Source organism: Caballeronia sp. TF1N1 (assembly GCF_022878925.1).
Taxonomy (GTDB): domain Bacteria; phylum Pseudomonadota; class Gammaproteobacteria; order Burkholderiales; family Burkholderiaceae; genus Caballeronia.
This window is the reverse complement of the sequence record NZ_CP084627.1, coordinates 401548-458053: the sequence shown is the minus strand read 5'-3', so window position 1 is coordinate 458053 and position 56506 is coordinate 401548. Positions and strand designations below refer to the sequence as shown.

At 61.9% G+C, this 56506-nt stretch carries 56 protein-coding genes and 2 pseudogenes (2 of these 58 running past the window's edge); 13 read left to right on the top strand and 45 right to left on the bottom strand.

Annotated elements, in window-relative coordinates:
- The 9 genes from LDZ28_RS16135 to LDZ28_RS16095 form a co-directional block, all read right to left on the bottom strand.
- Nucleotides 1-587 carry the 5' portion of a type II secretion system F family protein gene (locus LDZ28_RS16135; RefSeq protein WP_244829398.1) on the bottom strand. It extends 388 nt beyond the left edge of the window, so the window shows 587 of its 975 coding nt (coding positions 1-587); its start codon is at nt 585-587; its stop codon lies off the left edge, out of view.
- A complete protein-coding gene (locus tag LDZ28_RS16130) occupies nt 584-1993 on the bottom strand; it encodes a CpaF family protein (RefSeq protein ID WP_244829397.1) in 1410 nt (469 codons plus the stop codon). Before LDZ28_RS16130 ends, LDZ28_RS16135 begins: the two co-directional genes overlap by 4 nt.
- A complete protein-coding gene (locus LDZ28_RS16125; protein ID WP_244829396.1) occupies nt 1993-3213 on the bottom strand; it encodes an AAA family ATPase in 1221 nt (406 codons plus the stop codon). Before LDZ28_RS16125 ends, LDZ28_RS16130 begins: the two co-directional genes overlap by 1 nt.
- Nucleotides 3214-3237: 24 nt before the next feature.
- A complete protein-coding gene (locus tag LDZ28_RS16120; RefSeq protein ID WP_244829395.1) occupies nt 3238-3618 on the bottom strand; it encodes a CpaD family pilus assembly lipoprotein in 381 nt (126 codons plus the stop codon).
- 10 nt (nt 3619-3628) lie between these two features.
- Nucleotides 3629-5128 (bottom strand): type II and III secretion system protein family protein, encoded by a 1500-nt coding sequence (locus tag LDZ28_RS16115; protein ID WP_244829394.1) that lies wholly within the window; start codon nt 5126-5128, stop codon nt 3629-3631.
- A 44-nt stretch (nt 5129-5172) separates the two neighbouring features.
- On the bottom strand, nt 5173-6150 hold the full coding sequence (gene cpaB, locus LDZ28_RS16110; protein ID WP_244829393.1) for a Flp pilus assembly protein CpaB: 978 nt from the start codon (nt 6148-6150) through the stop codon (nt 5173-5175).
- Nucleotides 6151-6162: 12 nt separating this feature from the next.
- On the bottom strand, nt 6163-6672 hold the full coding sequence (locus LDZ28_RS16105; RefSeq protein WP_244829392.1) for a prepilin peptidase: 510 nt from the start codon (nt 6670-6672) through the stop codon (nt 6163-6165).
- Between the two features lie 64 nt (nt 6673-6736).
- Nucleotides 6737-6913: a Flp family type IVb pilin gene (locus LDZ28_RS16100; protein WP_244829391.1), complete on the bottom strand. Its 177-nt coding sequence runs from the start codon at nt 6911-6913 to the stop codon at nt 6737-6739.
- A gap of 498 nt (nt 6914-7411) precedes the next feature.
- The gene (locus tag LDZ28_RS16095; RefSeq protein WP_244829390.1) at nt 7412-7849 is read right to left on the bottom strand and encodes a low affinity iron permease family protein; all 438 of its coding nucleotides are present in this window, start codon (nt 7847-7849) and stop codon (nt 7412-7414) included.
- A gap of 47 nt (nt 7850-7896) precedes the next feature.
- On the opposite strand from LDZ28_RS16095, the gene LDZ28_RS16090 reads away from it, so the two are divergent.
- Entirely contained in the window at nt 7897-8481 is a 585-nt protein-coding gene (locus LDZ28_RS16090) for a DNA-3-methyladenine glycosylase (protein WP_244829389.1), read from the top strand.
- Nucleotides 8482-8608: 127 nt separating this feature from the next.
- On the top strand, nt 8609-9145 hold the full coding sequence (locus LDZ28_RS16085) for a carboxymuconolactone decarboxylase family protein (protein ID WP_244829388.1): 537 nt from the start codon (nt 8609-8611) through the stop codon (nt 9143-9145).
- Here the strand turns inward: LDZ28_RS16085 and LDZ28_RS16080 are convergent.
- The 3 genes and pseudogenes from LDZ28_RS16080 to LDZ28_RS16070 form a co-directional block, all read right to left on the bottom strand.
- A complete protein-coding gene (locus LDZ28_RS16080) occupies nt 9142-9915 on the bottom strand; it encodes a slipin family protein (protein WP_244829387.1) in 774 nt (257 codons plus the stop codon). The two genes, LDZ28_RS16085 and LDZ28_RS16080, sit on opposite strands and share 4 nt — an antisense overlap.
- 13 nt (nt 9916-9928) lie before the next feature.
- Nucleotides 9929-10414: pseudogene (locus LDZ28_RS16075) on the bottom strand (NfeD family protein); the annotation flags it as partial.
- A gap of 108 nt (nt 10415-10522) precedes the next feature.
- Entirely contained in the window at nt 10523-11011 is a 489-nt protein-coding gene (locus LDZ28_RS16070; RefSeq protein WP_244829386.1) for a BON domain-containing protein, read from the bottom strand.
- A gap of 88 nt (nt 11012-11099) precedes the next feature.
- Between LDZ28_RS16070 and LDZ28_RS16065 the strand changes: the two genes are divergently transcribed.
- The 3 genes from LDZ28_RS16065 to LDZ28_RS16055 all read left to right on the top strand — a co-directional run bounded on the left by LDZ28_RS16065 (nt 11100) and on the right by LDZ28_RS16055 (nt 13241).
- On the top strand, nt 11100-11519 hold the full coding sequence (locus LDZ28_RS16065; RefSeq protein WP_244829385.1) for a secondary thiamine-phosphate synthase enzyme YjbQ: 420 nt from the start codon (nt 11100-11102) through the stop codon (nt 11517-11519).
- Between the two features lie 72 nt (nt 11520-11591).
- Nucleotides 11592-12833, top strand: coding sequence for an aspartate carbamoyltransferase (locus LDZ28_RS16060; protein WP_244829687.1), 1242 nt, complete (start codon nt 11592-11594; stop codon nt 12831-12833).
- Between the two features lie 93 nt (nt 12834-12926).
- Complete coding sequence (locus tag LDZ28_RS16055) at nt 12927-13241, top strand: hypothetical protein (RefSeq protein WP_244829384.1); 315 nt, start codon at nt 12927-12929, stop codon at nt 13239-13241.
- A gap of 48 nt (nt 13242-13289) precedes the next feature.
- On the opposite strand, the gene LDZ28_RS16050 is transcribed toward LDZ28_RS16055, so the two are convergent.
- From LDZ28_RS16050 to LDZ28_RS16015, 8 genes and pseudogenes are all read right to left on the bottom strand, one after another.
- Nucleotides 13290-13472: a hypothetical protein gene (locus LDZ28_RS16050; RefSeq protein ID WP_244829747.1), complete on the bottom strand. Its 183-nt coding sequence runs from the start codon at nt 13470-13472 to the stop codon at nt 13290-13292.
- A 70-nt stretch (nt 13473-13542) separates the two neighbouring features.
- Nucleotides 13543-13671, bottom strand: a pseudogene (locus tag LDZ28_RS16045) (BrnT family toxin); the annotation flags it as partial.
- Between the two features lie 166 nt (nt 13672-13837).
- Nucleotides 13838-14608, bottom strand: coding sequence for a CDP-diacylglycerol diphosphatase (locus LDZ28_RS16040; protein ID WP_244829383.1), 771 nt, complete (start codon nt 14606-14608; stop codon nt 13838-13840).
- A gap of 127 nt (nt 14609-14735) precedes the next feature.
- Nucleotides 14736-16214 (bottom strand): dihydropyrimidinase, encoded by a 1479-nt coding sequence (gene hydA / locus LDZ28_RS16035; RefSeq protein WP_244829382.1) that lies wholly within the window; start codon nt 16212-16214, stop codon nt 14736-14738.
- 46 nt (nt 16215-16260) lie between these two features.
- Nucleotides 16261-17772, bottom strand: a complete 1512-nt coding sequence (locus LDZ28_RS16030; RefSeq protein WP_244829381.1) for an NCS1 family nucleobase:cation symporter-1 — start codon at nt 17770-17772, stop codon at nt 16261-16263.
- A 32-nt stretch (nt 17773-17804) separates the two neighbouring features.
- Nucleotides 17805-19091 (bottom strand): NAD-dependent dihydropyrimidine dehydrogenase subunit PreA, encoded by a 1287-nt coding sequence (preA, locus tag LDZ28_RS16025; RefSeq protein WP_244829380.1) that lies wholly within the window; start codon nt 19089-19091, stop codon nt 17805-17807.
- 38 nt (nt 19092-19129) lie between these two features.
- Nucleotides 19130-20452 carry an NAD(P)-dependent oxidoreductase gene (locus LDZ28_RS16020; RefSeq protein WP_244829379.1) on the bottom strand — a complete coding sequence of 441 codons (1323 nt, stop codon included), beginning with the start codon at nt 20450-20452 and terminating at the stop codon, nt 19130-19132.
- A 93-nt stretch (nt 20453-20545) separates the two neighbouring features.
- Nucleotides 20546-21826, bottom strand: a complete 1281-nt coding sequence (locus tag LDZ28_RS16015) for a Zn-dependent hydrolase (protein WP_244829378.1) — start codon at nt 21824-21826, stop codon at nt 20546-20548.
- A 352-nt stretch (nt 21827-22178) separates the two neighbouring features.
- Here LDZ28_RS16015 and LDZ28_RS16010 point away from each other — a divergent pair, with 352 nt between their 5' ends.
- The gene (locus tag LDZ28_RS16010) at nt 22179-22874 is read left to right on the top strand and encodes a TetR/AcrR family transcriptional regulator (RefSeq protein ID WP_244829377.1); all 696 of its coding nucleotides are present in this window, start codon (nt 22179-22181) and stop codon (nt 22872-22874) included.
- 21 nt (nt 22875-22895) lie between these two features.
- Here the strand turns inward: LDZ28_RS16010 and LDZ28_RS16005 are convergent, their stop codons facing one another.
- The 17 genes from LDZ28_RS16005 to LDZ28_RS15925 form a co-directional block, all read right to left on the bottom strand.
- On the bottom strand, nt 22896-24221 hold the full coding sequence (locus LDZ28_RS16005; RefSeq protein WP_244829376.1) for a DUF1996 domain-containing protein: 1326 nt from the start codon (nt 24219-24221) through the stop codon (nt 22896-22898).
- Nucleotides 24222-24675: 454 nt separating this feature from the next.
- Nucleotides 24676-24984 carry a DUF4148 domain-containing protein gene (locus tag LDZ28_RS16000; RefSeq protein WP_244829686.1) on the bottom strand — a complete coding sequence of 103 codons (309 nt, stop codon included), beginning with the start codon at nt 24982-24984 and terminating at the stop codon, nt 24676-24678.
- 314 nt (nt 24985-25298) lie between these two features.
- Entirely contained in the window at nt 25299-26102 is an 804-nt protein-coding gene (hutG, locus tag LDZ28_RS15995; protein ID WP_244829375.1) for an N-formylglutamate deformylase, read from the bottom strand.
- Between the two features lie 286 nt (nt 26103-26388).
- Nucleotides 26389-26964 (bottom strand): HutD family protein, encoded by a 576-nt coding sequence (locus tag LDZ28_RS15990; protein WP_244829374.1) that lies wholly within the window; start codon nt 26962-26964, stop codon nt 26389-26391.
- A 2-nt stretch (nt 26965-26966) separates the two neighbouring features.
- Nucleotides 26967-27662 (bottom strand): histidine utilization repressor, encoded by a 696-nt coding sequence (gene hutC, locus LDZ28_RS15985; RefSeq protein ID WP_244829373.1) that lies wholly within the window; start codon nt 27660-27662, stop codon nt 26967-26969.
- Nucleotides 27659-29200: a histidine ammonia-lyase gene (gene hutH, locus LDZ28_RS15980; protein ID WP_244829372.1), complete on the bottom strand. Its 1542-nt coding sequence runs from the start codon at nt 29198-29200 to the stop codon at nt 27659-27661. The genes hutC and hutH overlap by 4 nt, the downstream gene beginning before the upstream one ends.
- A gap of 119 nt (nt 29201-29319) precedes the next feature.
- Nucleotides 29320-29805, bottom strand: coding sequence for a GNAT family N-acetyltransferase (locus LDZ28_RS15975; protein WP_244829371.1), 486 nt, complete (start codon nt 29803-29805; stop codon nt 29320-29322).
- A 129-nt stretch (nt 29806-29934) separates the two neighbouring features.
- Nucleotides 29935-30312 (bottom strand): fluoride efflux transporter CrcB, encoded by a 378-nt coding sequence (gene crcB / locus LDZ28_RS15970; protein WP_244829370.1) that lies wholly within the window; start codon nt 30310-30312, stop codon nt 29935-29937.
- Between the two features lie 46 nt (nt 30313-30358).
- Complete coding sequence (locus tag LDZ28_RS15965; RefSeq protein WP_244829369.1) at nt 30359-30577, bottom strand: hypothetical protein; 219 nt, start codon at nt 30575-30577, stop codon at nt 30359-30361.
- 86 nt (nt 30578-30663) lie between these two features.
- Entirely contained in the window at nt 30664-31488 is an 825-nt protein-coding gene (locus LDZ28_RS15960) for a M55 family metallopeptidase (RefSeq protein WP_244829368.1), read from the bottom strand.
- Nucleotides 31485-32495: a P1 family peptidase gene (locus tag LDZ28_RS15955; protein ID WP_244829367.1), complete on the bottom strand. Its 1011-nt coding sequence runs from the start codon at nt 32493-32495 to the stop codon at nt 31485-31487. Before LDZ28_RS15955 ends, LDZ28_RS15960 begins: the two co-directional genes overlap by 4 nt.
- Entirely contained in the window at nt 32492-33391 is a 900-nt protein-coding gene (gene gsiD, locus LDZ28_RS15950) for a glutathione ABC transporter permease GsiD (protein WP_244829366.1), read from the bottom strand. Before gsiD ends, LDZ28_RS15955 begins: the two co-directional genes overlap by 4 nt.
- 7 nt (nt 33392-33398) lie before the next feature.
- Nucleotides 33399-34319, bottom strand: a complete 921-nt coding sequence (gene gsiC / locus LDZ28_RS15945) for a glutathione ABC transporter permease GsiC (protein ID WP_244829365.1) — start codon at nt 34317-34319, stop codon at nt 33399-33401.
- 12 nt (nt 34320-34331) lie between these two features.
- Nucleotides 34332-35861, bottom strand: coding sequence for a glutathione ABC transporter substrate-binding protein GsiB (gene gsiB, locus LDZ28_RS15940; protein WP_370652206.1), 1530 nt, complete (start codon nt 35859-35861; stop codon nt 34332-34334).
- Nucleotides 35862-35923: 62 nt separating this feature from the next.
- Nucleotides 35924-37816, bottom strand: coding sequence for a dipeptide ABC transporter ATP-binding protein (locus LDZ28_RS15935; RefSeq protein WP_244829363.1), 1893 nt, complete (start codon nt 37814-37816; stop codon nt 35924-35926).
- The gene (locus LDZ28_RS15930) at nt 37813-38781 is read right to left on the bottom strand and encodes an isoaspartyl peptidase/L-asparaginase family protein (protein WP_244829362.1); all 969 of its coding nucleotides are present in this window, start codon (nt 38779-38781) and stop codon (nt 37813-37815) included. The genes LDZ28_RS15935 and LDZ28_RS15930 overlap by 4 nt, the downstream gene beginning before the upstream one ends.
- Nucleotides 38778-39749 carry a MurR/RpiR family transcriptional regulator gene (locus LDZ28_RS15925; protein ID WP_244829361.1) on the bottom strand — a complete coding sequence of 324 codons (972 nt, stop codon included), beginning with the start codon at nt 39747-39749 and terminating at the stop codon, nt 38778-38780. The genes LDZ28_RS15930 and LDZ28_RS15925 overlap by 4 nt, the downstream gene beginning before the upstream one ends.
- A gap of 192 nt (nt 39750-39941) precedes the next feature.
- On the opposite strand from LDZ28_RS15925, the gene LDZ28_RS15920 reads away from it, so the two are divergent.
- Nucleotides 39942-41207 carry a mechanosensitive ion channel family protein gene (locus LDZ28_RS15920; RefSeq protein ID WP_244829360.1) on the top strand — a complete coding sequence of 422 codons (1266 nt, stop codon included), beginning with the start codon at nt 39942-39944 and terminating at the stop codon, nt 41205-41207.
- 194 nt (nt 41208-41401) lie between these two features.
- On the top strand, nt 41402-42394 hold the full coding sequence (locus LDZ28_RS15915; RefSeq protein WP_244829359.1) for a LysR family transcriptional regulator: 993 nt from the start codon (nt 41402-41404) through the stop codon (nt 42392-42394).
- Here LDZ28_RS15915 and LDZ28_RS15910 read toward each other — a convergent pair.
- The gene (locus LDZ28_RS15910) at nt 42391-42687 is read right to left on the bottom strand and encodes a YciI-like protein (RefSeq protein ID WP_244829358.1); all 297 of its coding nucleotides are present in this window, start codon (nt 42685-42687) and stop codon (nt 42391-42393) included. The two genes, LDZ28_RS15915 and LDZ28_RS15910, sit on opposite strands and share 4 nt — an antisense overlap.
- 203 nt (nt 42688-42890) lie before the next feature.
- Here LDZ28_RS15910 and LDZ28_RS15905 point away from each other — a divergent pair, with 203 nt between their 5' ends.
- Both LDZ28_RS15905 and LDZ28_RS15900 read left to right on the top strand, forming a co-directional pair.
- Nucleotides 42891-43070, top strand: coding sequence for a hypothetical protein (locus LDZ28_RS15905; protein WP_244829357.1), 180 nt, complete (start codon nt 42891-42893; stop codon nt 43068-43070).
- A 148-nt stretch (nt 43071-43218) separates the two neighbouring features.
- Nucleotides 43219-45093, top strand: coding sequence for an OmpA family protein (locus LDZ28_RS15900; RefSeq protein ID WP_244829356.1), 1875 nt, complete (start codon nt 43219-43221; stop codon nt 45091-45093).
- Nucleotides 45094-45182: 89 nt separating this feature from the next.
- On the opposite strand, the gene LDZ28_RS15895 is transcribed toward LDZ28_RS15900, so the two are convergent.
- Nucleotides 45183-45671 (bottom strand): hypothetical protein, encoded by a 489-nt coding sequence (locus LDZ28_RS15895; RefSeq protein WP_244829355.1) that lies wholly within the window; start codon nt 45669-45671, stop codon nt 45183-45185.
- Between the two features lie 216 nt (nt 45672-45887).
- Between LDZ28_RS15895 and LDZ28_RS15890 the strand changes: the two genes are divergently transcribed.
- Nucleotides 45888-46142, top strand: coding sequence for a GlsB/YeaQ/YmgE family stress response membrane protein (locus LDZ28_RS15890; protein ID WP_244829354.1), 255 nt, complete (start codon nt 45888-45890; stop codon nt 46140-46142).
- 85 nt (nt 46143-46227) lie between these two features.
- Here LDZ28_RS15890 and hutI read toward each other — a convergent pair whose 3' ends face one another.
- The 3 genes from hutI to LDZ28_RS15875 form a co-directional block, all read right to left on the bottom strand.
- Nucleotides 46228-47436, bottom strand: coding sequence for an imidazolonepropionase (hutI, locus tag LDZ28_RS15885; RefSeq protein ID WP_244829353.1), 1209 nt, complete (start codon nt 47434-47436; stop codon nt 46228-46230).
- Entirely contained in the window at nt 47433-49121 is a 1689-nt protein-coding gene (gene hutU / locus LDZ28_RS15880) for a urocanate hydratase (protein WP_244829352.1), read from the bottom strand. The genes hutI and hutU overlap by 4 nt, the downstream gene beginning before the upstream one ends.
- A 169-nt stretch (nt 49122-49290) precedes the next feature.
- Entirely contained in the window at nt 49291-50505 is a 1215-nt protein-coding gene (locus LDZ28_RS15875) for an ROK family transcriptional regulator (RefSeq protein ID WP_244829351.1), read from the bottom strand.
- 233 nt (nt 50506-50738) lie between these two features.
- Between LDZ28_RS15875 and LDZ28_RS15870 the strand changes: the two genes are divergently transcribed.
- Nucleotides 50739-50948 carry a hypothetical protein gene (locus LDZ28_RS15870; protein ID WP_244829350.1) on the top strand — a complete coding sequence of 70 codons (210 nt, stop codon included), beginning with the start codon at nt 50739-50741 and terminating at the stop codon, nt 50946-50948.
- A gap of 21 nt (nt 50949-50969) precedes the next feature.
- Here the strand turns inward: LDZ28_RS15870 and LDZ28_RS15865 are convergent, their stop codons facing one another.
- From LDZ28_RS15865 to LDZ28_RS15855, 3 genes are all read right to left on the bottom strand, one after another.
- On the bottom strand, nt 50970-53939 hold the full coding sequence (locus LDZ28_RS15865; protein WP_370652191.1) for an EAL domain-containing protein: 2970 nt from the start codon (nt 53937-53939) through the stop codon (nt 50970-50972).
- A 146-nt stretch (nt 53940-54085) separates the two neighbouring features.
- On the bottom strand, nt 54086-54760 hold the full coding sequence (locus LDZ28_RS15860) for a hypothetical protein (protein ID WP_244829348.1): 675 nt from the start codon (nt 54758-54760) through the stop codon (nt 54086-54088).
- Between the two features lie 622 nt (nt 54761-55382).
- Nucleotides 55383-55805: a hypothetical protein gene (locus LDZ28_RS15855; protein WP_244829347.1), complete on the bottom strand. Its 423-nt coding sequence runs from the start codon at nt 55803-55805 to the stop codon at nt 55383-55385.
- A gap of 273 nt (nt 55806-56078) precedes the next feature.
- On the opposite strand from LDZ28_RS15855, the gene LDZ28_RS15850 reads away from it, so the two are divergent.
- A protein-coding gene (locus LDZ28_RS15850; RefSeq protein ID WP_244829346.1) for an EAL domain-containing protein crosses the window boundary here: on the top strand, nt 56079-56506 show its beginning. It continues 805 nt past the right edge of the window; the window shows 428 of its 1233 coding nt (coding positions 1-428); the start codon lies at nt 56079-56081; its stop codon lies beyond the right edge, outside the window.

Below are 56506 nucleotides of genomic sequence, written 5' to 3'. Positions count from 1 at the left end.
ACTTGCAGGGAATCGCTCATGATCCTGAACTCGCTCCTGAGCGGCTCGGCGCATTCGTCGGCTGCCGTGGTGATGACGTGCGTGACCGGCACGCCCGCACGCACCGCGCGCACGATCAGATCGATCAGTTCCGGGAAGCCGTTGAGAAAACGGCGGCGAAAGCGCTCCACGAGAAAGTTGTACGCCTTGACCAGCGTGAAGACCGGCAGGAAGACGATCAGAAGCGGCTGGACGAAACTCGGCAGCGGCATGATGTCCACCATGCCGATGGCGAGCAGCTCGCCGAGAATCGCCGCGACGATCACGATTCGCATGCCGTTCTTCCCCGCCACCGTTTTCAGGCGCGACACCTTGGGCCCGAGAAAGCGCGAGTACACGCTCTCCTGCTTCTTGACCTTGAACAGATTGATCTCGTTCTTGCTTGCGTTCTTCTCGGGCGAACCGTGCATCTCGAACGATTCGCGCATGCGCGTGCGAATGCGCGCATGCGGCTGGTTATTTCGCATGTCCTGCACGATGAAAAACATCATGCCGCCGAGAATTGCAATGACGAACGCGCAGATCGTGACGAGGTTGATCGTGTTCATGGCTGCATCGCCTCGAGCAATGCATCTTCGAGACCGTAGTACTGAGCGCGCTGCGAGAACGCCGGGCGCACCGCCGCCGATTCGTACGCGCCCTTTACTTCCTCGCTGTAGGCGGTTGCGTCGTAGCGGAAGGTGAACAAGTCCTGCGTGATGATCACGTCGCCTTCCATGCCCACCAGTTCGGTGATGCGCGTGACGCGGCGCATGCCGTCACGCATCCGCTCGATCTGCACGATCAGGTGCACCGCGCTCGCGATCTGGCGGCGAATGGACAGGAGCGGCAGATTGCCGTTTGCCATCATCACCATGCTCTCCAGACGCGTGATGCCGTCGCGCGGCGTGTTCGCGTGGATGGTGGTCATCGAGCCGTCGTGGCCGGTGTTCATGGCCTGCAATACGTCGAACGCTTCGGAGCCGCGCGTTTCGCCGAGGATGATGCGGTCCGGGCGCATCCGCAGCGCATTGCGCACGAGGTCGCGCTGCGTCACGGCGCCGAGACCTTCGGCATTCTCGGGGCGCGTTTCCAGGCTCACGACGTGCGGCTGCACCAGTTGCAGTTCCGCCGCGTCCTCGATCGTCACCGTGCGTTCGCCGTGACCGATGAAGTGCGACAACGCGTTGAGCAGCGTCGTCTTGCCCGAACCCGTACCACCCGACACAATGACGTTGAGCCGGCACGTGCTCGCGAGTTTGAGCACGGTTGCCATCGCGAGGGACATGTTGCCTTGCTGCGCCATGCGGTGCAGCGTGATGTTGCGCTTCGAAAACTTCCGAATGGAAATCGACGCGCCATGAATCGCGAGCGGCGGGAGCACGACGTTGACCCGGCTGCCGTCCGCGAGACGCGCATCGACCATCGGGCTGCTTTCGTCGACGCGCCGCCCCACGCCCGCCGCTATCCGCTGCGCGACGTTGGTCACGTGCGCGTTGTCGCGGAACTTGCAGTTCGTGAGTTCGAGACGGCCGTGGCGTTCCACATAGACCTGATCGGGACCGTTCACCAGCACGTCGGTGATGCTTTCGTCGGCGAGCAGCGGCTCGATCGGCCCGAGGCCGTACATGTCGTTGAGCAGTTCGCCCACGATCTGCTGCTGCTCGGACATCGTGACGTTGAGACCTTCGCGCTCGGCTATCTCCATCACGAGCTGCTCGATGCCCGGCTTCATCTGCTCGCGCGTCTTGCCGACCACCACCGATGCGTTCATCGAACCGAACACGCCTGCGCGAATCACCTTGAACAGATCCGAGCGCACCAGCGATTCGCTGCTCTCCGCCACGTGCAAGCGCGCGGGCGCGTCCGCCACCGGAATGGCCGGCTCGGCAATACTCGCCTGGTCGGATGCTCCTTCTTGAGCCGGTGCAAATGCAGAATGCGTCGCCCGGGATGCCTGCTTCTGCCCGAACATCAGCCTCTCCTCAGACTGAACTTGCGCAGCAACGAGCGCCCGGCGGCAGCTTGCTGGCCGGTGAGATCGCTCGCAATACGCGTAATAGCCTGATTGAACCCGTTCGGCGTCTTATCTTTGGGCGCTTCGCCAAGGTTTTCGGCGGTGGCGAGCGCCTTGGCTTCGAATTGGATCTCATGCAGAACGGAGCGGCCCACCGCCGACATGAAGTCGTTCGGCTGCACCTTGCCCGCACTCACCGCACTCGGGTTATTGAGCAGAATCGAGGTCGGCGGATTGTTGTCGCGATTCTCGATGTAACGCAAAAGGCGGATCGACTCGCGCGTCGAATGCACGGAACGGTCGGTCACGAGATACGCGCGGGACGCATGGTTCAACGCTTCCTGCGACAACGGCGCGCTCGGATTGCCGATATCGATGATCACATAGTGAAAGCTGTCGCACAGCAGTTCGATCACGCGGGCGAGCGCACCGGGCTTGTACGGCGGCTCGGCGCCGTAGTCGATATCCGCGGTGAGCATGAACAGACGGCTGCCGTTCGCCATCAGCGTGCGCTCGACGTATTGGGGATCGAGACGATGCGCGTTTTCCAGCACGTCCGAAAGACCATTGTTGCTCTGCGTGCCGAGCATGCAGTTGGCGGCGCCGCCCGTCAGGTTCAGATCGACATACGCGACCCGCCGATGCGTGGTGTCTGCCAGATGTCGCGCAAGATTGAGCGCGAGCGTCGTCACGCCGACGCCGCCGCGCGTGCCCGCGAACGCAATGGTCTTGCCCGTGCGCGTGAGCGTCACCGGCGTCACCTTGCCGTCGGCGGTGTTGACGGTGCGCTTGAGCAACTCCACCGTCAGCGGCTTGACGAGATAGTCATGCACGCCGATCTTGAGCAGGCTGCGGAACAGGCCGACGTCGTTGCGCTCGCCAATGCCGATCACCTGCACCGAAGGCTCGCACACTTCGGCAAGCCGGCCGAGGTCGGACAGAGGCATCGCCGAGTCGTGCAAATCAACCAGCAGAAACTGCGGCGAACGCTCGAGCTTGGTGACATGCGAGATGGCTTCGTCGATACTGCCCACCGCGATATGCGCGTGCGGCATCGCCTGCTCCAGCACGAAGGCTTTCAGAACCTGCTCGGTCTGGCGGTCGGCGACGAAGGCGATGAAGTCCGCGGCCCGCACGGCGGACTTGCCTTTGATCAACGAGAATTCAGTGGTGCTCATGGCGTCGGTGTCTCGAAGGCGCGCTTACTTGCCGTTGCGCGTAGTCGTCGTGGTGTCGAGCGGAATCACTTGACCCGTCTCATAGCGATGCACGGCGCTCGCGGCGACCGCGGCATCGGCGGGGCCGAGCGTCTGCGGATTCACGAGGTCTTGCGGGTTCGCGACCTGCGCCGCGAGGTTGGTGTAGGTGGCACAGCCCCATTGCATCGACGGGCGTCGCACGCCGGAATCGAACAACAGCGAGGCGCGCGTGAGCTTCTCGCAGTCGGGCGGCACGGCAGCGTTGCCGTCGTAACCAATGACGCGTGAATCGGGCATGCTCACGGGCGGCTTGATGAAGCAGCCAGCAAGCGGCAAAGCGAGCGAGCAGGCGGTGAAGAGCGAAATGAAACGTGCGTGGTTCATGGCATCAGGCTCAATAGACGTAGCCGGCCGCGCCGACGAGACGAGGGTTTCCCGGTGCCGATTCGGTGCCCCCAAACATTCGGGCGAAACCATATTCGATGTCGCCGCTCGGCGACACCAGCGACTCGATCGGTGTGCGCAGCTTGGCCGGATCGGTCGGCTCGACGATATACGGCGTCACCATGATCACGAGCTCGGTCTTGTTGTTCTGGTAGTTCGACGAGGAAAACAGCTTGCCGAGCACAGGGATCGAGCCGATGCCGGGTACTTGCGATACGAGGTCGGTCGTATTGCTCTGGAGCAGCCCGCCAATGGCGAAGCTCTGACCGCTCGCCAGTTCGACGGTGGTATCCGCGCGGCGCACCGAAAGGCCCGGCACGGTCACGCCGTTGGTCGTCACGCTCGCCGTCGTGTCGATCTGGCTGACTTCCGGCCGCACTTTCAGGCTGATGCGGCGGTCGTTGAGCACGGTCGGCGTGAAGTCGAGCTTGACGCCGAACTGCTTGAATTCGACCGTGATCGCGCCGTTGATCTGCGACACCGGAATCGGAAACTCGCCGCCCGCGAGGAAGCTCGCCGTCTGGCCCGAAAGCGCGACGAGATTGGGCTCGGCGAGCACCGTGAGCAGGCCTTCCTGATTCAGCGCATCGACAAGCGCGCGGATATCGGTGTTGGCCGTCCGGAACCCGCCGAACAGCGAGTAAGCGTTGTTGGTCGCGAGATTGAGCGGATAGGTCACCGAGCCCGACGAAGTCGTGATGGGCTGGTTGTAGTTGTAGATCTGACGGCCGCTGAAGATGCCGCTATACCAGTTGCCGGCCGCGCTGCCGATAGCCTGCCAGTTGATGCCCCACTGCTGCGTCACGTTGCGGTCCACTTCCGTGATCCGCACCCGCAGTTGAATCTGCAAGGGCTTGTCGATGGTCATGCGATTGACGAGCACTTCCTTGTCCGCGAGCATCGGCGTGATGGCCTGCACGACCGTATCCGCCTCGGCGGGATTCTGTGCCTGGCCCGTCAGAATGAGCGAGCCCTGTATGCCGTTCACATCGATATTCGTGTTGGGAAAGCGCGCCTTCAGCATGGCGCGCAACGCGACCATGTCGCGCGTCACGACAACGGTCTTCTGAAAGATCGGCTTGTTGTTCGCGCCGAGCGCGTAGACCGTGGTGGAACCGGCCTTCTTGCCGAGCACGAAGACCGCGCGCGGCGACGGCACCTGCACATCCGCGACGCTCGGGTCGGCCACGAACACCGAAACGGCGTCCTCGGGCAGATGAAGCATCGAGCCTTTGCCTGCATCGAGTGCGAGTACGCCCTGGCTTGCCTCGGCGGTAACGGCACCTTTAGACGGCACGGCACCTGCGCCCGGACGAGCCGCGACGTTGATCACCTGAGCGCCGGCGGCATGCGCGAGCGGCGTCAGGCCGAATGCCGCGCACACGAGCGCGAGCAGGCTCGCCGCGGTGGGCAGCATCGGCGTCGATCTCGAACTGAACTGCGTTTTCATGACTATCTTTTCCTTGGTCGCCGGATCACCGCCGGCTTAGGGCATTAGCGCTGGACGGGAAGCGACGGAACGCCGGGCAACGGTGGCGCGTTCTCGGGCGCCCCGCCTGCCGCCTGGGCGACGTTCTGACCATCCGACTTCTCCGAGCCCCGATAAACCATCACGGTGCGCGGCATGGGCGGCGCGGCGGCCACGCCAGGCGCGCTTTGCGGCGCGCGGCTTGCGTGCGGCAACGAGCGAACGGCGCGCGAGATGTCGCCGGCCCAGATTGGCGGACGTTCGGTCGACGTCGCGCTGGCTGCCGCGGCGGCGGCGGCCGGATCGCGACTTGCAGTAGCAAACGAGCGCAAGGCGAGCGAGAGACTGCCGAGGCGCGCGGCAACCGCCACGACTTCGCCCATGCGCGGCGTCACTTCGAGCGTGACGGTGCGCGCTCGCGCGCTCATATCGGGTACGTCGCTGCTGGCTTTCGGGCGCTTGATTTCTGAACCGACGGCCAGCACGCGCACATGTTCGACCACCGTTTCGCTCGACACCGCGAGGTCCGGCGAATCGGTGCGGCGGTCCATCTGCTGCGTGAGGATCAGGTCGATGTAGTCGCCCGGCTGGATCAGGCCGGCATTGCCGGAGACATCGTCGACGGCTACGGAGACGGCGCGCATCTCGGGCTTGAGCGTCGCGGCGAGAAAGCCCGGCGCGTTCGGCAGAATCACGTCGTCGGCGACGAGTACCGCGCCGCTTTCGACCGGATGGCGCAACAGCGCACCCTTGAGTTCCGGCGCGTTCTGCGCGCCCGACACGACGGCATTGACCGGCACTTCGTTGGCCGGCATCGGTTTCCAGGTGATGTCCTCGTCACGCAGAAGCAAGCCCTGCGGCAAGGCGGCTGCACTGACCAGCACCTTCTCCGTGTTGACGGTGGGCGCGGACGGTTTGCTCGCGCTTGCCACCACCACACGCACGACCAGAGCGATGAGCAGGGCGCCGACGAGAAGAACGGCGAACTTGATGAAGTTGGACATGTGAGTGCCGGCCTAATGCGTCATTAACAAGGGAAGCGCGGCCGGCAGCACGATCACAAGACCGCCGCCGAGCGCCAGCGCCACGCCGTAAGGCACGCCGCGCGCGCCGGAGAACATCGCCAGCGCGCGCATGGGTGACGATGTCTGATCGGCCTTCATGTTGCGGGTGGCGAGACTGACGAGGGACACCACGGTCCCGATCAGCGAGATGAGCGTGAGAGCCGGCAGCGACAGACTGACGCCAGCCCAGAGAAAGATGACGGCCGCGAGTTTCGCGTCGCCTCCGCCGAGCATCTTTGCGGCGAAAAGCGCGGCGCAGATCGCGAACACGACACACGCGAGTATCAGATGCGCGATGATCTCGTCGAGCGACAGCTTTCGCAGCAACGCATCGACAAAGAAGAGCGAACCGATCGCAAGCACGATCCCGGTCGGCAGGCGACGCGCACGGACATCGATGACGGCGAGCACCAAGAGCGCGCACAGCACGATGAGACGGATGGCAAGGGATGCGAGCAGCACGATGGACCGGATACCGAGTGAAAGAAAGGGGGAGATCCGCGAGACGCGGATCTCGAATGCGTCGTTACTTCTGGGCGGCGGTGACTTTGGTGTTGAGGTACGTGAACCAGCCCGAAACGCTGGTGCTGAACGTGCCTGCCACGGCGACGAGCGCCACGCCGACGATCCCGGCCAGAATCGCGTATTCCATCGCGCTGACGCCACGTTCGTCGCGGATGAATTTCTTGAAAAACTTGGTCATTTTGGTCATTCCTTGTTTTTGCATTGAGTAGGTAGGTGCGGCCCGGCATTAGGGGTACCGGGTACAGCAATCCTAGCTATAGCCACAAGGAATTACTTCGCCATTTAGAGGCCGGAAATGGCCTTAATTCGACGTTTTAAAATGAATGAACTAGACCGCTGTCGGCAAACGACGCTAAAACTTTATAGAGAGAAATTTTTCTTTTAGCGTGTTTAAAGCGTGTCTTGACAGCGAGCGCGCGACTCTCCGTGCCCTTGCATTTTTTTCAGAAAACGTTTGCCAGGCGTTCGGGCTCCGCCTTTGCATGCCGGGGCTTCGACGGCATTCGAGGCCGTCGCTCCGACCGATGCTGCTTAATATTCAAGCATCGCTAAAACCGGATATCGCGCTGTAAGGTTAATGCTACAACCATTAATACCTGCTTGTCACGCTCTTTAGCACGTTCTGCAAACTTTTTGTTCAACCTTAAGCGCGACTGTCATCGGGCGCAATATCCCACTATTTCTTTTCCTTGCGTCGGGCATCGTTCGGGAAAATCGGCATGTCGATATCCTTGCTCGCCGAGCGCAAGTCGTCACGCGCTTCCTCCGCCAGTTTTGCATAGCGCTTACGAAAAATGGCCAGGTCTTTCTCGTCGAGTTCTTCGAGGTCGAGTAAAGCGTTATGCGCGTTGTCCACTGCACGGATCAATTCATCGAGCTTGATCTGCATGGCGGCCGTATCGCGGTTCTGGGTGTTCTGGATGAGGAACACCATGAGAAACGTGACGATGGTCGTCGACGTGTTGATGACAAGCTGCCATGTGTCGCTGAAGTGAAAGATCGGCCCGGAGACGGCCCACACGATCACCAGCACGACCGCAATGATGAACGTCGACGCATGTCCCGCCACGCGCGAGAGACCATTCGAGAACTTGAGGAACCAGGAAGACTTCATGTGAGCATCGCTCCGTCGTTATCTTGTGCGCGGTTAGAATACCTTCTGTGAAAGCCAAGCCCACACTCCATTCTGCTATCGACTTCAATGCCGCGTCGGACATCGTGGCGCGGCGGCTGATCGGCGCCATCGTCACTTTCGATGGCGTCGGTGGACGTATCGTCGAAACCGAAGCATACGACCGCGAAGATCCCGCTTCGCATACTTTCTCGGGTCTCACGCCGCGCAACGCGGTCATGTTCGGACCGTCCGCTCATGCTTATGTCTATCGATCCTATGGCATCCACTGGTGTCTGAACTTCGTTTGCCGCGAAGAAGGTCATGGCGCCGGCGTGCTGATTCGCGCCATCGAGCCGCTTGTCGGACTCGATCTCATGCGCGAACGACGCGGGCTCGAACCCATCAAGCTGCTTTGTTCCGGTCCGGGCCGCCTAGCGCAAGCCCTGGGCATCACGCATAAGCAGAACGGCATGTCGCTGCTCGAAGCGCCGTTCTGCGTCGAAGCACCGGACGATGCAGTCGATATCGTGAGCGGGCCGCGCATCGGCATTTCCAAGGCAATGGACGTGCCCTGGCGCTTCGGCCTCGCCGGGTCGAGGTTCGTGAGCAAACCCTTTCCATCCTCTTCTTGAAACATCATCCACTCGATTGAGACGCGCGAGCATCTTTCCGAGCCTGGAGAGCATTCACGCGATTCCGGCAAAGACATACAGTGCATCCATGCCACGACACATGGCAATCAACCAAAAGGAGCACACCATGTCCCGCATTTCCAAAGTCGATGTGAACGAAGCCACGGGTGACACCGCCGAACTCTTCGCCAAGATCAAGAAGGCCGCAGGCCGCGTACCCAATGCGTATGCAACCGTCGGCACGCATAGTCCCGGCGCGCTCGCGGCATCGCTCGCCAATGACGCGACGCTCGCTAAAAGCAGTTTGAGCAAAGCCGATATCGAAGCCGTGAAGCTCGCCGTCAGCGGACAGGCAGGTTGTGATTATTGTGAAGCCGCGCACACGGTCGTCGGCAAGCTGGTCGGTCTCACGCAGGAAGAAACGAAGCAGATTCGCGCGGGTATCGCCACTGGCAACGATAAACGCGATGCGCTCGTGCGCTTCGTGCGCGAAGCCACCGGTTCACGCGGCACGGTGAAAGCCGAAGTGCTCGATGCCGTGCGCGCGGCAGGTTACAGCGACGCGCAAGTGATCGACGCGCTCTTCGCCGCGAGCGTCATCAACTTCACGAATCTCTTCAATCGCGTGAACGACACCACGCTGGACTTCCCCGCGCTGGTTTAACTCTCGCGGCCACCCTTGCCGATCTTGTCGAGCACCGCGCTCACGATATCGATGGGTATGGGGAAGACGATCGTCGTGCTCTTGTCGCTGGCGATCGTCGTCAATGTCTGCAAGTAGCGCAGTTGCATGGCTTGCGGCGCCTGCGCCAGCATCTGAGCCGCTTGCAGAAGTTTCTCGGATGCCTGCAACTCCCCTTCCGCATGAATGATCTTCGCGCGGCGCTCGCGCTCGGCTTCGGCCTGGCGCGCGATGGCGCGGATCATCGTCTCGGCGATATCCACGTCCTTGATCTCGACATTCGATACCTTGATGCCCCAGGCATCGGTCTGGGCATCGAGCACGCGCTGAATGTCGCTGTTCAGGCGCTCGCGTTCCGAAAGCAGATCGTCGAGTTCATGCTTGCCGAGTATCGCGCGCAAGGTGGTCTGCGCGAGCTGACTCGTGGCTTCCAGAAAACGCGCGACCTGAATCACCGCTTTCTCCGGATCGACGACGCGAAAGTACACCACCGCATTCACCTTCACCGAGATGTTGTCGCGCGTGATGACATCCTGCGGCGGCACGTCGAAGACGACGGTGCGCAGGTCCATCCGCACTACTTGCTGCACCGCCGGAATGATCAGCACGAGCCCCGGCCCCTTCACTTTCCAGAAGCGGCCGAGCGTGAACACGACGCCGCGTTCGTACTCGCGAAAAATGCGCACCGACGAAAGCACGAGAATGATGACGAGCGCAATGACAATGCCGCCAAACCCAAAAGTAAGCCCCATTTTTAATGCCTCGTTAGTGTTGATGCGATTGCCGGTCGCGCTCCAGCGCTTCGACCATGAGCGTCAGTCCGTGCCGCGACAGCACACGCACGAGCGCGCCCTCGCCTGGAAGTTCTCGCGATGAAGCCGTCTGCACGCGCCAGCGTTCACCGTGCACACGCGCCCAGCCACTTGCGGGCGCGGCGCCGGTTGCATCGAGCATCACGCCGATACTGCCTGGCATCGCTTCGCTGCCGCTCACCACGGGCCGCTTGCGCGCCTTCAAGGCGACGCTCGACACGCCGAACACGAAGAGCGCGGCCACGATAGCGAACCCCGTCACGAGGCTCAAGGGCATGCCGAAGCCAGGCACTCCGCTATTGATGAGCATGAACGCGCCGGTCGAAAACACAATGATTCCGCCGATGCCGAGCGCGCCGAAGGTCGGCAGGAACATTTCCGCGACGAGTAAGCCGAGCCCCAGCACGACGAGACCCAGACCGGCGAAGTCGAGTGGCAGGAACGTGGCCATCAGCGACATATGACTGAGCCACTCGGAAAGATGGGTTTTCATGGGCGACGACCGCTGGGGACGATGCTGCTTTCAGCTTACGCGCGAAATGCGCGCTCAGGGCTGCGTTGTCGTCCGGTCGATGATCTTTTCGACATCGGCGGTCTCGCCTAATTCCGATACGAAGCGCGCTTTGTCGAAATCGCGCGCGACGCAGCCGTCGAGATAGATGAAGCGGCGCTGGATCGTAAGCCACAGGCTGGTGTGCTCGCGCCACTGCAGCGACGCGTTGAGCGCGTTGAGGCGGCGCGTCGTGCTCTCGGCGATTTCCCGGTCGTACGCGTAGCTGTTCGAGAGGCGGCAGCGTCCCGCGATCCAGCAGCTATTGCCGCGCTCGATGCGGTAATGCGCTTCGTCGAGCCATTCCTGTTCGGTTTCGACGGGACCGCGCGGGGTCGGGCAAGTCGCGATTGCTTTCGATACTTGCATGAACGGGTCGTCACCGCGATTGACGCGTGCGTCGTCGGCGAGTGCCGCAAGCGTGACGGGCAGCAGGCACGCCAACGCGGTCAGATAGCGCCATCCGGGCGGGACTTTCGATGTCATCGCTCTTTGCTCCCTTGCCAAAAGCATAGCCGGTAGACTGACAGAAGCATCTTCCCGCATCTTTCGCATCTTTTCGAACGGGACCGACATGAAACAGGCACTTCAACATCTGACGGTTGCAACCGGCTCGCGCGGTTTGCACGAAGTCACGCGCGCCATCGACCGCTGGGTCGATCATCAGGATATCCGCACCGGCTTGCTGACCATCTTCTGCAGACACACGTCCGCGTCGCTCTTGATTCAGGAGAACGCCGATCCCGACGTGCGCACGGACCTCGAACGCTATTTCGAAACCGTCGCGCCCGAAGCGCCGGGCCGCTATGTCCACGACGCCGAAGGTCCCGACGACATGCCCGCGCATCTGCGCACCGCGCTCACCACCGTCCAGCTCTCGATTCCGGTCGAAGCGGGCCGCATGGTGCTCGGCACGTGGCAAGGCATATACGTATTCGAGCACCGCACGGCATCGCATGATCGCGAACTGGTGTTGCATTTGATCGGCGAGTGACCTAATATACGCTCCGCGTACATTTAAGGAGCGACGACCGTGAGCCAGCAACAGACCGTGCTTCGCGACGCCATGCGGCGTCTGAACATGACCCGCGATGCCTTCGCGGCCCGCATCGGCGTGTCGCGGCGTGCGCTGGACACATGGCTTTTGCCGGACGAGTCGCCGGAATCGCGCGCCATGCCGGAGATCGCCGCGCGCTATGTCGGCGAGATTCTGGACGGCATGCCCGAGGGCGGAACATCTACGCAAAGCGTATATCCGTCGATTGCATACGAAGGCCGCCCGCAGCTCGTCTCCATCGATCAGTTCTCGCGTGAATCGGCCGAAGCGCTCTTTCGCACGGCGGACATGATGCAGCCCATCGCGCGGCGCCGCAAAATCACGCGCGTGCTGGAAGGCGCGGTGCTGGCGAACCTGTTCTTCGAGGCGAGCACACGTACCCGCGTGAGCTTCGGCTCGGCGTTCTGTCGGCTCGGTGGCTCGGTGGTCGACACGACCGGCTTCACGTTCTCGTCGATGGCGAAGGGCGAATCCATCTACGACACGAGCCGCGTGATCAGCGGCTATGCGGACGCTATCGTCGTGCGGCATCCCGAGCAAGGCTCCGTCGCGGAGTTCGCGCGTGCGACCAACATTCCCGTGATCAACGCGGGCGACGGCCCCGGCGAGCATCCGAGCCAGGCGCTGCTCGACCTCTACACGATCCAGCGCGAGTTTTCGCGGCTCGGGAAGATAGTCGATGGCGCGCATATCGCGATGGTCGGCGACCTCAAATATGGCCGCACCGTCCATTCGCTTGCCAAGCTGCTCTCACTTTACAAGGGCCTCAAGTTCACGCTGATTTCGCCGGGTTCGCTAGAAATGCCGGCGCATATCATCGAGCGCATCGCGCGGGGCGATCACGTCATCGAACAGACGAGCGATCTGCGCGCGGGTCTTGCGGGCGCGGATGTCGTCTATGCCACGCGCATTCAGAAAGAGCGTTTCGCGGACGAGTCCATCGAAGGCTATACGCCGGACTTCCAGATCAATCAGGCGCTCGTGAACGAAGCCTGCGGACGCGACACGCTCATCATGCATCCGCTGCCGCGCGACAGCCGTCCCGGCGCGAACGATCTCGCCACCGACCTGAATCACGATCCGCGTCTTGCCATCTTCCGGCAAACTGACAACGGCATTGCAGTCCGCATGGCGATCTTTGCCGTTCTGCTGGGCGTGGAGCATCAGGTGCGACATTCCATGCGCGACGCGACGTGGAAATCGCCGGCTTCCATCGGCCCGGACGACGCGGTTTTTCAGGGCTTCGATTGATGAGATTTTTACGCGCCGCATCTGTTTCCTGATACGGCGTTGACAAGGCCCCGCGTATGCTTATATCAAGAAAAGACGCGATGGAGCCCGATCATGGATATGACACTTGCGCAGTTTGCCGGCCATCACGGCGGCGCTTGTCAGCGGTTGCGGATCATGGCGCGCGCCCGCATGGCGAACGACGATGCATCTTGCGAACGCATCCGCCAGTTGTTTCACTCGCCTCTTGGCGTATATGTCAGTCAGGCGCAGCGCGAAGGATGCGCGCTAAGGCTCGAATTCGATGTAGCGAGCGAAGACCTTGCGTTCACATTACGCACTTTGCGACGGGTCATGCCGGAAGCGCGGGTCGAAGGCGTCGGTCCGCGAGTGTTCGCGCATCGAGTGATAAGCCGTGAAGCGCATTGACCCGTTGCCGCGCGACTGACTGGGGAAGTCAGTCGCACATGCAGGACGTCAACGCGGCGGCGCAATCTGCTCGGCGGGTGACTCACTCGGCAGACGATCCGCCCACGGTTTCATCTGTGCGAACCACTCGTCTGAAGGGACGAAGGTGTCGGGGTCCATCTGAATGCCCCGTTCGATCTCCGCCTCCTCTTCCGGCGTATTGCGGTAAAACCTGTACGATGCTTCGCTCATATCTCTCATTCTCCCGGTTATTGGCGCGACGCAAGCTGATGATTCGCAATGCGCCGCCTCGCTGCGTGAACACCACGCAATGTACTTTCCCTTCTATCGGCACGAAGCCGACCTCGCGTACCTCGCCGTAGTCGCGACGAGCGTCTGCGTGACACATCACCTCTCGCCACGCGATTTCCCGCGTACGTTCCAGCGACATGCCATGACGATTGACGTTCGCCGCGTCCTTCTGCGGATCGAACAAGATGTCGATGTGCATTATCGTGACTACATGAAAGAAGTTTGACAAGAGGCGTTCAAGCGGCGTCACAAAATTTTTCTTCGTGATCCGAATGAAACAGCCTGCCGTCATTCTTGCTCTTTCGTCACGGTTTCTCTATAGACCGATCGGCTAACGCGCACGTGTGATCCTGCAGTTCTTCCGACGAAGCCCAGTCGCCCGGTTGCACATGATCGTTGAGAAGAAAGAACCCGGGCTTGCCATCGGGCAACCATGCGCCGGCCAGCAACAGCGTCTGGTCGCCCATCGTTTGTCCGCGACGCGCCGCGTAACGCGCGAGCAGCGCAAAAGGTTCGGTATGCGTAAGATCCGCGTCGTCGATCCGCATGGCGTCGTACCGATGCCCGCGCAAGCGCACCGGCAACGGCGCCCATTCGCGGCCGATGCCCGGCCCGACTTCGCGCAACGTCTGCGCGACGTCGGACGCGAGGCAGTCGATATGAATATGCAACTGGTTCTGCGTGCGCCCGCTTGCCGAGTTGATTGCAAGCGACACTTGATCGCGTGGCAAGGAGCGGCGAAGTTTGTCATCGACATAACGGCGCGCTCGCCATGCGTCGCGCCAATAATTCGGCGTCTGCGGCTCCAGTATCAAGGGACTTTCGATGCCGCTCACACGCGCCGTCGGAATCAACAGATATTGCGCGACGCCCACGATATCCTTCAACACCGCGTAGCCGCCCGCGAGGTTTACGTCGGCGCATTTCTGCTTGACCGGCGCGCCCTCGGCGGCGGGCTCGCAATAGTCGTGGACGATCTCCCACAGCGCGTTCGGATTCGCCGCGCGCGCAGTGGAAAGCGTCGTGCAGAAGGCCGTCGTGACGGCGAGAAGGCAAAGCTTGTGGAGGTTTCGCATCGGCATGATTCGGGCAGCGCTGGATAAGAGGACAGCGTGCCGGATTATGCTTGCAAGCGTGTGAACATGCTTCGGATGTGACCAAGCCCCGTGCAGCGTCGAGCCACACGAGGCCGATTCGAACCACTCAGGCGGCCTTCATCGCCTTATCCCCCGCGCGCTCCACCGGATGCTGCTCCTTCAGCTTGTTCTGCACGCGCGCCGCCTCGAAGTACGACGAATTTGGCGGACGCTTCAGGTATTGACCCGCGCCACGTACCGCGCGCAAATCGCCATCGGTCCAAGCGAGTTCGCCGCGCGTGAGCGTATGCGTGGCCACGCCTTGCACCGTCATGCCCTCGAACACATTGAAGTCCACCTTCTGATGATGCGTCTTCACGGAGATGGTCCGCGTCGCCGCCGGGTCCCACACGACGAGGTCCGCATCCGAACCCACCTGCACCGCGCCCTTCCTCGGATACAGATTGAAGATCTGCGCCGCGTTGGTCGATGTCACGCGCACGAACTCGTTCGGCGTGAGACGCCCCATGTTCACGCCGTGGTGCCACAACACCGACATCCGGTCTTCCACGCCGCCGCAGCCGTTTGGAATCTTCGTGAAGTCCTCTCGCCCCATGGCCTTTTGCGATGCACAGAACACGCAATGGTCCGTCGCCGTCGTGTGAAGCTGCCCGGACTGCAGCCCGCGCCACAGCGCCTCGCGATGCTCGCTCGTGCGAAACGGCGGGCTCATCACGTGCGCGGCGGCACGCGTCCAGTCGGGATCGCGATACACCGATTCATCGATCACGAGATGCCCCGGCAGCACTTCGCCGAACACACGCAGGCCATCGTTGCGAGCACGCGCGATGACATCGACGGCATCTTTCGCCGATACATGCACGATGTAGATAGGCACGCCGAGCACCTGCGCGATGCGAATCGCGCGATTGGCCGCCTCGCCCTCCACTTCAGGCGGCCGCGAAAGCGGATGCGCCTCCGGTCCCGTGAAGCCCTTCGCAAGCAGTTGCTTCTGCAACTGGAACACGAGCTCGCCGTTTTCCGCATGCACGGTCGGCAGCGCGCCGAGTTCGAGCGAGCGCGTGAAGCTGTTCACGAGCACTTCGTCATCGGCCATGATCGCGTTCTTGTAGGCCATGAAATGCTTGAAGCTGGAGACGCCGTGCTCATGCACGAGCAGGCCCATGTCGCGATGCACCGATTCGTCCCACCACGTCACCGCGACGTGAAAGCCATAATCCGCCGACGCCTTCTCGGCCCAGCCGTGCCACTCCTTGAACGCTGCCATGAGCGGTTGCTTCGGGCTCGGAATCACGAAATCGATGATGCTCGTCGTGCCGCCCGACAAGCCCGCCGCCGTGCCGGTATAGAAGTCGTCGCTGGCGGTCGTGCCCATGAAAGGCAGTTCCATGTGCGTGTGCGGATCGATCCCGCCGGGCATCACGTACTGTCCGCCCGCGTCGACGATCTTCGTGCCCGCCGGTGCTTCGAGATCCGGCCCGATCGCCAGGATCGTGCCGCCGGACGCGGCGTCGGCGCACAACACATCTGCGCGATAGCTGCGTTCTGGATCGATGATGGTGCCGCCGCGAATCAGGGTTGGCATTGTCTTCTCCTTGCGAATCTTGGGCTTCGAAAATTCCTTCGGACGCTCATGCGCTCAGAACCCCGGCCTGCGGGCTGCCACGCAGCTTCATCCACGAACCATACACGAGCGCGGCCAGCACGAGCCCGACGAACCAGGCATACGTATAAAGCATGTTGAAGAACGCCGGCACGTTCGGGAACGACGCGGGGAACGCCGTATGCAGGAAGCCCGGCAAATTGGGCAGCACGCCGACGAGCAGCGCCACGACCGCCGCGATATTCCAGCCGCCGCTATACGAATATTCGCCGTGTTCATCGAAAAGTTCGCGGTGATCGAGCCGGGTGCCGCGAATCAGAAAGTAATCGACCATCAGAATGCCCGCGACGGGCCCGAGCAACGCCGAGTAACCGACGAGCCAGGTAAAGATATAACCCTGCGTGGTGGCGAGAATCTTCCAAGGCATCATGACGATGGCGATCGTCGCCGTGATCATGCCGCCCGCGCGATACGAAATGCCCTTTGGCCAGAGACTCGAAAAATCGTAAGCCGGACCGACGAGATTGGCCGCGAGATTGCAGCACATGGTATCGAGCGTGAGGATGACGAGCGCAACGCCGACGCCGATGCCCGTCATGCGGCTCGTCAGGTCGATCGGGTCCCAGATCGCCTTGCCGTAGATCACGACGGTCGCCGATGTCACCACCACCGAAATCACGGACAACAAGGCCATCGGCGCAGGCAGACCGATGGACTGCCCGATCACCTGATCGCGCTGCGAGCGGGCGAAGCGCGTGAAGTCGGGAATGTTCAGCGCGAGCGTCGCCCAGAAGCCGACCATCGCGGTGAGACCCGGCCAGAACGTCGCCCAGAAGAGTCCTTCCTTCTTGCCACCCGCGACGAACTGCGACGGCGCCGACAACATGTTGCCGATGCCGCCCGCCTTGCTCGTCGCCCACCAGACGAGCGCGATGCACATCAGCACCTTGATCGGCGCGGACCAGCTTTCGAGCCAGCGGATTGAATCGGTACCATGCACGATGAAGTAAATCTGCAGCGCCCAGAACACGAGGAAGCACGCAAGCTGTCCGGCGGAGATGTCGAGAAGCGGCAGCGCCGCGCCGTGCAGCGCGTTGCCCGTGAGAATGTTGAGCAGCGTGTAGATCGCGCTGCCGCCAAGCCACGTCTGAATGCCATACCAGCCGCACGCGACGACGGCCCGCAACAGCGCCGGTAACTTCGCGCCCTGCGTGCCGAACGACGAGCGCACCAGCACCGCGTAAGGAATGCCGTGCTTCGCCCCCGCGTGACCGATCAGGAGCATCGGCACGAGCACGATCAGGTTGCCGAGCAGCACCGTCACCACCGCCTGCCACGGCGACATGCCCTGCTCGGTGAGCCCCGCCGCAAGCATGTAGGACGCGATGTTCATCACCATGCCGACCCACAGCGCCGCGAAGTGATACCACTTCCACGTGCGCTGCGCGGGACCCGTTGGCGCGAGGTCGTCGTTATACAGGCTGCTCGCCTGCAAGTTGGCCGCGAAATTCGGATCGACAGATTGCGTTGTCTGCTTCATCGGACGAACTCCTGTTGATCGTTGCAATGAGTTCAGGCGGCTTTGGCGGCTTCTTCCGCATCGACACGCGCCGGATTGTTCGGATGCGTGGTCCAGTTCGCGTACTCTCCGGCATCGACGCGTTCCATCGTGATGCATTGCTCGACCGGGCATACGTGCATGCACAAATTGCAGCCGACGCACTCGGCATCGACGACTTCGAAGTGACGCTTACCGTCCTTCTCCTTGAGAATGGCCTGATGAGACGTGTCCTCGCACGCAATATGGCACAGCCCGCACTTGATGCACTTGTCCTGATCGATGCGCGCCTTGATGTCGTACTTGAGATTGAGGTACTTCCAGTCCGTCACGTTCTGCACCGCGCGCCCGCGAATGTCGTCGAGCGTGGCGTAGCCTTTTTCGTCCATCCAGTTCGAGAGGCCGTCAGCAAGATCGGAGACGATGCGAAACCCGTAGTGCATCGCCGCCGTGCACACCTGCACGCTGCCCGCGCCGAGCACCATGAATTCGGCGGCGTCGCGCCAGGTGGAGATTCCGCCGATGCCCGAGATCGGCAAATCGGGCGTTTCGGGGTCGCGCGCAATCTCGGCGACCATGTTGAGCGCAATCGGCTTCACGGCCGGGCCGCAATAGCCGCCGTGCGTGCCTTTGCCATCGACGGTGGGCATCGGCGCCATCTGGTCGAGGTCGACGGAGACGATCGAATTGATGGTGTTGATGAGCGACACGCCATCCGCGCCGCCCTTGAACGCCGCGCGCGACCCCATGCGAATGTCGCTGATATTCGGCGTGAGCTTCACGAGACACGGCAACTGCGTGCCTTCCTTCACCCAGCGCGTGACCATCTCGACATACTCCGGCACTTGCCCGACCGCCGCGCCCATGCCACGCTCGCTCATGCCATGCGGACAGCCGAAGTTGAGTTCGACCGCATCCGCGCCGGTGTCTTCCACCTGCGTGAGAATCCACTTCCAGTCTTTCTCGTTGCACGGCACCATCAGCGAGACGATCAGCGCGCGGTCCGGCCAGTCGCGCTTCACTTGCGCGATCTCTTTCAGGTTGATGTCGAGCGGGCGGTCGGTGATCAACTCGATGTTGTTCAGCCCCGCCATGCGTTGCCCGTTCCATTGCACGGCGCCATAACGCGAACTGACGTTGACCACGTGCGGGTCGAGTCCGAGCGTCTTCCATACGACGCCGCCCCAGCCCGCTTCGAACGCGCGGTTGACGTTATACGCTTTGTCGGTCGGCGGCGCCGATGCAAGCCAGAATGGATTCGGCGATGTAATGCCTGCGATAGTGCAGCGAAGATCGGCCATGTTTTTATCGGCTCCGTATCGAATGCGTTGCGGGGTTTTTATGCGGCCTTGATCGCCGTGAGTTCGAAAGACGCGCCAATGGACGCCGCCGCGAGCTTGCCGTCCTGCACGGCCTGCACGGTGAGATCGAGTCCTTCGTGGGTCGCGCAGTCGCCGCCGGCCCAGACTTTGGCGAGCGTCGTCTGACGGTTCTCGTCGGTGACGATGCGCCCGCCATCGAGACTCAACAATTCCCGGTCGATACCCACCGGCACGAGCGTCTGCCCGATGGCCTTCAGCACCATGTCCGCTTCGATGATCAAGCGCTCGCCCGCGCGGTCGAACTCCACGCCCGTGACGTGTCCGTCCGCGCCGATCAGACGCACGGGGTTCGCATGCGTCACGATGGTCACGTTGTTGTTCTGCGCGAACTCCTGTTCCGCCCAGGTCGCGCCCATGTTTTCGACGCCGCGCCGGTACGCCATGGTCACCGAGGTCGCGCCGAGCTTGCGGCTTTGCACGGCGGCATCGACAGCCGTATTGCCGCCGCCGATCACCACTACACGCCGCCCGACCGGCACGCTCGCGAGGTCATCGGCCTGACGCACTTGCTCGATGAAATCCACCGCGTTCATCACGCCTTCGAGCGACTCGCCTTCCAGCGCCAGCTCACGCACACCCGCCAGACCGAAGCCGATGAACACCGCGTCGTATTGCTTGCGCAGTTCGTCGAGCGTCACATCGCGGCCGAGCGCCACGCCCGTTTTGATTTCGATACCGCCGATCGAATGCAGCCATTCGATCTCGCGTTGCGCGAAGTCTTCCACCGTCTTGTACGCCGCGATGCCGTATTCGTTGAGACCGCCGGGTTTGGCGCGCGCATCGAAAATGATCGCCTGATGGCCGGCCAGCGCGAGGCGATACGCACACGCAAGTCCCGCCGGTCCCGCGCCGACGATCGCGATTCGTCGTCCCGTTTCCAGCGCGCGCTTGAACAAGGGTTCGCCGCGAGCCATCGCCGAATCGGTTGCATGGCGCTGCAGCGCACCGATTCGCACCGGCTCGTCACCCGGATGGTTGCGTACGCAACTACCTTCGCACAGTATTTCGGTCGGGCACACCCGCGAGCACATGCCGCCGAGCGGATTGGCCGAGAGAATATCGACGGCCGCGCCTTTGAGATTGCCGTGACTGATCTTGCGGATGAAGCTCGGAATATCGATCTGCGTCGGACAAGCCTGTACGCATGGCGCGTCATAACAGTAATGACAGCGGCTTGCCGCGGCGGCGGCGGCAGTCGCATCGAGCAAGGGCGCGACATCCGAAAACTCGCATGCGAGTTGTTCCTGCGTGAGCCTGTGGCCCGCAATCTTCATGGTCATACGCGTTCCTTCTTCGATATGAGGACGTAGCGATTCCCGCCGTTCGCGCGGGACGACGCGAACGGTGCTTTGGAAAACATCGACGAATAGCCGTTAAGAGACGGGTTCCGACGCGCGCTCGAGCATGGCGTGCAAAAGCACGTTCGCGCCCGCTTCGATCCATTCCTGCGACGCGTCTTCTACTTCGTTATGGCTGATGCCGTCGACGCAAGGCACGAATACCATCGACGTCGGCGCGACTTGCGAGAGGTAGCACGCGTCGTGGCCCGCGCCCGACACCATGTCGCGATGCGAATAGCCGAAGCGTTCTGCTGCCGCGCGCACGGAGTCGACGCACGCGGCATCGAACTTGACGGGTTCGTAGTAGAAGATCTGCTCGAGTTCGGTTGTGAGGCCGATGCCGCCCGCAATGCGCTCGACGCCTTCGCGCAGCGCGGCGTCCATCTTCGCGAGCACGGTGTCGTCGGGATGACGGAAGTCCACGGTGAAGAACACGCGGCCCGGAATAACGTTGCGCGAGTTCGGATAGACCTGCATCATGCCGACCGTGGCGCAGGCGAGCGGCGCGTGATCCAATCCGATGCGGTTGACGAGATCCACCACGCGCGATGCGCCGAGCAACGCGTCTTTGCGGCGCGGCATGGGCGTCGGGCCCGCATGCGCTTCCTGACCCGTCAGTGTGATCTCGTACCAGCGCTGGCCCTGCGCATCGGTGACGACGCCGATTGTCTTGTCCTCGGCTTCGAGAATCGGGCCCTGCTCGATATGCAATTCGAACGCCGCGTGCAGCTTGCGGCCGCCGCACGGAACATCGCCTGCATAACCGATACGTTCGAGTTCTTCGCCGATGGTCTTGCCATCGACGTCCTTGCGCGACAACCCGTAATCGAGCGAGAACACGCCCGCGAATACGCCCGATGCGACCATCGCCGGCGCGAAGCGGGAGCCTTCTTCGTTGGTCCAGATGACGACCTCGACGGGATGCTCCGTCTCGATCCCGTGATCGTTGAGCGTGCGGATGACTTCGAGGCCGCCGAGCACGCCGTAGATGCCGTCGAAGCGGCCGCCTGTCGGCTGCGAATCGGCGTGAGAGCCCGTCATGACGGGCAGCGCGTCGGGATGACGGCCCGCGCGGCGCATGAATACGTTGCCCATCTGGTCGACGCTCACCGTGCAGCCCGCTTCTTTCGCCCAACTCACGATGAGATCGCGCCCTTCCTTGTCCAGATCGGTCAGCGCGAGCCGGCAGACACCGCCTTTGGGCGTTGCGCCGATCTTCGCCATCGACATCAGGCTGTCCCACAGACGTTGACCGTTGACCTTGATGGACGTGTCGAGACCAGCCTCTCTCATTGCATCCGTAATCGCGTTCATGCGCCTCGCTCCTTACGATGAACTTCGTATGTCGGGGACTGCTTTTCGTGCATCCGGCGCGCGGCGGGTGCAGACTTGCACGCGCGCGGTGCATGCTTTTACTTGTACGATCGATGCTGCATTCGAGCCATTCGGCTTCGCTTCAAATCCTGTCCGACCGGACAGGTTGTAGCCGATTAAAATAAGCAAATCAACGTCTTTCGTGTTGAAGCGAACAGAGCGAGAAGCGTGCCATTGCGCTGCAGCATCACTTGGTCGAACTTGCTGAGGCATGCAGAATTGAGAACAGCGCGGCATGCACGAACGCCGCAAATCAGGCACGATGCGGCACACGAGGCCTACGGAAGGAACAATGAGACACGACGAAGCGTCGCCCGGCATCGAAGAAAGCAATAACGTCGTTCCGCCTTTGCGGCGGCGCAAGGCACAAATTCGCGAGACCAACGAGGCTCACCTTTTAGCTTGCGCCGAAGCCGTTTTCGCCGAGAAAGGACTCGAAGGCGCGAGCACCGCGATGATCGCCGAGCGCGCCGGCCTGCCAAAAGCCAATCTGCATTACTACTTTCCGACCAAGCTCGCGCTCTATCGACGCGTGCTCGAAGACCTCTTCGAAGACTGGCATCGCGCGGCGGATACGTTCGAATGCAGCGACGATCCTGCGGAAGCGATCGGCGGCTATGTGCGCGCAAAGATGGAGTTGTCGCGGCGCCGGCCGCTCGGATCGAAAGTCTGGGCAAGCGAGATCATTCACGGCGCCCATCACATGCAAGACGTGTTGAACGAACGCGTCAAACCGTGGCTCGATACGCGCGTCACGGTAATCGAAGGATGGATCGCGCGTGGACTGCTTGCGCCTGTCGAACCGCAGACCTTCATGTTTCTGATATGGGCGATCACTCAGCATTACGCCGATTTCGACGCGCAAATTCGCGCGCTGAAGGGCAAGCGCGCGCTGACTCGAAAGGCGTTCGACGAGGAGACCGAGGAAGTCGTGCGGCTGGTGCTTCGCGCGTGTGGCGCGCGTTCGCCGGGCAACGAACTCCGATAGCCGCCTAGGTGGCGGCCAGCGTTATTTCAAAAACAGTGCAGGCACGCCGTTTTTCACTTCGCGCGAGTTGAATTCGACGACCTTGCTCGTGTTGTTTTTAATGCAGATCGCAATTTCAGACGCCTTCGCGGCAATTTGCTGCTTGACGTAAGCGTCGATGGAATTTATCCGGAGTTTATTAACGTTGTCGAGATAGATAGCGCCAACGGACTGCGGCGTGCAGGCACTTCCGGTAGGTGGCTTGTTTTGATCGTCCCAATTGGTTGCGGCGGCGAATAGGTACAAGTAGACCGCCGTGGAGTCGGTGACGTCGCCGCCCTGAGTCTGAATGAACGCGGTTTGATAGGTATAGTCCGTGATTACGGGCGTCGGAAACTTCATGAAAATAATGTCGCCCGGACCTACGCGCAGTTTCTCGTCTGCATTGTGCGGAGTGCCGCCGGAGTCAAGCCACGTATCCGAACTGGACTTTACGTAGTAGGTCGGAATATCGCTGCTGCACGCGGTGTTTCCATTATTGGAACAATTGTCGGTTGCGTATTGAAGGCTATCCGGCTTCCATGCATTGATAAAGTCGGCGTGAGCGGTATATAAACTGCCCCATTGCGGCGTCAGCACGCCGTTCACCATGATCGGGTCCATCGACAACTGCGCGCCGTTCAGATCGCCGTTATTGCCAAGCGTGTATTGCAAGTTTAATTGCAGTTGCTGAATCTTGATCGGATACGCTTCGGGACATGAACCATCTTTGTTATTGTGGTAAGCCATGTTCTGAACGCCCGAGGAGAAATCCGGTTTAATGTGCTCGCCGTCCCAACAGTCCGGAAAATAGATCACGATGTCAAACTGCGCGTTGCCGTTCACAACGGGACAACTCGTCGGCGGATTCGCCATGTAGCCTACATTCTGGCAAAAATATGCAATAGCCGGATTTGCCGCGGTTCCGTGGTGGTCGCCGGCGAGCATCTCCAGACCTTGCGGGATAGCGGTGACGACCGGGAGCTCGGTGTTCTTTTGGTAGTAGGTCTTCTGGAAGTCGGGGACCACTATTCCGGCGGCGCGCTTCAATTGCGGCACCCAATAAGCGGACGCATCGGCAGTAATGTTGCACGTCGTGGCTTTATTCACATTCAGCTTAGCGAGGTCGCTAAAGGCATCGGTCGATCGGTTGCCGAAAAAATCGTGCTGCATGGCGAGTCCGGGTAATCCGTAACGAACAATGGAATCGTCGGGCTTCGTGTGAGAATACGCGCACTGTACGCTGAACTGACCGGCATAAACGCCGGTTGTCGTAGCTGCTAGGAGGATTAGCAATAGAAGTCGCAGCAAGGAGGTGGCTTTTTTCATGACTATTCTCAGCTCTCTCGATAAAGTGAAATGCTCGCCGCAAGCATTGTTTCACGTTGAATATCGACCGTTGAATTTATTGGCCGTCGTTCTGCCACATGAATTCTAGGATACCGGGACATCGAGAGAGCCTCGTTTTATTATTTTATTGACGCTCCTTTGCAAGTACGCGCGATATTTAACTCGTGCACATAAGCCGACTCATTTCGAAAGTGAACAATGCCGATCTGCGTTTCTTTTTTCGCGCCGATTAAATCGAGCGATCGCCGCATAAAACAACGCGTCGAAATAAAAAACGCCGGCCGCAAAAATCGCGGTCGGCGTTCCTGGTGCTGCTTACTGCAGAACTGCTCTACTACACTTCTCGCAAGTTACTACGCTTTCTGCCATCTACCTCGCCTTCAACTGCCACTGCTACTGCCACCACCACTGCGACTTGCCGTTATTCGATCTATTAATGACCGAAGTAGACCGAGTTACGATCCGACATCGACGCTGACGGACGTGCGCCCGCTTGCGACGAACCCGCAGTCGATGCGCCGTACGACGACGTACCTTGCTGTGCATCCACGCGCGCTTCGGCTGCCTGAATGTTTTGCGGGTAGAACGCGTGGTCCGTCGACGGGTTATAGCCAGCCTTTTCCAACTGGACCAGCTCGGCGCGAACTTCTGCGCGGGTCACAGGGCCGTTGCTTTGTGCAAAGGCGAAAGTCGGAGCGGCCAGAGCCGAAGCAATAACGAGAGCCGGAACGAAAGACTTGATCATGATGAACCTCCTGGAATTTTGTTTTGAAATCGAAGACGAAGCCGGAAGCTTTTAAACAGTTTCTGATTTCGTTTCGCTTGAAAACAGTGTAGGAGGGACGTGACTTAGGGGAAACCCCAATTTGCAGGAAACATATTTGTCGAAGTCGCAACAATGGCGGACGCGCAACTGCATGGCCTCGGCAGTTCGACAGCCTTTAAGTCATTGTTTATATTGATACTTCCTCGCCAGATGATGTCAATGCAACCAGTGCCGCCGAAAAACATCATTACAGCGGCGTCAGACAATGGTCATCCTGACGCCAGCTAAATTCAGGGCGCTTTCACATGCTCCAACGCCGCGGCGACCAACTCCCGCAACAAGGGCTGAACGTCGCTCGCGCGCGCCTCATCGTAGGAATAAGGCGGTGCCTCGTTCATGTAAGTGGCCTGCGTGAGCTCCAGTTGCACTGCGTGAATCCCGTTGGCCGGCTGACCGTAGCGACGCGTTATGTAACCGCCCTTGAAGCGCCCGTTAGCCACCGTTGTGTAACGTCCGTCCGACTCCACGACCTGCGCGAGCCGCTCGGCCAGTTCAGGCGCCGCCGATGCTCCATCCGCCGTGCCGAAGTTGAAATCCGTGAGCCGGCCATTGAAGAAGCGCGGCACGACTGAGCGAATGGAGTGCGCCTCCCACAGCAACGCGTGCCCATGTTCCTCGCGCAAGGCGGCGAGTTCGGAAGCGAGCGCATCGTGATAAGGCTGCCAGTAGAGCGCGCGGCGCGCCTCGATCTGTTCGCGTGAAGGCTCATGACCTGCGAGATAAAGCGGCTCTTTCTCGAACGTATCGACGGGACAGAGGCCAGTCGTATCGCGGCCCGGATAAAGACTGGCGTCATCGGGCGGACGATTCAAATCGATGACATAGCGCGCGAATTGCGGCAGCAGAATCGACGCGCCCATCTCGCGCGCAAAGTCATAAAGCCGTTCGAGATGCCAGTCGCAATCATCCACTTTCCGCGCGACCGGCGTCATTTCTTGCGCGAGCCCGTCGGGTATACGCGTGCCGCGGTGCGGGATCGAGATGAGCAACGGCGCCGTGCCGCGCTCGAGCGTGTAGATCGCACAATCGTCCATGTGATGCCTCGCGTTTTAGTAGTCGATGAATGAACGCAGTGCGTCTTCGTCCGCCTGACAACTTGCGTCGATGATCTTGCATCCGCCGACGAAGACGTCGCGTTTCGGCGATTCACCATGCTCGCAGAAAACCCTATCGGAAAGCCAGCTTTTGGAGCCGCGTTCCTCCGTCGAGCGCGGCATCGAAAAGATAGTTGGCGCGATGCCGCACGCGTTGGCCGTCTTCCATCCATTCGAGCATCATGTTGCGTCGCCAGCCATCGGGCATCTGGCGCGATCCACGCGTTCACGGCGTATGGATGCCTATCTGCAACCACGACGCATCTTGCGATGCTTCGCACGCGACGCGTCCGTCCGCGCTTTCGATACGCAAGCTGTCGCCCGCTGCGAGCGCGATGCGTTCTCCATGGGCCAGCATGACGTTCAACATGCCGCGCGCGCAATGCAGAAACGTGACGTCGTGGTCCGGCGTCCATTCATGCGACTCGAAGCGGCTCGTCACCGAAGCATGCGCGCGACCGCGACGCGTCATCACGTTGAAGTCGCGCGTCGGACCTTGCACGAGCGCCGCGTGGATGGGCGTTTCGCCGGCAAAGCGCGCCATCGCGAGCGGCTCGTTCAACGTATGTACATAGTCGGGTTCGGCGAGCATCATGCCCGCGCCATCGAGCAGGATCAGCACGCGATCCACGCCCGCGAAGCTCGAAAACGCGCCATCCGCCGACACATCCGCGATGGAAAGCCGCCACGCGAACGTATCCATCGACGCGCCTTCCGGTTCCGCCGCGAGTTCGCGCGTAATGCCGCCGCCGTTCTTCCACGGCACGGCCGCGAGCGATGATGCGCGCAGGACGGTTGCCATGATCAAAAGTGGCCGGTGAACTGATAGCGGTCGCCGGGATGCCACAGATTCGCGACCGACGCCACCGTGTCGCGCGACCATGTTCGCCGATGCAGCAGCAGACACGGTTCGTGATCTTTCATCGCGAGCGCATGGCGAATCTCCGGCGATGGCAACGACGCCTCGATCCGATATTCGACCCGCTGCAAGGGCGCGGCCACCATCAGATATTGATTCGGCGTGATCTTCGTGAAGTCCTGACGCGCGTACTCGGGCGCAATGGCCGGGTTCACGTAGCGCTCTTCGAGTTGCACGGGCTCGTCGTTTTCGAAGTGCAGCACGCGCGAATGAAACACGGGACTACCGAGCGCAAGCTGCATTTCGGCGGCTAGCGCTTCATCGACGATAGAGGCACCCAGATGCAGCACCGCCGCGCGATACGCATGCCCGCGCGCGACGATTTCATCGGAGATACTGCGAATCTCGACCAGTGTCGAAGCGTATTTCGGCTGCGCCACGAACGTGCCCGCGCCCTGCACACGCGTGAGCACCTGTTCGGCCGTCAGTTCACGCACCGCGCGATTCACCGTCATGCGCGCCACTTTGAACTCGCGCGCGAGCTCGTTCTCGGAGGGCACCTGATCGCCCTCCTTCCATTCGCCGCCGTGAATGCGCTCGAGGATGTAGTCCTTGATCTCCTGATACGCGGGCGTGCTCATGCGCTCTGATCCGCGCTCTGTTCCGAGGCAAAGGAAAACGGACTGTGCTTTGCAATCTCGCCCGCCTGCACGAGCGTCGCAATGGCGGCGATATCGGGCGCGAAGTAATGATCGAGGTCGTAATGCGCGACTTGCGCGCGGATCGTCTGCATCACGTCGATAAGTGGCGCGCTCGTGCGATGCGGCGCGCGCAGATCGACGCCTTGCGCTGCCGCAAGCAGTTCGATGGCGAGAATATTGGCCGTGTTGCTCGCGATATCGCCGAGCTTGCGCGCGGCAAAGGTCGCCATGGACACGTGATCTTCCTGATTCGCCGAGGTCGGCAAGGAATCGACGGAAGCAGGATGCGCGAGCGTCTTGTTCTCGGACGCGAGCGCCGCCGCCGTCACATGCGCGATCATGAAGCCGGAGTTCACGCCGCCATCGCGTACGAGAAACGGCGGCAAGCCGGAAAGCGTTGAGTCGATCAGAAGCGCGATGCGGCGCTCGGCCAGCGCGCCGATTTCGGCGGCGGCGAGTGCGAGGTTATCGGCGGCGAAGGCAACGGGTTCCGCGTGAAAGTTGCCGCCTGAGAGCACTTCGCCCGTGTCCGGGAAAATCAGCGGATTGTCGGAAACCGCATTCGATTCGATCAAGAGCACGTCGGCCGCATGACGCATCTGATCGAGACACGCGCCCATCACTTGCGGCTGACAGCGCAGGCTGTACGGGTCCTGAACCTTCTCGCAATCGGCGTGCGACAGGTTGATGCCCGAGCCCGCCAGCAACGTGCGATACGCCGCCGCCGAATCGATCTGCCCGCGATGTCCGCGCAACTCATGGATACGTGCATCGAACGGCACGACGGAGCCCGCGGCCGCGTCGACGGACAGCGCGCCCGCAACGAGGCCGGTGCGGAACAGGTCCTCGATGGCAAAGAGGTTGTAAAGCGCGAGCGCCGCCGATGCCTGCGTGCCGTTCAACAGCGCGAGCCCTTCCTTCGCCTGCAACGTGAGCGGTTCGAGCCCGGCCAGCTTGAGGCCATCGAGCGCGCTTGCGCGTTCGCCGCGCACCATGACTTCGCCGATACCGAGCAACACCGTCGACATATGCGCGAGCGGCGCGAGATCGCCCGACGCGCCGACCGAGCCTTTCACGGGGATGACGGGCAATACATTGGCATTGAAAAGCGTGACGAGGGCGTCGATCACTTCGCGGCGAATGCCCGAATGGCCGCGCCCGAGACTCGACAGCTTGAGGGCCATCAAAAGACGCACGACCGGTCGCGACATCGGTTCGCCGACGCCGACCGCGTGCGACAGCACCAGGTTGCGTTGCAGGAGTTCGAGCTGATCGGCGGGAATGTGAGTGTTGGCGAGCCGCCCAAAGCCCGTATTGATGCCGTAGGCCGGATCACCCTTGGCGGCGATCGCGGCGACGGCGCGCGCGCTCGCGTCGATGGCGGCGAAGCTCGCGGGATCGAGACTTAGCGAATCCGATCCGCGCGCGATGCGGCGCAATTGCGGCAGCGTGAGCTTGCCAGGCGTGAGCGTAATCATGTTTCTTCCTGTCTATACAAGTTAGGCACAAGTCTAAACGGGCAGAAAGGACGAAACAAGGGGCTATCCGGGATTACACCGAGGCAATCCCGAACATAGCGCTTGACTTGTCTATACAGCTACAGAACTTTCTCCATCACGAGTTGCGCGAAGCGCTGCCCCCGCACCTCGACAGCGCGTGCAAGCAGCATGGTGAAGCCGCAATACTCGAAGAACGGCTGCGAGCCCAAGCTCGCATACGTGTGCAGCACGCGCATGCCGTTTTTCTCGGCATGCTCCTCGATGGACGCGAGCAGCGCGGTGGCCACGCCTTTGCGCTGATGCCTCGGCTCGACGAACATCATGTCGATGAGCCCGTTTTCGTGGACATCGGCGAAACCGGCGAGCTCGTCGTCGGTGAATGCCACCCAGGTTGGCCGGCTGAGGCGGGCGGCATGCCACTCCTCGCGGTCGGTTTGCGCCCAGGCATCGATTTGTGCCGGGCTGTAGTACTCGGACGCGCTTTCACGAACGGCGCGCACGAACAGATCGATCACGCCGTCGAGGTCACTCGCCTGGTACGGTCTGATGTCAACTCTCGGGAACTGGGACTCGAACTCGACCATCTCATCACCTTCGTATTGCAGTCAAAAGAAACAAGCCGCGTGCGCGAAGCAGCGGCGAAAGAGCGTGAAGACACGCGGGAAAAAAGTCGGGATTCATGCGGAACGCGGCGCTGCGGCAACGTGCGTGGATCAGCTGACCCAGGCCACCGTCGCAATACCGAGCGCGGTCATTGCGAGCGACGCGCCGACGTGCAGCGCGATCTCCGCGAGCGCCCAGCCGGGCCGCCCTTGCTGAAGATGCGCGACCACTTCGGCCGAGAACGTGGAGAACGTGGACAAGCCGCCCATCAGACCGGTCGTGACGAAGAGACGCCATTCAACGGAGATGTCCGGCAAGCGCGCAAAGGTCGCGACCGCCACGCCGATGATGTATCCGGCAATCACATTCGATGCAAAGGTGCCGAGCGGCAGGTTTGGAAAGATTCCATTGAGGCGCAAACCGAGCGCCCAGCGAAGCAGCGATCCCAGCCCGCCGCCTATTCCCACCGCGATGATCGACAAATACATAAATAAAATCGATGTGAATGAAAGGTTGTCCGCACTCGTGCTGCACTCAGACGTCAGTCGCAAGCCGCTCGATTAGCGCCGCGCGGCTCGTCTCGACGATCCACTGCTCGGCGTGCCGCAGCCGCGCCGCCCATGTGCCATTGCGCCGCTCTTCCCAGCAACCGGCTTCGTGGCCGTCGATGAAAAGCGAGCCGCGCATGACGAGTTGCGGAGCGGCGGGATCGAGCGTCGCATCGTCGTTGTGTTCGAGCTTCACGTCGTGCATGAAAGCGCCTGCAAAAAATCGTTGAAGAAAGTACCGTGCCGATGACCGATCAGCCAAGACCTCCATTCTAACGATAGTTCCTCCGTTCACCGTAACATGAAGGACATTGCCGAAAGGCAATTGAGTGTGCGTACGACCTGTTCGATGCCGGGCGCATCGAAGGCGAGTGTGACGGCATCGAGCCGTTCGAGCGTCGGCCACTGACAGAAGAGATCGGCGTAAGCGGAGCTTTGCGTGCGCAGTTCGCAACGGCGTGAGTCCGGTGCATGGTGTGCGCGTGAACTTGAATGACGCGAGGCCTCGACAGTCTCCTTCGCCGCGCGCCTGATCGATGCGCACGCGGCTTCTGGCGTATCCGTAACGCCGCTCGAATAGCCGTGCGCCGTCTTCACGCAAACGAAGTTCGCGTCCGGGAACACGGGCAAGGTCTCCGCGCCGAACACGTCGTCGCCCGTGATGAGCGCGACGCGTGCGCCGCGCGCCTCGGCAAGCTGCCCATAGAGCGCGGCCTCGCCAACCTCTTCTCCGTCGAGCATCACGCGCGCAAATGCAGCGCTGTTGATGGTATGCGCGAGAATTCCGCGACTCTGCGCCCGCGCGTGATAGCCGACCATGAACACCAGTTCCGGCGATGCCTCCAGTCCCGCCATCATGCCGAGCGTGCGCGGCTTGCCGAGCACGAGACGCGCGCGCGGATCGAACGCGTTCGGCAATAGATTACGAAAGCCGCCGTGAGAATCGTTGACCCAGACTTCGGTCGCGCCGCCATCGAAGGCACCGAGCACGGCGGCGTTCGCTTCGTTCGTCATGAAGCGGCGCGCCTGCTCGTATTCGCCGTTGCCCGCGCGCGTTTGCTCCGGATGGAACACGCCCGCGACGCCTTCGATATCCACCGAGATCAACACTTTCATTGGCTTTTCCACACTTCGTTGAGCGACTCGCGACGATGCCCGTCGCGGCCCGTGACGCTTTCGGCGCTGAAGAGCGCGTCGAGAATGGCCTGTTCGGTGGCGTCCGCCACGCATTGAAAGAGCGGATCGAGACGCGCGTCCGGCAGCAAGCGCGGCAAGTCGATGAACTCGGCGTCATGAGGCACGGTGTACGCCGTCGAAAACGCCAGCGCAATGTCGCCGCTACCGTGACCGAAGACCGAACCGGTGCGCGCGAGCCCGGCTGCGGCGCGCATGGCGAGACGGCGAAGCTGCCGCGCATCGAGCGGTGCGTCGGTGGCGATCAGCATGATGATCGAACCTTGCTCGCGTTCTGGCGCCTGCGCTTGCAGCGTGCGTCCAATGGCATCGCCTGCAATCGTGAGTTGCGGAAAGCGTCCGAAGTTGGCGAGCACGAGCGCGCCTGTGGTGTAGCGTTCATCGCCGATATCGACGACACGCGAGGCCGTGCCAATCCCGCCCTTCAAGTCGAAGCACGACATGCCGCGTCCCGCGCCCACGGCGCCGCGCGCGAAGTCCGGCGAACACGAAGCGAGCGCATGCCGGTAATGCGCTTCTTCGACGGCGAACGCCTGCATGTCGTTCAGAAAGCCGTCGTTGCATTCGAGCACTAGCGGATTCACGCTCGGCCAGTCGCGGCCAATGCGCGGATTGCCTTCGAGCGCCGCGCGGATCTGCGCGTTCGCCACCGTGCCCGCCGCGAAGGTGTTGGTGAGCGCGACAGGCGTTTCGATCACGCCGAGTTCATCGATCTGCACGAGCCCGACGCTCTTGCCGAAGCCGTTGATGACGCATGCCGCCGCTGGCGTCTTGTTGCGATACGCATCGCCGTCATGCGCGCGCACCACCGTCACGCCGGTTTGAATCGCGCCATCGGCGAGGGTGTAATGGCCAACGCTCACGCCCCGCACGTCCGCAATGCTGTTGCGCGCGCCCGCGTCGAGCACGCCGATATGCGGCGGCTTCACGGCCGGTCGAGCTTGGGATCGAGCGCGTCGCGCAGACCGTCGCCGAGCAAATTGAACGCAAGCACCGTCAGAAAGATGGCGAGGCTCGGGAAGATGGCGACGTGCGGTGCCATCGCCATGTCGGCGCGGGCTTCGTTGAGCATCGCCCCCCACTCGGGCGTCGGCGGCTGCGCGCCGAGGCCGAGAAACGAGAGACTCGCCGCCGTGATGATCGACGTGCCGATACGCATGGTGAAATACACGACGATCGAGGAAATGGTCCCCGGCAGAATGTGCCGCATGATGATGGTCCAGTCCGACGCGCCTATGCTGCGCGCCGCCTCGATATACGTCAGGTGCTTGAGCGCGAGCGTGTTGCCGCGCACGAGCCGCGCGAACGCGGGAATGCTGAAGATAGCCACCGCGCAGATCACGTTGATCATGCCGTTACCGAGAATGGCCACCACGCCGATGGCGAGCAGAATGCCGGGGAACGCGAACAGCACGTCCGAAATACGCATGACGATGCGGTCCCACCAGCCTTCGTAGTAGCCCGCGAGCAGCCCGAAGAACGTGCCGATCACCGCGCCGATCACGACCGACAGCAACCCCGCCGAGAGCGAAATGCGGCTGCCGACGAGAATGCGGCTCAAAATGTCGCGGCCGAGCGAGTCGACACCGAACCAGTGCGCTGCCGAAGGCCCCGCGTTGAGCGCGTCGTAATCGAAATAATTTTCCGCGTCGTAAGGCGCGATATACGGCGCGATCACCGCGATCAGGATCAGAAGCACGACGAACACGGCCGCCGCGAGCGCCACGGGCTGACGCTTGAGCTTGCGCCAGAACTCCGTCCACGGCGTGCGGATCTCCTGTTGCGGCGCGACCGCGACCTTGGCCTCTGTGGCTGTCACACTCATGCGGTCCTCACTTGAAACGAATGGTCGGGTTGATGACCGCGTAGAGGACATCGACCACCAGATTGATGACGATGAATTCCAGCGAAAACAGCAGCACTTCGGCCTGGATCACGGGATAGTCGCGCATCTCGACGGCATCGACGAGCAGGCGCCCGAGCCCCGGCCAGTTGAACACTTTCTCGACCACGATCGAGCCGCCCAGCAGGAAGCCGAACTGCAGGCCCATCATGGTGACGACGGGGATCATCGCGTTACGCAGGCAGTGTTTGACGATAACCATCGGCTCGTGCACGCCCTTCGCGCGCGCGGTGCGCACGAAGTCCTCGCCGAGCACTTCGACGAACGACGCGCGCGTGAAGCGCGCCATCACGGCGGCCACGGCCGCGCCGAGCGTGAGCGACGGCAGCACGTAGCTCTGCCACGAACCATCGCCGACGATAGGCAGCCAGCCGAGCTTCACCGAAAAGATTTCCATCAGCAACATGCCGAGCGCGAAGGCGGGAAACGAGATGCCCGATACCGCGATGGTCATGCCGAGCCGGTCCGGCCACTGGTTGCGCCAGACCGCCGAGACGATGCCTATCGCCATGCCGAACGCCACGGCCCACGCCATGCTCGCGAGCGTGAGCCAGAGCGTCGGCATGAAGCGCTCGCCGATCTCCGTGCTCACCGGACGCTTGCTGCGCGTGGACATGCCGAAGTCGAAATGCACGATCTTGCCGAAGAAGCTTGCGAATTGCTGCGGCAAGGGCTTGTCGAGACCGAGATCGGCCCGCACGAGCGCAACCGTCGCCTGATCCGCTTCGGGTCCGGCGGCCAAACGCGCGGGATCGCCCGGCAACATGTGCACGAACAGAAACACCAGCACCGCGACGATGAAGAGCGTCGGCAAGAGCCCGAAGAGGCGTTTGGCGAGGAAGGTAAGCATCGTCGAGGCGCTTTACTTGATCGCGATGTCGTCGAAATTGAACGAGCCGTCGGGCATGACGTAAGCGCCCGTCAGACGCTTGCTGCGCGCATATACCACTTTCTCCGTGACGAGGAAGATCCACGGGGCGTCGTCCCAGATGCGCTTTTGCGCGTCGGCGTAAAGCTGCGTCTTCTCCTTGCGGTCGGTCGTGGTGAGCGCCTTTTGCAGATCGGAATCGACGGTATCGTTCTTGTAATAGGCCGTGTTGAAGAGCTTCGGCGGAAACGACGAACTCGCGAGCAAGGGCGAGATGGCCCAGTCCGCTTCGCCCGTCGACGACGACCAGCCGACGTAGTACATGCGCACCGGCGCGGTGGCCGGCTCCGGCGCGCTTTCCACGCGTTGCACGCGCTGGCCGGCTTCGAGCGCTTCGATCGTGGTCTTCACGCCCACTTGCGCCAGCTGCTGCTGCACGAACTGGATGATCTTCTGCGCCGTCGTGTGGTTATAGCCCGACCACAACACGGTCTCGAAACCGTTCGGATAACCCGCTTCCTTCAGCAGCTCGCGCGCCTTGGCCGGATCGTATTTCCACGGCCCGAGCTTGGTGGAGAAGTCCACGCCCGGCGGCGCCACGCCTTCGGACGGCACCGCGTAACCGGCAAACGCGACCTTCACGAGCGCGTCCTTGTTGATCGCATAGTTGAGCGCCTGACGCACCTTCGGATTATCGAAAGGCTTCTGCGACGTGTTCATGCTCACGTAGCGCTGAATGATGGAAGGCGCCGCGATCAGATCGACCTTCGGGCTCGCCTTGAGCGTCGCGGCCTGCTCGAACGGAATCGAAAAAGCGAAGTCCGCTTCGCCCGTTTGCATGAGCGCGGCGCGCGTGTTGTTATCGACCACCGGCTTCCAGTCGATCATGTCGATCTTCGGATAGCCTTTCTTCCAGTAGCCCGCGAACTTCTTCACCTTCAGGTCGTCGGTCTGCTTCCATTCGACGAACTCGAACGGTCCCGTGCCGACCGGATGAAACGCGATGTCCTTGCCGTATTGCTTCAACGCGGTGGGCGAAATCATCACGCCCGCCGGATGCGCGAGCACGTTGATGAACGCGGAAAACGGCATCTTGAGCGTGATCTTCACCGTGTACGGATCGATCACTTCGGTCTTCTCGATCTTGTTGAAAAGACCGTAGCGCTTGAGCTTGTTGTTCGGGTCCGTGACCCAATCGAAGGTCGTCTTCACGGCTTCGGCGTTGAAGTCGGTGCCGTCCTGAAACTTCACGCCCTGCCGCAGCTTGACCGTGTAGACCTTCGCGTCCGGACTCGCTTCGTAGCTCGTCGCGAGCACGGGCTGAATCTTCATATCCTTGTCGAAGCCGAAGAGCCCTTGATAGAACGACTTGGCGACCGCTTGCGAGAGCGTGTCGTTGGCATCGTAGGGGTTCATCGTCGTGAAGGTCGAGGCCACCGCCATCACGGCGGTGCTCTGGGCGAACGCGGGCGCGGCGGCAAGCGCGCTGAATACGCATGCGCTCGCGGCTAAAAGCGCGCGCATGGAGCTGGATTTCGTTGACGGCATCGTTAGACTCCTTTGACTTGACTGATCTTGACTAGCGCTTAATAAGCGCCGCCGACATGATGCTCGGCGACATAATGGTCCGGGCCGACCGCAACGAGTTTCGCCACCACCGGTTCGTCGCCGAGTTTGCGGATTGGGCTCGGTATTTCGTCGGCGGCGAGCATGCGTTTGGCGTGACGGCGCGCGGGATCGGCCACCGGCACCGCGCTCATCAGCTTTCTCGTGTACGGATGACGCGGCGCTTCGAACACCGCCGCGCGCGGCCCGATCTCGACGATCTGCCCGAGATACATCACCGCCACGCGATGACTCACGCGCTCGACCACCGCCATGTCGTGCGAGATGAAGAGATACGCGACGCCGAGTTCGCGCTGCAGATCGAGCATGAGATTGACGATCTGCGCGCGCACGGAGACATCGAGCGCGGAGACGGATTCATCGGCGATCACGACTTTCGGGTTCAATGCAAGCGCACGCGCAATGGCGATCCGTTGACGTTGCCCGCCCGAGAATTCATGCGGATAACGCTGCGCGGCTTCGGGCGGCAAGCCGACTTTTTCGAGCAGCCAATCCACGCGTTGTTGCGCTTCGCGTCCGCTTGCGACGTTGTGAACGAGGAGCGGTTCCATCACGGAAAAGCCCGCGGTCAAACGTGGATTCAGCGAGGCGAACGGGTCCTGAAAGATGAACTGGATATTGCGGCGCAGCGCCTGAAGTTCGGGGCCTTTCAGCGCGCTGATGTCGCGTCCGTCGAATTCGATGGAACCGCTCTGGCTTTCGACGAGCCGCAAGAGCGAGCGCCCCGTGGTCGACTTGCCGCAGCCCGATTCGCCGACGAGCGCAAGCGTCTCGCCCGGACGCAGATCGAAACTCACGCGCTCGACCGCATGCACCGCCGCCGTCGTGCGTCCGAAGATGCCGGTCTTCACCGGAAAGCGCGTGACCAGATCGCGCACGCGCAAAATTGGCCGCGCGGTTTCGTCGATGGCGGGCTGCGTCTCTCTTTCGACCGCCGCGGATGGCCGCAGCGCGCTGGCATCGTCGGGGGCGAGTTCGGCGGGCTCCACTTCGAGAATCGGAAACTTGGCGGGGCGATCGGTGCCCTGCATCGCGCCGAGCGTCGGCACGGCGGCGAGCAGCGCCTTCGTGTACGGATGCCGCGGACGCGCGAACAGCGCGTCGGATTCGGCTTCCTCCACCTTCTCGCCGCGATACATCACCAGCACGCGATCCGCCACTTCCGCGACCACGCCCATGTCGTGCGTGATGAAGATCACGGCCATGTTCATCTCGTCCTGCAGGCCGCGCACGAGTTGCAGAATCTGCGCCTGAATGGTCACGTCGAGCGCGGTGGTCGGTTCGTCGGCAATGAGCAGCGCGGGCCGGCACGAAAGCGCCATGGCGATCATCACGCGCTGCCGCATACCGCCCGACAACTGATGCGGATAGCGCCCGAACACGCGGCGCGCCTCGGGAATGCGCACGAGATCGAGCAGACGCAGCACTTCGTTCTTCGCCTCCGCGCGGCTCTTGCCCTGATGCAGCGCGATGGCTTCCGCGATTTGATCGCCCACCGTGAACACCGGATTGAGCGAGGTCATCGGCTCCTGGAAGATCATCGCGATATCGGCGCCGCGCACGCCGCGCATCGTGGCGGACGAGGCTTGCGCCAGATCGAGCACTTGTCCGCTGCGTCGCCGGAACGCCATGCTGCCTGCCGTCACCGCGCCGCCGCCGTGTTCGACGAGACGCATGAGCGCAAGCGACGTCACCGACTTGCCCGATCCCGATTCGCCGACAATGGCGAGCGTCTCGCCACGATCGACGGCAAAAGACATGTTGCGCACCGCTTCGACCGTGCGCGAGCGCGAGCGGAAAGTGACGGAGAGATCGCGTACGTCGATGACGCGTGCGTCGGGTAACGTCGTCATGTGCGGTAGATCGCCGTGAAGGGTTGCTCGCCCACGCGCGCGAATCCGCGATACATCCCTTCGGTATTGAACGGCAGCGTGACATTGCCCTTTGCATCGACGGCGATGAGTCCGCCGCGTCCATCGATACGCGGCAGCTTGTTCATCACGACATCGCGCGCGGCGACTTCGAGCGGCAGCCCGCGATATTCCATCTGCGCCGCCACGTCGTATGCAGCCAGCATGCGCATGAACATCTCGCCCGTGCCCGTGGTCGAGACCGCACAGGTCGCATCGTTCGCGTAGCAGCCCGCGCCGATCAACGGAGCATCGCCGACGCGGCCGATCTGCTTGTTGGTCATGCCGCCCGTCGATGTCGCGGCCGCGAGATGACCGTGCGCGTCGAGCGCCACCGCGCCGACCGTGCCGAACTTCTTCGCGGGATCGAGCGGATCGTTTTCGCCCGCGGCGAGCGTCGCGGCGTCGTGATCGAGCATCGTGCCGGATGCGCCACGCGCCTTGTGCCATTGCTCGTAGCGCGCATCGGTATGAAAGTACGACGGCTCGACGAATTCGAGGCCTTGCGCCGCCGCGAACGCTTCCGCGCCGGCCGCCGTGAACATCACGTGTTCGCTCACGTCGAGCACGCGGCGCGCGGCGAGCACCGGATTCTTCAAGCGCGTCACGCAAGAGACGGCGCCCGCTTCGAGCGTCGCGCCGTCCATGATGGATGCATCGAGTTCGTGCGTGCCCGCGGACGTGAAGACCGCGCCGTGACCTGCATTGAAGAGCGGACAATTTTCGAGCAGACGCACGGCTTCGGTGACGGCGTCGAGTGCGCTTCCGCCATCGGCGAGCAGGCGTTCAACCGCGCGCAGAATCTCCGCGAGCGCCGCGTGATAGCGCGCTTCGGCGTCGCTCTTGAGCGCGGCGCGTACGATCGTGCCGGCGCCGCCGTGAATGGCAATGAGCGGAATGGCGTTCATGATTCGCGCGGCTCCGTGTGGGGATGTCGAGTCTGCCGGCGGCGCGGTGTCTGCACGCCGGACGCACTCTTGAGGATAGAAGGTGCGACGAGCCACGGCAGCACGAATTCGGTCAATCCGGATGCCGCCTCGACCGAACGCTTCGCGCGATGCGCAACGGCGTCGCACAAGGCTTCGATGACGGCAAGCACGGCGGTGTCGCAATTGGCGGCGAGCCGCCGTTCCGCGCCGATGGTCAGCACGAGATCCGCGATACGCGCGAGCGGCGACGCGATGCTGTCGGTGAGCGCAACGACGCGCACGCCATGGTCGCGCGCTTGCCGCGCAAGCGTGATGGTGTCGTCGACATAGCGCGGGAAGGCGATGGCAACGAGCAAATCCTCGCGCGATGCCGTGAACAGACGCCGCGCCGCATGCGATGGCCCGCCCGTCAGCGCGAGCGACTGCACGTTCGCGCAATAAGGCGTGAGGCCATGCTCCATGAGACCGGCGAGGAACGCGCTCGCGCCGTAACCGAGCACGAAGACCTGGCGCGCCGCGAGAATGGCTTCGACGACGGCGACGGCCTTCGCGGCATCGACGGAAGTCTGGGCAAGACGCAGGTTCGCCGAGGCCTGCGCGAGCGAGGCATCGAAGACATCCGCGCCGCTCGCGGGCGATTCCAGCGCGGAGCGCAATCGTTCGACCGGCGCGATGGTCGCTTCGAAGCCGCGCACCAACGCCTCGCGAAACGCGGGATAGCCGGAAAACCCGAGCGCGCGCGCAAAGCGGTTCGCCGTGGCAACCGATGCCCCGACCGCTTCCGCCAGTTCGTCGATCCGCATGGTGGCCGAGCGAAACAGGTTGGCGAGCACGAACGCGCCCATGCGCTGATGGATCGGCGTCAGGCCCGGCATGGCCGCCGCGATGCGCGCGGAGATCAGATCGTCGGCATCCGTCGACGGAAGGACCGCTGGTGAGCGTGACATGGGCGCTGGAACAACTCCCGCTGTAAGCAAATGCAATGAAAGTATATTTACCCAAAACAATCGCGGAAAAAAATTCATTTTCATCGAGCGCGGGTTTTCGATAAGACGGTCATCGAGCAAACCGTGCGCGCGGAAATGGTGCGCGTTCATGCACAATACGGGGCGCCTTGCATTCGCCCTTTCGTGGAAGCCATGAATCTCGATTTTCTGCCCGACCAGTTGCAACAGCATTTGCCTACGCATCCGTGGGCGCAGCTGGTCTTCGGCATTGTCATGCTGGCGCTCGTCGCGCTCTTCGTGCAGTGGGTGGTCGCGCGCATCGTGCTCGTGATCGCGCACCGGCTGCTCGTGCTGGCCGGACACACCGCGTGGGATCAGGCGTTCATCCGCCGGCGCGCCTATCACCGGTTGTGGTACGCGGTCCCGTTTGCGACCATTGCGCTCGGTATCGACGACGTGCCGCATATCGGCCGCTGGGCGACGGTCATCGAGCGTGTGGCGCACAGCGGCGCGTGGGTGTGCGTGTTCCTCGCGACGGGCAGCGCGTTATCGGCGTGGCAGGATGTCTATGCGTCGAGCAAGGAAGCGCAGACGCGCTCCATCAAGGGCTATGTCCAGATCGGCAAGCTCGCGCTCGCGCTGGTGTGCAGCGTGCTCGTGCTGTCCATTCTCATCGACCGTTCGCCGCTCTGGATGCTCTCGGGTCTCGGCGCGTTGTCCGCCGTGCTGCTGCTCGTGTTCAAGGACACGCTGCTGTCGCTCGTCGCGAGCACGCAGCTCACGTCGAACGACATGCTGCGCATAGGCGACTGGATCGAGATGCCGCAAGCATCCGCCGATGGCTTCGTGAAGGACATCGCGCTGCATACGGTCAAGGTGCAGAACTGGGACAACACGGTCACCACGGTGCCGACCTACAAGCTCTTTTCGGAGAGCTATCGCAATTATCGGCACATGTTCGAATCGGGCGGGCGGCGCATCAAGCGGACCATGCGTATCGACGCGCAATGCGTGCGCTTTTTAAGCGACGACGAAACCGACCGTCTCATGCGCTTTCGCCTGCTGCACGATTATCTGCAGCAAAAACAAACGGAAGTCGAACAGGCCAACCGCAATCTCGGCGAACTCGCCAACGAACCCGCGAACCGGCGCAGGCTCACGAACATCGGCACGTTTCGCGCCTACGCGCTGGCTTACTTGCAGCGGCATCCCGAGATCCGGCAGGACATGACGATCATGGTGCGCATGATGGAGCCCGAATCGCAGGGCATTCCGGTGGAGGTCTACTGCTTCACCGCGACGACCGCCTGGACGCAGTACGAGCGCATTCAGGGCGATGTCTTCGACCATCTGCTGTCCATTCTTCCGGAGATGGGATTGCGGCTCTATCAAGCGCCGTCGGGCGCGGATATGTCGGGACTCTCGGGCCGTCTGCGCGGCGAAATGCCGACGCTTTGATTACGCCTTCACACGGGCGCGGGAAGAATCGGGCAAGAATCGTCCAGTTTTGTGTATTCACGCAAGGGTTTCGAATCCTTACGATGTGATCATCGCCGATGTGCCTTGTTTCCCGCCGCTTCGCCTGCCCGGTCAAGCGGCGGTGTGTAGTGGCGCGCATCGCCTTTCCATCGTCGGAATAAGGAAAACTCAACGTGATCGATCGCGTCCATGCCATGCGTGTCTTTACGCGTGTCGTCGATACGAACAGCTTCACGCGCGCTGCCGAATCGCTCGGCATGCCGCGTGCAAGCGTCTCGACGACTGTGCAACAACTCGAAGCATTGATCGGCGTGCAATTGCTCGCCCGCACCACGCGCCGCCTGAACCTCACGGTCGACGGCGCTGCTTATTACGAACGCTGCGCGCAGATTCTCGCGGATATCGACGAACTCGAATCCGGCTTCGGCGCGGGCGAGGAACGTCTGCGCGGACGGTTGCGCGTGGAGATGCCGGACACCGTCGCGACGTCCATCGTCGTGCCCGCGTTGCCGGAGTTCCATGCGCGTTATCCGCAGATCGAACTGTCGATCGGCATCGGCATGCGTAATGTCGATCTGGTCGGCGAAGGCGTCGATTGCAGCGTGCAGCTTGGCGAATTGCCTGACTCGGGGCTCATCGCGCGGCGGCTTGGCGTGCTCGAACAAGTGACTTGCGCGAGTCCCGCGTATCTGGAAAAGCACGGCATGCCCGCATCGGTCGATTCACTCGCGCAGCACGTCGCGGTGAACTGCGTGTCGAGCAAGAATGGCCGCCCCGCCGATTTCGATTTCGACGTGGACGGTGAAGCCGTCACCATGAAGATGCGCGGCTTCGTCCAGGTCGCCGATGAACACGCGTATCTCGCGTGCGGCATAGAAGGGCTCGGACTGATACAGCCGTTGCGGATCGCCGCGCAGCCGTATCTGCGCTCGGGGCAACTGGTGGAAGTGCTGCCGCAATGGAAGTCGCCGCCGCTGCGGGTCTCGGTGGCGTTCTTGAAGAGCCGGCAGGCGACGCCGCGCGTCTCGGTATTCGTCGACTGGCTCGCGGACCTCTTCGAGCGCACGCAGCAAATGGACGATACGCTCACGAGCCTTTATCGCGCCGCGCGCCGCAACGCGCCCGCACGCCGCGACCGGCCCTCGGAAGAAACCGCCGACGTCTAACGAACGGGCGTGGCCGCGTCCTCGCCCACCACGGTGTTCCACTTGCGCACTTGCCAGCGTTCGACGAGACCGTTCACCACGTAAGGATCGTTACGTGCGAACGCCTCGGCGGCCGCGGGCGAGTCGCCCTGAAACAGCAATATGGCGCGATCGGCGGGCGCATCGAGCGCACCGGCCAGCACGATCTCGCCGCGCTCGGCTGCCTGCCAGGCGAACTTCAGATGCGCATCGCGAAATTCCGCGCGCCGCTCGAGATAGTCGGCGCTGAGTTCGTAGATCATCAGGTAATGCATCGTCTGTCTCCTCGATGTGATTATGAACGTGCGAAGTATCCTATTTTGCATGCTTTCGGAGTTGTTTTAAGACTCCAATCAGAAGCGTCCGATCGCGTTCCCCGCAAGGATCAAACATCATCGACAGGTTAAGTCAAGGACCCGTCATGAAGCGCGATCAACCTCCCTGCAGTAGCTGCTCGAAGCACGAATGCCGTGCTTGCGTGTGGACCTCACCTCTCGATGCATCGTATCGCGCGTTCGTCCATTCGAACCCGGTCTACGCCATCCTCGCATCGAACGTGCATCAGCACGAACCCATGCCATCCGAAGCATCATGGCTCGGAATCGCCGCCAAACGCGTGGCCCGCTTTTTCTCGGATTCTTCCCTTCGGGCACGCTGATTCGAGCTCATGCCCGCTCAACCGTGACACGAACGTAACGGTTTCTGTAAATAAGTATCTCGAAAATATTTTAGGATAGCTGCGCATATAAAATGCGTCGCGTCAATGCGCCTTCATCTGGCGCTACAGCATATAGGATAGACAGTCGATGAGCATCAATCTGGTCCAGGCAGTCAGGTCCGCGATTACGGACCAAATCGCGGAACAGCTATCGCAGAAATTCGGTATCCCTGCGCAAATCGTTCAGCAGCTGACCGCACGCGCAGTGCCTGGTCTCGTTGCATCTCTCATGGAACGTTCGGCTTTTGCTGATGGCGCGAACGCGCTGTACACGGTCGTCATGTCGCCGGACGCGAACGCTTTTATCGCGGATCAGTTGAGCAACGTGATAACCACGACGAGTGGCCTCAAACACCTCGAAGCAAGCGGACATTTGATGGCCGCGCGCGCGACGGGACAACGCATCGACGCTCTGACAGATGCGGCTTCCATTGAAACCGGCGTGCCGGCACAAGCTACATCCGCCCTCTCGGGCATGCTGTCCGCCGTGTTGTTCGGTGTGCTGAAGCATTACTTCCTGCTCTCGCAGGTTTCGGTGCATGCGTTGCCCGCGCTGTTGCGCGATCAGGTAGCCGAAATCCGCGCAACGCTTTCGAACGGAATCGCGGCCGCCATTGGTCTTGGCAACACGGAAGGTTTTGCCAGCAATATCGCGGGCCGTCTGGATGCCGTCGGTTCGACGCTGGAACCGGCACTTGAGCCCGCTATTGCAACCATTCCAGCAACGGCGGCCATTGCGACGGCAACGCCACCGGCGCCGCGAGCCATTGCGCCTATCGCACCCGCACCCGCGCCCGCACCCACGCCCACGCCTGCGCCTGCTTCCACTCCCGCCCCCGCTTTCGCGGCCGCAACGACCCAAATGCGAGCACCCGTGCGCAAGCCCGCGCCGAAAAAGTCGCACAAATGGATTTGGCTCCTGTTTGCCATGCTCGCCGCGATTCTCGCGGCGGTGTACTACCGTGGCTTTACGAACGGCGACAAGTTCGACCTGAGAGCGTCGACCGCTGCATCACCCGTCACGCAGGTCACACCGGCTGCATCTTCGGTCGATACACAAGTCAATGGTTCAGACACGCTGCGCACGGACACGGCATCCGCAACGACGATAGCTTCCTCGGTCGATGCCGCAAGCGGCATCGCGGCGGCTTCCGTACCCGATGCAGCACCGGCGAAGTCTAAAGACGCCAGCTTGCTGTTTCACGTGAGTTCTGCGGGCATTCCTTCGATCGAGGCAACCGTTGCCACGGACGCCGAGAAGCAACGTCTGATCGATGCACTCGAACAGCACTTTGGCAAGAACTACAGCGCCAATGTTTCCGTCGATGCACAAGCGCGTCCCGCCACGTGGCTTTCGCACGTGACGGATCTCTTGCCGCTAATGGCCGTACCGGGCGCGGAAGCGAAAATCGCGGGTTCGAAGGTTGAACTGAGCGGCACGGCCGCCGAAGCGAAATTCGGCTGGATGGATCGCTTGAAAACCACCTTCGGCGACATGTTTCAGGTCAGCTCGTTCAACGTGGACAGCGCGGTCGCCAATGCCACGCAATCGTTCCGCAGCGCCATGAAGACACTGCTCGCCGCGGAAGATTCCTGTTCCGGCGACAAGCTCTCGAAGGTGCTCGATCTGCAGGTCGTCAACTTCGGACGCTCCAGCGCAACCGTGCCGCAAGACGCGTATGCCACGCTGGATCAGACTGCCGCGTTGCTGAAAGACTGCGCGGCCAAGGGTTCGATGGTCAAACTCGAAGTCGCGGGATACTCGGACGCAACAGGTGTTCCGACAGCCAAACTGGAAATGTCAAGGGAACGCGCTCAAGCCGTGCGCGGCTATTTGATGAAAGCCGGCGTGCCTTCGAATTCCCTCACGTCGAACGGCTACGGCGACGCAAACCCTATCGCCGATAATGCCACCGCAAGCGGTCGTTTCGCCAACCGTCGTATCGAGTTCGTCGTGAAATAAGCTGCGGGTTGGTGACTCGCTGCTCGTTGTCTGCAAGCCGTCGCAAATGCGACGGCTTTTTTATTGCGCTGACGCTTTTCGAGCGCCGCTCAATGCGGCGCCGCGTAGTCGTTCTCGGCCCAGCGTTCGGCGCTTGTCTTGCTCAGCTTGAACGCAGGCGACACGCGCACGTGCGCGAGCTGCGTGCCAAATGCATCGAAGGCCTTCAGGTTGGCGTAGGGGTCGTCATCGTCGGGGACGATTTCCAGCGTGACGGTAACGTCTTCGCCACGTACGTCGATGGAAACGTTCTTGTGCAGCATGGCATGCCGCTGCTGCTCGTGACGGCGCAATACCTCCGACGCCGTCTTGACCAGCGTGCGAAAAGCGTTCGCGTCCAGCGGCTTCGGGTTCTTCTTGTCGCGGCCCATGGTCCACGGGCCGACGAGCGCGGGCTCGGCCTCGCCCGCCTGGATCATCGCGACGGCCCAGCCATCGTCGTCTTCGTTCTTCATGACGCGAGCGGTCCAGCCGTCGTCGCGCCAGAGGCGGTCTTCGTGAATCGGGTCGTCGGTTGCGGGGAAATCGGAATCGGTCATGGCGGCGCCGTGCAGGCAAAGTGATGCAGAACACGGATTTTACCGCGCGAGATGACGTGGCATCCCACGTGCTAAGGAGACTGGCCGAATGGCCAATCCCGGCCAAGTCGCGCGGCGTGTCATATCCAAACGCATTGTCGCGTGCTACTTTGGACGTGCCGGAATGCGTCCGGAGCAATCTCAGCCAACGAGCAGCAATTCAGAAGGAGCTACCGCATGTTTGCATTCATCGGGACTTTGATCGTCGGACTGGTTATCGGGCTCATTGCGCGCGCCGTCAAACCAGGCGATGACAGCATGGGCTGGATCATGACCATCGTGCTGGGGGTCGTCGGTTCGCTGGTGGCGGGCTATGTGGGACGCGCGCTCGGCTGGTATCAGCCCGGGCAGCCCGCCGGATGGATCGCCTCCGTTATCGGCGCAATCATCTTGCTCGTCGTGTGGGGCATGATCCGCAAGCGCAGCGTGTGATTCTTATCGGTTGTCGAAAAACGCCTCGTGCTTTTGGACGAGGCGTTTTTTTGCCTTAATGCCTTAACGCCGTAAGGCCGTATTGCTAGACAAAAGTCGTCACCACTTCGCCGTTTCGCGCCACGCAATTGGGCAATGAACCGCCCAACCAATAAGCCAGCTCGGCCGGCCGACCGATTTTCCACGCGACGAAGTCCGCCGCCTTTCCCGCTTCCAGCGATCCATGCGAGCCGTGCAGGCCAAGTGCGCGCGCCGCATGAAGGGTGACGCCAGCGAGCGCTTCTTCCGGCGTCAGACGAAAGAGCGTGCAGCCGAGGTTGAGCATCATTCGCAACGAAAGCGCGGGCGATGTGCCGGGATTCAGATCGCTGGCGAGTGCAACTGGAACGCCGTGGCGCCGCAAGGCATCGACGGGCGGTAGCTGCGTTTCGCGCAGCATGTAGAACGCGCCAGGCAGCAGCACGGCGACGGTGCCCGCGCTTGCCATCGCCGCGGCATCCTCGTCCGTCATGTATTCGAGATGATCGGCGGAAAGCGCCTGATAGCGCGCCGCGAGGGTCGAACCACGCAGCGACGACAACTGTTCGGCGTGCAGCTTCACCGGCACGCCGTGTTTTTGCGCGGCGAGAAACACTCGCTCGACTTGTTGCGGCGAAAACGCGAGATGCTCGCAAAAGGCATCGACGGCATCGACCAGGCCTTCATCGATGAGCGCCGGCAATATTTCATCGCAGACGAATGCGATGTAATCGTCCGCGCGATTCGCATACTCGGGCGGCAATGCGTGAGCTGCGAGACAGGTCGCGCGCACGGTCAAGGGCAGCGTTTCGCCAAGGCGCCGCGCGACTTTCAGCATCTTGCGTTCGTTCGCGAGATCGAGCCCGTAGCCGGATTTGACTTCAAGCACGGTCACGCCGTCGCGCAGCAGGCCGACGGCGCGCGCGCGGGCGCTTTCGAACAGCGCGTCCTCGCTGGCTTCACGCGTCGCGCGTACCGTGCTTGCAATACCGCCGCCGCGCGCCGCGATCTCCGCGTAGCTCGCGCCTTCCAGACGGGCCTCGAATTCGCCGCTGCGGTCGCCGCCGAAGACGAGATGCGTATGGCAATCGATTAGACCCGGCGTAACCCACGCGCCTTCGAGATCGATACGCTCGCAATCGCGCTCCGGCGCGGCGACGCGCGGCCCGATCCATTCGATACGCCCGCCATGCGTCAGGATCGCGGCATCTTCGATGATCGAATACTTGCCGCCCGTCATGGTTGCGACGTGGCAATGCTGCCAGAGCTTGTTCATCGCTTGCCGTTCGCTCCGTCGATCATCGGCAAGTCGAGGCCTTGCTCGCGCGCGCAGTCGACGGCGATGTCGTAGCCCGCATCGGCATGACGCATGACGCCGGTGGCCGGATCGTTATGCAGCACGCGGGCGATACGCGCGTCGGCTTCGACGCTGCCATCGCAGACGATCACGACGCCCGCGTGCTGCGAAAAGCCCATGCCGACGCCGCCGCCGTGATGGATCGATACCCACGTTGCGCCGCTCGCCGTGTTGAGCAGCGCGTTGAGAAGCGGCCAGTCGGAGACGGCGTCCGAGCCGTCCCGCATCGATTCGGTCTCGCGGTTGGGGCTCGCGACCGAACCGGAATCGAGATGATCGCGGCCGATCACCACCGGCGCGGACAGCTCGCCGTTGCGCACCATCTCGTTGAACGCGAGGCCGAGCTTCGCGCGTTGCCCGAGGCCGACCCAGCAGATGCGCGCCGGCAAGCCCTGGAAGCTGATGCGTTCGCGCGCCATGTCGAGCCAGCGATGCAGATGCGCGTCGTCCGCGATCAGCTCCTTCACCTTCGCGTCGGTCTTGTAGATGTCCTGCGGATCGCCAGAAAGCGCGGCCCAACGGAACGGTCCGACGCCCCGGCAAAACAGCGGCCGGATATAAGCGGGCACGAAGCCGGGGAAATCGAACGCCTTCGTGACGCCTTCGTCCTTGGCCATCTGGCGGATGTTGTTGCCGTAATCGAACACCGGCACGCCTTGTTCGCGGAAGGCGAGCATTGCCCGCACGTGTTCGGCCATCGATTGCTTCGCCGCCTTCACCGTGCCCTGCGGATCGCTTTGCGCGCGGTCGCGATACTGCGCCCACGTCCAGCCGTTCGGCAGATAGCCGTTGAGCGGATCGTGCGCGCTCGTCTGATCGGTCACGAGGTCCGGGCGCACGCCACGGCGCACGAGTTCGGGCAGAACATCGGCGGCGTTCCCGCAGAGTGCGACTGACACCGCGCGTCCTTCGGACGTGTATTGCTGCATGCGGGCAAGGGCATCGTCGAGATCGGTGGCTTGTTCATCGACATAACGTGTCTTCAGACGGAAATCGATCCGGCTCTGCTGGCATTCGATATTGAGCGAACACACGCCCGCGAGCGTCGCGGCGAGCGGCTGCGCGCCACCCATGCCGCCAAGTCCGGCGGTCAGCACCCAGCGTCCCTTGAGATCGCCGCCGTAATGCTGCCGACCGGCTTCGACGAAGGTTTCATACGTGCCCTGCACGATTCCCTGGCTACCGATGTAGATCCAGCTTCCCGCCGTCATCTGACCGTACATGGCGAGACCTTTGGCGTCGAGTTCGTTGAAATGCTCCCAGTTCGCCCAGTGCGGCACGAGATTCGAATTGGCGATGAGCACGCGCGGCGCGTTCTCATGCGTCTTGAAGACGCCAACCGGTTTGCCCGATTGAATCAGCAGGGTTTCATCCGCTTCGAGCCGCTTGAGCGTTTCGACGATCTTGTCGAAGCTCGGCCAGTCACGCGCCGCGCGGCCAATTCCGCCATAGACCACCAGTTCGCGCGGATTCTCGGCGACTTCCGGGTCGAGATTGTTCATCAGCATGCGCAGCGGTGCCTCGGTCAGCCAGCTTTTGGCATTGAGTCGTGCGCCGCGCGGGGCGCGAATTTCAGTGTCGCGATAACGGAAAGATGAGGTCACGAGGCAGGCTCCTGCGCGTCGGAAGATTGAGCGAACGGACGCGGATTTCTCGCAGGCCCGAATTCGAGTTCATGTTCTTGTATATACAACTTTCATTGTATTAGGGATTTCCCGACGCCGATTTGTCGTGTTTGCCAGCGCGTTGTATAGACAATGCAACCCGTGCGGGTCAAGTCTCCAGCGGCTTCAAGAACAATTCATGCTTCGGCGCGAAGTGTGCGTAAAGCGGCAGAATGGCGCCGCCCATCGCGCGTGCATCGGCGCCGATCTGTCCTTCCACCAGACGTGGACGCGTCATGCCTTGCCAGTCAAAATGGCCGAGCGCTTCATCCGTACGCCGGATGATCTCGCGCAACAAGCCGCGATCGATTTCGCCGTCGATCACGACCGCCTCGAGATCCAGCAAAGCCGCCGACGACGCGACGCTCAACGCGATCGCCGGGCACGCGTCGTCGAGCCACGCCTCGGACAGCGGCCGCAGCGAAGCCGACCATGCGCGTTCGTCGTGAGCGGCGGCGGCGGGCGCGCCGGCCGCCGCGAACGCCTTTTCGAGCACATAGACCGACGCGGTGTTGAGCAACTGCGCCGCACCGTCGCGCTTTTGCAGCGGCAGCGAGCCGATTGCGCCCGCGTTGCCGCCCGGCCCCGCGTGCAAGCGGCCGTCGATGACCAACCCGCCGCCGATGAACGTCCCGATGAACACGTACAGGAAGTTGCGCAACCCGCGCCCCTGCCCCATCACGAGTTCGGCGGCGCAGGCGGCCGTGGTGTCCTTTGCAAACTCGACGGGCAAGGCCGTGAGCGCCTGAATGCGCCCGCGGATATCGATCTCGTTCCATGCGGCGAGCACGTCGGGCGGCGTATCGAAGAAATCGCGCCAGCCGCCGAGCCACAACGGCGCCGCCACGCCGATGCCCGCGATCTTGCGCGCGTCGTCGCCGAGCGCGTCGATGGCGCGCGTGAGCCGTGCGGCAAGTTCCGTGAAAAGCGTGGCGGGATCGGGATAGGGATAGTCGAGCGTGTCGCGCGTGCGAATGGCGCCGGTGAAGTCCATCGACAGCACGTCGAGGCTGCGTCGCCCCACTTTCACGCCGATGGAAAACGCGCCGTCCGCTCGCAGCGCAATCGGCACCGATGGCTGCCCGAGGCGCCCCGGCACACGCGTTCGCGCTTCCTTCACGAGCAGACCGTCGTCGATAAGGTGATCGACGATCATCGACGCCGTTTGCATGGAAAGGCGCGTGAGGCGCGCGATGTCCGCCTTCGGCAGCGCGCCGTGCAGACGAATGGCCTGCAGCACGATGCGCTCGTTGAATTGGCGCATGCCGAGCTGATTCGAGCCGACTGAATGAATAGACGCTTGGCGCGAGGATCGATCAGGCATGCGCGCCCTCTTCGCAGCGCAAACACGCGCCAGGCGAAGCGCGCTCCAGGTCGTTCATAAGCGGCTCCCGCTTCAAGTCCGGCGCGTTGATCGATTTGAGACTTCGCGCCGATTCTAGCAAGCTCCTGTAAGGAAACGGCCGCGTGGAAAGTTTCGCGCTGCAATATGTTTCGCGATTTTTATCGGGTTATGGTGACGCCGACGTTCCCTATTCACCGGCCAGGCCACGCAACATGAGCACACTCGAAGCCCTTCACGCGATTGTCAACGACGACAACGCCCCGCAGATCATTCGCGATCACATCGTCGATTCCCTGCAGTTCGCGCTGCGCAATCATCCCGGCTATTTCACGCAAAAGGAGATTCAATGGCTCGCGCAATGGGACGACACGCGCATTCCCATCGCGGCGAACAAGATTTTGAGTGAATCGAAACCCGCCTGAAAACGGGTTCGAAAATAGAAGTTAATGGGTGCCCGCGGCGCGGGCGCGCCATTCATAGTCGAATGCGAGCGCCTGCGCCGGCGCGGACAGGCACTCGACAAAACTCACCACTTCCGGATCTTTTACGAAACTCGCAGCGGAAGTCGCCGAAAGAATGGCGACGCTGTCTTGCGGTTTCGCGACTAAAAAACCCTGCACATAATCGACGCCGATTTCCTGCAATGCGCGCAGAGTATCGATGTCTTCGACCCATTCCGCCACGCTGCGCATGCCGAGATTGCGCGCAAGCGCGACGATGGCTTCGACAATGGCAATATCCGCCGGATGCGCACACATGGAGCGCACGAATTCGCCGTCGATTTTCAGCGCATCAGCCGAAAGTGCCTTCAAATATTTGAACGAGGAATAACCCGCGCCAAAGTCGTCGAGCGCGATTTTGCCGCCCATGTCATGGACGCGCGCAATAAAGCGCTGCGTGTTCTCCAAATCGTGCAGCGCCACGCTTTCGGTGATTTCGAGGCAAAGGTAATGCACCACTGACTGATGCCGCGCGAACAACGCGAAAATGTCCTCCATGAATTGCTCGTCGTTGAGCGAACCGCCCGAAAGGTTCACGCAAATGAATTGCGTGTTCTTCAATTCATGGCGATGCGCCTCGATCCATTCGAGCAACGTGGTAATGACCCAGCGGTCGATTGCAGCGATATTGCCGGACTCTTCCGCCGCGACGATCACCTTGCCCGCAGGCAGCGTCGTGCCGTCCGGCGCGCGCATGCGCAGAAGTACTTCGAAATTAAGCGATTCCGTTGGCGCCGATAACGACATGATCGGCTGCATCACGAGAAAAAGGCCCGGCGGCAGACGATTGCGGCCGAGCGTCTCGACGAGTTTCAATTCTTCCGCGCGCTCCTCGAACGCCGCCGCGCCCTTGCGGTACGTGACGAGGTGAGTATGCGCGACCTTCTTCGCTTCGCGGCACGCGCGATCCGCATGCGACAGCGCGTCCTGCACGCGCACGCCCTGCGAGCATTCGACGAGACCGATCGAAGCCTTCACCTGAAACGCGCGATTTCCGACCTGATAGGGCGCGTCAGAAAGAATGGAAATGAGTTCGCGGCATTGCGCGATGGCGTCTTCAATCGACGTGTCGTGCATGACGCAGACGAACTCGTCGCCACCGATTCGCCCCACCGCGTAATTGCGCGCGAAATGCGCCCGCGTGCGTGCCGCGACCTGGCGCAAGACTTCGTCGCCACTGCGGTGCCCGAAGAGGTCGTTCACGAGCTTGAAGCGGTCGAGGTCGACATAGGCAAGCGCCCACGGCAACATTTCATCGCTTTGGGCGGAAATAGCTTTCTCGATACCGCGCCGGTTCAGCGAACCCGTCAACGGATCATGCTCCGCGAGAAAGCGCAGACGCTCGACGGCGCGCGAACGTTCGGTCGTGTCCTGCAGCGAGCCTTCGATCCAACCATTCGAGCGGATAGCCTTCAATAGATAGCGCCGCTCGCCCGTGCCGCGCGCGGCGGAACCGCCCATTTCGAGCTCACCGTCACTGCCTTTCGATGCCAGCGCCTGCAGCGCGCCCCACGCGCCGGGCTCGAAGTAATCGTTCCAGTGGCGGACTTTGTATTCCGCTTTCTGCAGGTCGAGCATCGAGCGCAGCGCCGGATTGGCGCGCACGAAGCGGCCGTCGGTATCGAGCGTGAAGAGACCGATTGGCGTGACTTCGTAAGTGTTGCGTAATTCCATCTGCGCCTGACGGCGGAAGTCGCGCTCGGCGCGCATCTGCTCGGCGATGGCAAACGCCGCCATCATGCTCGACGACAGCGCGGCCATTACCGTGTTCACGCCGCCGACCAGCACCTTGAGGCCGAACGCCGCGCCAAGTACTTCGGAGAACGTGGAAAACAGTACGATGGCGAGCGACGCCACGTACCACATGACCGTGCGCGAACGGGCCATCCACACGAGCCGCACGAGGAAGAACAGCAGCACGCAGATACCGAAGCCGGCAATGACCCACAGCGTCGGAATGAACAGCGAATACGGCAACGCCACGGCTGCCCCAAGGAGCACGATGCCGACGTACTGAATGACGCGCAAAAGCCACCGGTAACCGACCACGCGCAATTCACGGCGGAACAGCTGCTGGAATAGCGCGGCGGTCAGCAAGTAGTACGCGGCGAACGTGATTTGCCTGAGCGGCGTCATAAAGTCGGCTGGCAGTACGCGGCCGAGCCACTGCATGTCCCAGCCCATGGCGTTGGCGCACAAACGCAGATTGCCGACGAGCCACACCGCGAAAATCACGTACGTCCATTCGTGATTGATCAACGCGGTGACGAAAACGAATACCGCGAGCGTGAGCAAACCGCCCGCGATCAGCCCGGAGCTTTCCTGGAAGTCGAGCGCCGAGCTTCGGAGACCTTGCCATTCCCACGCAAACGCGTTGATCTGCGCCGGGCCCGAATAAACGCCGCGGCAAATGACGGACAACGGTGCCTTGATGCGCCCCACCTGCACGAAGAAACCGGCCTTGACCGGATGCATCTCGCCGCTCACGCTTTCGCGATCGGCGGTGCCGAGCGGCTGGAGGTTACTGGCGTTCCAGCATGAAAGCGACTGCGCGTGGCGCGAAGGCAGTTCGATTGCAGTCGACGACTCCGTGCTCATGACGGGCGCCGTGATGGAAAACCAGACGGGTTTTTCGGAGAGATGCGTGTTGTAGCGCGTGGTGGCCGGTGCGGCGCGCAGGGCTTCGCGCGCGGCTTCGGGACCGAGCGAGTCGCCATGATCGGCGAGAACGTGGAGTTCGAGCGGGACCGCGCCCCGCGTTTCGTACTGGCGGGGTAAAAAGAAGAGCGTCGCTAGCGTACCGAGTGCGATCAGAAACGGGACCGCGTAGACGGCGACCGCGTACAACGCGCCGTCGATCCACGAGCCCGAGCGTCTGAATCTCGATAAGGAAGCTGGAATAACCGACGCCATACCTGAATAAGCCCCCCGTTTGCGCCGATCTTGCCGGCGAGAGGCGCGGCGGAGCCGAGCTTGCCCCCGCCACCGCACTCTTTGGCCAACCGGACCACTTCGGGCCCGGCTTTTTTGCTCTTGCTTTCGTTACCGCAGCCCTTCTTCTACCGGCCGTAAGCCATCAGCGGAGCCTCAGGGCATCGTACCGGTTCCCAGTCAAAAGATAAATCTACAGATTGCAAATCGATGTCCGGATGATGCGTATTCACCATGTAGTTGAACAATGGGTGACGCGCCTCTTCCCAACGCTGCCGCGCGACAGCCACTTCCTTGGCCAGCACGCGATGCGGCATGCCGCCCACGTGCGCCATCGGCAGATACTCGTTTACGCCGAACACGTCCTTGAACAGCATGGCTTCGTATTCCCGGTCGAGCGGCGCACGCGCGGTAATCACCATCCAGTCGATCTCATGCAGTTCGCAGAACATCCACAACGCCTTGCACAACGCCACCTTCACGACTCTTCCCACCATGCCGCCCGCCACGCCGAGGCGCGTCGCTTCCGCGAGTCGGCTTTCGGCGAGATGACCCGGCAGCTTGATCGACTGCTCGACCGCGAGCGGCGCATACGCATTGGTCTGAATGCGCATGGTGCCCAACGGCGCGCCATCGAGTTTCGATTCCGCGAGCAAAACCGCGGTGCCGCTATCGCGATCGGAATGCTCGATCGTCATTTTCTCGGCGAATTCGGGCAAATGCCGACCATACGCAGAACGCCTGATGCTTACGGCTTTCTGTAGCCCGTCGTCGTCCTGGACGATACGGATAGTAAACGGCATGCGTTCCGTTTTCTGAAGTGCGGGCACTACCGTGAGTGTCGGACGAAGCGCCGTTTCAGATTGGTTAGCGGCGGCATTCGTGGCAAGGTTCAGACGTTCCATTTTGTAAACCCCATTTTTCTTGGCGATTAGGAAATTGCCGCGTGATATGGGCGTTTTAAGGTTGTGCCCTCACACGGCGAATCGAGCCTCTCACGAAGTCAAATAACGGGGTGCGCGCTTGCCACTGTTTCTCAGCAAAATTCAGGCTAAACAATTAGAACTTTTATTCTAATTGCCGAACTAATCGCCGGGCAACTGCTGCAAAAATAAATATGCATAGCCGGTATTCGAATATGCATGCACAAGAAGAGTGAAAAGAAACGAGGGCCAACAGCCACCAAATGCCGTGAGAGGTATTCAGGAGAATAGCCGTCTGTCAAGCAATACGAAATATCGCGTAATCACGTCAAAAGACTAAAAAAAGGGGACACGGTAACGTTTGCGCTTCACGCAACACTCGAAAACAGAAAACGGCAACAAATGGGATCGTTGGGAAATGAGCGGACACAAAAACGCGGATGCCAGGACTTTTGGCATCCGCGAATCTCACAACATGTTGACCAAATCAAAGACGGGGTAATCAGTCTTCTTCGTCGAGCCAGGGAATGTCGACGTCGGTAATGAAAGCAACCATGGCAAGCGGGCGTCCCTCCTGACGGCCGAGATTGCCGTCGGCACGCTGCCATTCGCAGCGGAAGATGGTGGCCGGCGTGTCGGCGAGCAAGGTGATCGTGCGAATTTCGTCCGGATCGTTCTCCTCGACAGGGCCATCGAGCGAAACGAGCAACTGCTGCGGCCACGCGCCGTCGGCGGGATCGTAGATCTTGTCGCCGTCGTGAACGACCACGTGCGCTTCGACGCCGATGGTCGCCGACGCCTCCGCGATCATCTTGCCGAGTGCGCGCAACACCGCCGTGGCGCGAGCCGAATTGGCCTGACGGATGGCGAGATCGCCGCGCGTGAGCGCCTGCTCGAGTTTTGGATTGGTTTTCTGTTGCGCCATCGATGTCTCTCAAAGGTTTTGGTGCAAGCTTCGACGAGCCTTGCGCCGCTTAAGTTGCAGCGGGATCGTATCACCGCCTCTTCAAAGATAGGTCGCGGCGCGGGCGCGGGCAAACACGACGCCGCCACTCAAGTTTTCGCACGCTCGGCCGATACTGCCTTGTATCCCCATCTTGCCGCGTGCCATTGCCGTGCCGTTCATCGACTCGTATGTGCATTCTCCCCGACGCTGTGTCCGCATGCAGCCGTCAGGCCTCGGCCGGCGTGGTCCGACGTGTTGACGGCGCACACCGGAGTCGTCGACGGCATCACGCTTCGCACGCATCTGCAGCCGATCTACAGCCTCCCGCATCAGCGCGAAGTCGGTTACGAGGCGCTGTTGCGCGGCGATGCGGGCGATGGCGCGCTGATCGGCCCGTTCGATCTGTTTGGCCGCGCGATCGTCTCGGGCGAGCTCACCGCGCTCGACCGCATGAGTCATCTGGCGCACCTCCGTCATGCCGCGCCGGTGCTGCCGAGCGCGCACTGGCTGTTCGTCAACATGAACCCTGCGACTTTCACGGACCCTGGCTATGCGAAACAGTTCGCCGCGCTCACGCACGCGGCCGGGCTCGCGCCGGAGCGGATCGTGATCGAAGTGCTCGAATCGGGTGGTTCGGATGTCGCGGAAATCGCGCGCGCGACGCGCTCGTTTCGCGCGCA

Bases quoted from the DNA above. Each gene is read 5' to 3' on its own strand.
- LDZ28_RS16130 (WP_244829397.1), bottom strand. From the start codon at position 1,993: ATGTTCGGGCAGAAGCAGGCATCCCGGGCGACGCATTCTGCATTTGCA.
- LDZ28_RS16125 (WP_244829396.1), bottom strand. From the start codon at position 3,213: ATGAGCACCACTGAATTCTCGTTGATCAAAGGCAAGTCCGCCGTGCGG.
- LDZ28_RS16120 (WP_244829395.1), bottom strand. From the start codon at position 3,618: ATGAACCACGCACGTTTCATTTCGCTCTTCACCGCCTGCTCGCTCGCT.
- LDZ28_RS16115 (WP_244829394.1), bottom strand. From the start codon at position 5,128: ATGAAAACGCAGTTCAGTTCGAGATCGACGCCGATGCTGCCCACCGCG.
- cpaB (WP_244829393.1), bottom strand. From the start codon at position 6,150: ATGTCCAACTTCATCAAGTTCGCCGTTCTTCTCGTCGGCGCCCTGCTC.
- LDZ28_RS16100 (WP_244829391.1), bottom strand. From the start codon at position 6,913: ATGACCAAGTTTTTCAAGAAATTCATCCGCGACGAACGTGGCGTCAGC.
- LDZ28_RS16095 (WP_244829390.1), bottom strand. From the start codon at position 7,849: ATGAAGTCTTCCTGGTTCCTCAAGTTCTCGAATGGTCTCTCGCGCGTG.
- LDZ28_RS16085 (WP_244829388.1), top strand. From the start codon at position 8,609: ATGTCCCGCATTTCCAAAGTCGATGTGAACGAAGCCACGGGTGACACC.
- LDZ28_RS16080 (WP_244829387.1), bottom strand. From the start codon at position 9,915: ATGGGGCTTACTTTTGGGTTTGGCGGCATTGTCATTGCGCTCGTCATC.
- LDZ28_RS16070 (WP_244829386.1), bottom strand. From the start codon at position 11,011: ATGACATCGAAAGTCCCGCCCGGATGGCGCTATCTGACCGCGTTGGCG.
- LDZ28_RS16065 (WP_244829385.1), top strand. From the start codon at position 11,100: ATGAAACAGGCACTTCAACATCTGACGGTTGCAACCGGCTCGCGCGGT.
- LDZ28_RS16060 (WP_244829687.1), top strand. From the start codon at position 11,592: ATGCGGCGTCTGAACATGACCCGCGATGCCTTCGCGGCCCGCATCGGC.
- LDZ28_RS16055 (WP_244829384.1), top strand. From the start codon at position 12,927: ATGGATATGACACTTGCGCAGTTTGCCGGCCATCACGGCGGCGCTTGT.
- LDZ28_RS16050 (WP_244829747.1), bottom strand. From the start codon at position 13,472: ATGAGCGAAGCATCGTACAGGTTTTACCGCAATACGCCGGAAGAGGAG.
- LDZ28_RS16040 (WP_244829383.1), bottom strand. From the start codon at position 14,608: ATGCGAAACCTCCACAAGCTTTGCCTTCTCGCCGTCACGACGGCCTTC.
- hydA (WP_244829382.1), bottom strand. From the start codon at position 16,214: ATGCCAACCCTGATTCGCGGCGGCACCATCATCGATCCAGAACGCAGC.
- LDZ28_RS16030 (WP_244829381.1), bottom strand. From the start codon at position 17,772: ATGAAGCAGACAACGCAATCTGTCGATCCGAATTTCGCGGCCAACTTG.
- preA (WP_244829380.1), bottom strand. From the start codon at position 19,091: ATGGCCGATCTTCGCTGCACTATCGCAGGCATTACATCGCCGAATCCA.
- LDZ28_RS16020 (WP_244829379.1), bottom strand. From the start codon at position 20,452: ATGACCATGAAGATTGCGGGCCACAGGCTCACGCAGGAACAACTCGCA.
- LDZ28_RS16015 (WP_244829378.1), bottom strand. From the start codon at position 21,826: ATGAACGCGATTACGGATGCAATGAGAGAGGCTGGTCTCGACACGTCC.
- LDZ28_RS16010 (WP_244829377.1), top strand. From the start codon at position 22,179: ATGAGACACGACGAAGCGTCGCCCGGCATCGAAGAAAGCAATAACGTC.
- LDZ28_RS16005 (WP_244829376.1), bottom strand. From the start codon at position 24,221: ATGAAAAAAGCCACCTCCTTGCTGCGACTTCTATTGCTAATCCTCCTA.
- hutG (WP_244829375.1), bottom strand. From the start codon at position 26,102: ATGGACGATTGTGCGATCTACACGCTCGAGCGCGGCACGGCGCCGTTG.
- LDZ28_RS15990 (WP_244829374.1), bottom strand. From the start codon at position 26,964: ATGGCAACCGTCCTGCGCGCATCATCGCTCGCGGCCGTGCCGTGGAAG.
- hutC (WP_244829373.1), bottom strand. From the start codon at position 27,662: ATGAGCACGCCCGCGTATCAGGAGATCAAGGACTACATCCTCGAGCGC.
- hutH (WP_244829372.1), bottom strand. From the start codon at position 29,200: ATGATTACGCTCACGCCTGGCAAGCTCACGCTGCCGCAATTGCGCCGC.
- LDZ28_RS15975 (WP_244829371.1), bottom strand. From the start codon at position 29,805: ATGGTCGAGTTCGAGTCCCAGTTCCCGAGAGTTGACATCAGACCGTAC.
- crcB (WP_244829370.1), bottom strand. From the start codon at position 30,312: ATGTATTTGTCGATCATCGCGGTGGGAATAGGCGGCGGGCTGGGATCG.
- LDZ28_RS15965 (WP_244829369.1), bottom strand. From the start codon at position 30,577: ATGCACGACGTGAAGCTCGAACACAACGACGATGCGACGCTCGATCCC.
- LDZ28_RS15960 (WP_244829368.1), bottom strand. From the start codon at position 31,488: ATGAAAGTGTTGATCTCGGTGGATATCGAAGGCGTCGCGGGCGTGTTC.
- gsiD (WP_244829366.1), bottom strand. From the start codon at position 33,391: ATGAGTGTGACAGCCACAGAGGCCAAGGTCGCGGTCGCGCCGCAACAG.
- gsiC (WP_244829365.1), bottom strand. From the start codon at position 34,319: ATGCTTACCTTCCTCGCCAAACGCCTCTTCGGGCTCTTGCCGACGCTC.
- gsiB (WP_370652206.1), bottom strand. From the start codon at position 35,861: ATGCGCGCGCTTTTAGCCGCGAGCGCATGCGTATTCAGCGCGCTTGCC.
- LDZ28_RS15935 (WP_244829363.1), bottom strand. From the start codon at position 37,816: ATGACGACGTTACCCGACGCACGCGTCATCGACGTACGCGATCTCTCC.
- LDZ28_RS15930 (WP_244829362.1), bottom strand. From the start codon at position 38,781: ATGAACGCCATTCCGCTCATTGCCATTCACGGCGGCGCCGGCACGATC.
- LDZ28_RS15925 (WP_244829361.1), bottom strand. From the start codon at position 39,749: ATGTCACGCTCACCAGCGGTCCTTCCGTCGACGGATGCCGACGATCTG.
- LDZ28_RS15920 (WP_244829360.1), top strand. From the start codon at position 39,942: ATGAATCTCGATTTTCTGCCCGACCAGTTGCAACAGCATTTGCCTACG.
- LDZ28_RS15910 (WP_244829358.1), bottom strand. From the start codon at position 42,687: ATGCATTACCTGATGATCTACGAACTCAGCGCCGACTATCTCGAGCGG.
- LDZ28_RS15900 (WP_244829356.1), top strand. From the start codon at position 43,219: ATGAGCATCAATCTGGTCCAGGCAGTCAGGTCCGCGATTACGGACCAA.
- LDZ28_RS15895 (WP_244829355.1), bottom strand. From the start codon at position 45,671: ATGACCGATTCCGATTTCCCCGCAACCGACGACCCGATTCACGAAGAC.
- LDZ28_RS15890 (WP_244829354.1), top strand. From the start codon at position 45,888: ATGTTTGCATTCATCGGGACTTTGATCGTCGGACTGGTTATCGGGCTC.
- hutI (WP_244829353.1), bottom strand. From the start codon at position 47,436: ATGAACAAGCTCTGGCAGCATTGCCACGTCGCAACCATGACGGGCGGC.
- LDZ28_RS15875 (WP_244829351.1), bottom strand. From the start codon at position 50,505: ATGCCTGATCGATCCTCGCGCCAAGCGTCTATTCATTCAGTCGGCTCG.
- LDZ28_RS15870 (WP_244829350.1), top strand. From the start codon at position 50,739: ATGAGCACACTCGAAGCCCTTCACGCGATTGTCAACGACGACAACGCC.
- LDZ28_RS15865 (WP_370652191.1), bottom strand. From the start codon at position 53,939: ATGGCGTCGGTTATTCCAGCTTCCTTATCGAGATTCAGACGCTCGGGC.
- LDZ28_RS15860 (WP_244829348.1), bottom strand. From the start codon at position 54,760: ATGCCGTTTACTATCCGTATCGTCCAGGACGACGACGGGCTACAGAAA.
- LDZ28_RS15855 (WP_244829347.1), bottom strand. From the start codon at position 55,805: ATGGCGCAACAGAAAACCAATCCAAAACTCGAGCAGGCGCTCACGCGC.